The organism is Pontibacter sp. 13R65, from assembly GCF_047525655.1.
Classification (GTDB): Bacteria; Bacteroidota; Bacteroidia; order Cytophagales; family Hymenobacteraceae; genus Pontibacter.
Map to the genome: position 1 here is coordinate 1 of NZ_JBLIQL010000013.1, position 57671 is coordinate 57671.

Annotated in this window: 32 protein-coding genes and 2 pseudogenes (1 of these 34 running past the window's edge); 15 read left to right on the top strand and 19 right to left on the bottom strand. The window is 47.2% G+C overall.

Features of this window, described 5'->3' with window-relative positions; translation table 11 throughout:
• The 4 genes and pseudogenes from ACMA1I_RS15080 to ACMA1I_RS15095 form a co-directional block, all read left to right on the top strand.
• Positions 1-198 (top strand): annotated as a pseudogene (locus ACMA1I_RS15080) (galactokinase); the annotation flags it as partial.
• 235 nt (positions 199-433) lie between these two features.
• Positions 434-2488, top strand: coding sequence for a DUF2264 domain-containing protein (locus ACMA1I_RS15085; protein ID WP_337069213.1), 2055 nt, complete (start codon positions 434-436; stop codon positions 2486-2488).
• Between the two features lie 479 nt (positions 2489-2967).
• Entirely contained in the window at positions 2968-5937 is a 2970-nt protein-coding gene (locus tag ACMA1I_RS15090) for a TonB-dependent receptor (protein ID WP_337069214.1), read from the top strand.
• A 22-nt stretch (positions 5938-5959) separates the two neighbouring features.
• Positions 5960-7588 carry a RagB/SusD family nutrient uptake outer membrane protein gene (locus tag ACMA1I_RS15095; RefSeq protein ID WP_337069215.1) on the top strand — a complete coding sequence of 543 codons (1629 nt, stop codon included), beginning with the start codon at positions 5960-5962 and terminating at the stop codon, positions 7586-7588.
• Between the two features lie 210 nt (positions 7589-7798).
• Here the strand turns inward: ACMA1I_RS15095 and ACMA1I_RS15100 are convergent, their stop codons facing one another.
• Complete coding sequence (locus ACMA1I_RS15100; protein ID WP_337069216.1) at positions 7799-8329, bottom strand: NAD(P)H-dependent oxidoreductase; 531 nt, start codon at positions 8327-8329, stop codon at positions 7799-7801.
• Positions 8330-8429: 100 nt separating this feature from the next.
• Between ACMA1I_RS15100 and ACMA1I_RS15105 the strand changes: the two genes are divergently transcribed.
• Complete coding sequence (locus tag ACMA1I_RS15105; RefSeq protein WP_337069217.1) at positions 8430-8786, top strand: helix-turn-helix domain-containing protein; 357 nt, start codon at positions 8430-8432, stop codon at positions 8784-8786.
• 128 nt (positions 8787-8914) lie between these two features.
• Here the strand turns inward: ACMA1I_RS15105 and ACMA1I_RS15110 are convergent, their stop codons facing one another.
• A complete protein-coding gene (locus tag ACMA1I_RS15110) occupies positions 8915-10216 on the bottom strand; it encodes an acetylxylan esterase (RefSeq protein ID WP_337069218.1) in 1302 nt (433 codons plus the stop codon).
• 392 nt (positions 10217-10608) lie between these two features.
• Here ACMA1I_RS15110 and ACMA1I_RS15115 point away from each other — a divergent pair, with 392 nt between their 5' ends.
• Complete coding sequence (locus tag ACMA1I_RS15115; protein ID WP_337069219.1) at positions 10609-11337, top strand: MCP four helix bundle domain-containing protein; 729 nt, start codon at positions 10609-10611, stop codon at positions 11335-11337.
• Positions 11338-11622: 285 nt separating this feature from the next.
• Here the strand turns inward: ACMA1I_RS15115 and ACMA1I_RS15120 are convergent, their stop codons facing one another.
• The gene (locus ACMA1I_RS15120) at positions 11623-13326 is read right to left on the bottom strand and encodes a glycoside hydrolase family 28 protein (RefSeq protein WP_337069220.1); all 1704 of its coding nucleotides are present in this window, start codon (positions 13324-13326) and stop codon (positions 11623-11625) included.
• 1218 nt (positions 13327-14544) lie between these two features.
• On the opposite strand from ACMA1I_RS15120, the gene ACMA1I_RS15125 reads away from it, so the two are divergent.
• Both ACMA1I_RS15125 and ACMA1I_RS15130 read left to right on the top strand, forming a co-directional pair.
• The gene (locus tag ACMA1I_RS15125) at positions 14545-17595 is read left to right on the top strand and encodes a TonB-dependent receptor (RefSeq protein WP_337069221.1); all 3051 of its coding nucleotides are present in this window, start codon (positions 14545-14547) and stop codon (positions 17593-17595) included.
• Positions 17596-17718: 123 nt separating this feature from the next.
• Positions 17719-19443: a RagB/SusD family nutrient uptake outer membrane protein gene (locus tag ACMA1I_RS15130; protein WP_337069222.1), complete on the top strand. Its 1725-nt coding sequence runs from the start codon at positions 17719-17721 to the stop codon at positions 19441-19443.
• A gap of 597 nt (positions 19444-20040) precedes the next feature.
• On the opposite strand, the gene ACMA1I_RS15135 is transcribed toward ACMA1I_RS15130, so the two are convergent.
• A complete protein-coding gene (locus ACMA1I_RS15135; protein WP_337069223.1) occupies positions 20041-20919 on the bottom strand; it encodes an AraC family transcriptional regulator in 879 nt (292 codons plus the stop codon).
• Between the two features lie 771 nt (positions 20920-21690).
• On the opposite strand from ACMA1I_RS15135, the gene ACMA1I_RS15140 reads away from it, so the two are divergent.
• The 5 genes from ACMA1I_RS15140 (at position 21691) to ACMA1I_RS15160 (ending at position 29971) form a co-directional block, all read left to right on the top strand.
• Positions 21691-23487: an L-fucose isomerase gene (locus tag ACMA1I_RS15140; protein WP_337069224.1), complete on the top strand. Its 1797-nt coding sequence runs from the start codon at positions 21691-21693 to the stop codon at positions 23485-23487.
• A gap of 185 nt (positions 23488-23672) precedes the next feature.
• Positions 23673-24620, top strand: coding sequence for a dihydrodipicolinate synthase family protein (locus tag ACMA1I_RS15145; protein WP_337069225.1), 948 nt, complete (start codon positions 23673-23675; stop codon positions 24618-24620).
• The gene (locus tag ACMA1I_RS15150; RefSeq protein WP_337069226.1) at positions 24617-26158 is read left to right on the top strand and encodes a sodium:solute symporter; all 1542 of its coding nucleotides are present in this window, start codon (positions 24617-24619) and stop codon (positions 26156-26158) included. Before ACMA1I_RS15145 ends, ACMA1I_RS15150 begins: the two co-directional genes overlap by 4 nt.
• Before the next feature lie 194 nt (positions 26159-26352).
• Positions 26353-28398 carry a glycoside hydrolase family 127 protein gene (locus ACMA1I_RS15155; protein ID WP_337069228.1) on the top strand — a complete coding sequence of 682 codons (2046 nt, stop codon included), beginning with the start codon at positions 26353-26355 and terminating at the stop codon, positions 28396-28398.
• Positions 28399-28531: 133 nt separating this feature from the next.
• A complete protein-coding gene (locus tag ACMA1I_RS15160) occupies positions 28532-29971 on the top strand; it encodes a pectate lyase (RefSeq protein ID WP_337069229.1) in 1440 nt (479 codons plus the stop codon).
• 585 nt (positions 29972-30556) lie between these two features.
• Here the strand turns inward: ACMA1I_RS15160 and ACMA1I_RS15165 are convergent.
• From ACMA1I_RS15165 to ACMA1I_RS15215, 11 genes and pseudogenes are all read right to left on the bottom strand, one after another.
• The gene (locus ACMA1I_RS15165; RefSeq protein WP_337069230.1) at positions 30557-31825 is read right to left on the bottom strand and encodes an acetylxylan esterase; all 1269 of its coding nucleotides are present in this window, start codon (positions 31823-31825) and stop codon (positions 30557-30559) included.
• 220 nt (positions 31826-32045) lie between these two features.
• Positions 32046-32693, bottom strand: a pseudogene (gene ribB / locus ACMA1I_RS15170) (3,4-dihydroxy-2-butanone-4-phosphate synthase); the annotation flags it as partial.
• A 655-nt stretch (positions 32694-33348) separates the two neighbouring features.
• Entirely contained in the window at positions 33349-34860 is a 1512-nt protein-coding gene (locus tag ACMA1I_RS15175) for a glycerol kinase GlpK (RefSeq protein ID WP_337069231.1), read from the bottom strand.
• A gap of 266 nt (positions 34861-35126) precedes the next feature.
• Positions 35127-36167, bottom strand: coding sequence for an ABC transporter permease subunit (locus ACMA1I_RS15180; RefSeq protein ID WP_337069232.1), 1041 nt, complete (start codon positions 36165-36167; stop codon positions 35127-35129).
• A gap of 10 nt (positions 36168-36177) precedes the next feature.
• Positions 36178-37683 (bottom strand): sugar ABC transporter ATP-binding protein, encoded by a 1506-nt coding sequence (locus ACMA1I_RS15185; protein ID WP_337069233.1) that lies wholly within the window; start codon positions 37681-37683, stop codon positions 36178-36180.
• 229 nt (positions 37684-37912) lie between these two features.
• A complete protein-coding gene (locus tag ACMA1I_RS15190; RefSeq protein WP_337069234.1) occupies positions 37913-38557 on the bottom strand; it encodes a DUF2291 domain-containing protein in 645 nt (214 codons plus the stop codon).
• Positions 38558-38563: 6 nt separating this feature from the next.
• A complete protein-coding gene (locus ACMA1I_RS15195; protein ID WP_337069235.1) occupies positions 38564-39514 on the bottom strand; it encodes a D-ribose ABC transporter substrate-binding protein in 951 nt (316 codons plus the stop codon).
• A 435-nt stretch (positions 39515-39949) separates the two neighbouring features.
• Positions 39950-40918, bottom strand: coding sequence for a transketolase family protein (locus ACMA1I_RS15200; protein ID WP_337069236.1), 969 nt, complete (start codon positions 40916-40918; stop codon positions 39950-39952).
• A gap of 34 nt (positions 40919-40952) precedes the next feature.
• Complete coding sequence (locus ACMA1I_RS15205) at positions 40953-41792, bottom strand: transketolase (RefSeq protein ID WP_337069237.1); 840 nt, start codon at positions 41790-41792, stop codon at positions 40953-40955.
• A 36-nt stretch (positions 41793-41828) separates the two neighbouring features.
• Positions 41829-43250, bottom strand: coding sequence for an L-fucose/L-arabinose isomerase family protein (locus tag ACMA1I_RS15210; RefSeq protein WP_337069238.1), 1422 nt, complete (start codon positions 43248-43250; stop codon positions 41829-41831).
• Positions 43250-44014, bottom strand: a complete 765-nt coding sequence (locus tag ACMA1I_RS15215) for a DeoR/GlpR family DNA-binding transcription regulator (protein WP_337069239.1) — start codon at positions 44012-44014, stop codon at positions 43250-43252. Before ACMA1I_RS15215 ends, ACMA1I_RS15210 begins: the two co-directional genes overlap by 1 nt.
• 1034 nt (positions 44015-45048) lie before the next feature.
• Between ACMA1I_RS15215 and ACMA1I_RS15220 the strand changes: the two genes are divergently transcribed.
• Together ACMA1I_RS15220 and ACMA1I_RS15225 are read left to right on the top strand one after the other, a co-directional pair.
• Positions 45049-48219 (top strand): TonB-dependent receptor, encoded by a 3171-nt coding sequence (locus tag ACMA1I_RS15220; protein ID WP_337069240.1) that lies wholly within the window; start codon positions 45049-45051, stop codon positions 48217-48219.
• Positions 48220-48342: 123 nt separating this feature from the next.
• Positions 48343-49842, top strand: a complete 1500-nt coding sequence (locus ACMA1I_RS15225; protein WP_337069242.1) for a RagB/SusD family nutrient uptake outer membrane protein — start codon at positions 48343-48345, stop codon at positions 49840-49842.
• Between the two features lie 756 nt (positions 49843-50598).
• Here ACMA1I_RS15225 and ACMA1I_RS15230 read toward each other — a convergent pair.
• The 4 genes from ACMA1I_RS15230 to ACMA1I_RS15245 form a co-directional block, all read right to left on the bottom strand.
• A complete protein-coding gene (locus ACMA1I_RS15230; protein WP_337069243.1) occupies positions 50599-54135 on the bottom strand; it encodes a glycosyl hydrolase in 3537 nt (1178 codons plus the stop codon).
• 544 nt (positions 54136-54679) lie between these two features.
• Complete coding sequence (locus ACMA1I_RS15235) at positions 54680-56266, bottom strand: sodium:solute symporter (RefSeq protein ID WP_337069244.1); 1587 nt, start codon at positions 56264-56266, stop codon at positions 54680-54682.
• Positions 56267-56811: 545 nt separating this feature from the next.
• Entirely contained in the window at positions 56812-57402 is a 591-nt protein-coding gene (locus tag ACMA1I_RS15240; RefSeq protein WP_337069245.1) for a thioredoxin family protein, read from the bottom strand.
• 22 nt (positions 57403-57424) lie between these two features.
• Positions 57425-57671 carry the final stretch of a 4'-phosphopantetheinyl transferase family protein gene (locus ACMA1I_RS15245; RefSeq protein ID WP_337069247.1) on the bottom strand. It continues 395 nt past the right edge of the window, so 247 of the gene's 642 nt are visible here — the last part of the coding sequence; the start codon falls outside the window, past its right edge — the gene reads right to left on this strand; it ends in the stop codon at positions 57425-57427.

Below are 57671 nucleotides of genomic sequence, written 5' to 3' on the forward strand. Positions count from 1 at the left end.
CTGGGGGCCCGCATGATGGGCGGGGGCTTTGGCGGCTGCACCATCAACCTGGTGCACGTAGAGCGGCTGGAGGAGTACACGCGGCAGGTAAGCCAGGCCTATGAGCAGCAGTTCGGCAGAGAGCCTAAGGTGTACATCGCCCAGATAGTGGATGGGAGCAGCATGATAAGCCAGGAAGAACTCATTCTACTTACCTAACCAAAGCGCATTGTCAGGCAGCGTAGTATGCCGGTTTCTAAGACTGCCAATCCTGTTCAATTCAAATTATTCTAATGAAAATGGCCTTCCGGAGGTTTTTCTCACCGATGGCAGGTTGCCCAGAGCGCATAATTTATTTTAGAAGCCATAACAGATAAGTTAGGTAGTAAGCTAAACAGGATAAAACCAACCAATAAACTTCATTTCTGTTTTTAAGAAAACAAGTAAGATTGCTATGATAAGATATGCTATCGTTTTTTTATTTCTAGTGATACATGGCCTTGTGCAGGCACAAACCTCTTCGTTAACCAAGGAAGCTGTGTCTGTAAAATCGCCTGAAAGCCAGCAGATTTTCCAGTTGCGTAACCCGGATTTTAAAACGAGTCCGCACACAGGCATGACGCGCCAACACTGGAAAGATGCCGCGCACTACCTGTTACAGGGGGCGTTCGGTTACATAAGTAAATTAGAAGACCCGATGGAATTTCCGAAGCAGCCGGGCAAAAGCTATCCACAAGAGCCGGGGCCAAACAAAACGGAGCGACTGGAAGGGCTCTGCCGCACCTTGTTTATGGCCAACCCGCTGCTAAAAGAAAATCCTGCCTTGGAGATAAATGGCATAAAAGTGGCCGACTATTACCGCCACCAACTGGTAAAACTGATCGACCCTGCCAGCGATACCTATATTGCACCGCGCGCGCAAAAAGGAGGCCCCAGTCAGATTCTGGTAGAGTTTGGAGCACTGGCGGTATCGTTGTTTTACATTCCGGAGGTTCTATGGGAGCCACTTACCAAATCACAGAAAGATGCCCTGGCGCACACCATGCTCAGCTACGGCGACGGACCCACGATTGGCTCCAACTGGCGGTTCTTCAACATTTTTGTGCTTAGTTTCTTTAAAGAACAAGGCTACGAAGTAAACGAGAAGCTGCTGAAAGAGTACCTCGATAAGTCGCTGGAGCATTACCGGGGCGATGGGTGGTACCACGACAGCCCGGCTTACGACTTTTACAGCATGTGGGCCTTCCAGATGTATGGGCCACTGTGGTCTGAGTTTTTCGGGAAGAAGCATTACCCTGAATATGCTGCAAAGCTGATGAGCAACTTTAAAGACCTGCACGGCAACTACCCCTACCTGTTCGATAAGAACGGCAAAATGATTATGTGGGGCCGCAGCATAGCCTACCGCTTTGCTTCTGTGGTGCCTTTCCCGCTTATGGGGCTGGCGCAGGAGCCAGGCACCAATTATGGCTGGATGCGCCGTATAGCCTCTGGTACTATGCTCCAGTTTCTGCAAAACCCGGATTTTATGGCCGATGATAATATTCCGACTTTAGGTTTTTATGGCGCTTTTGAGCCTGCTGTGCAGATTTACAGCTGCCGGGGCAGCGTGTTCTGGATGGGCAAAGCCTTTTTAGGGCTGCTGGTGCCGGAAGAGAACCCTTTCTGGACAGAGACAGAAAACGAAGGAGCCTGGGAGCAGGAGCTTGAGAAAGGAAACGTGTACAACAAGTTTCAGGAGGGAGGTTCTAATATTTTAATTACAGATTACCCTGCTATAGGTGCGGCAGAAGTTCGTGCCTGGTGCCACGAAAAAGTAGCCGACGACTGGCAAAAGTTCAGATCAACAGAAAACTACAATCGCCTATCCTACAACAGCGCTTTTCCGTGGCAGGCCGATGGTGCGAACGGCGAAGTGGCTATGAATTATGTGATTAAAAATAAGCAGAACCAGTGGGAAGCATTCCGGCTTTATACCTTCAAAAAGTATGAAGAAGGCATTTACTACCGGGATGTGGTGCTGGAGACTGATGAGAACATCAAGTTCAGCCTGGCAGACATTCCCTTACCGAACGGCATTTTAAGAGTTGATAATAACAACAGCACGCAAGCTACACAGGTGCGCCTGGGGCATTACGCCCTGCCGCAATTAAAAGAGCCCATAAAAGAGGAAACAAGAAAAGTAAAAGGGCATGCAGTAAAAATTATCGACAACGGCGAGTACCAACTGGCTATGGTAACACTGCTCGGTTTAGATGGTATGGAAACAGTAACGGCTACGGGGCTGCATCCGGTGAGTAACAGGAGTGTTGTCATAAACGCGACAGATTCATTTACGCCAGGTCAGCAGGAGCAGGGAGTGTATGCGACTCTTCTCCTCTGGAAAAAAGCAGGAGAGAAGTGGACAGATAACGAGCTGGTACCGGTAAAAAAGATAAGGTCCGGGAAAGATGGAAGTACAACTGTTGAGTTTAGAAACGGCGATAGCAAAACTATTCGATTTAATTAAAGACTGGGCTACAGGTTAAACAGGTGCGTAAATTAATCTGGCCAATTATTCTAATGAAATAGGCCTTCCGAAGCTTTTTTAGATTAAAACTGCCTGAGGCTCCGAGCCTGACGGCAGTTCTTATAACTATCTGGTGCCAGAACCACCAGGCTCAGGAATGCAGGCTACAGCACTCCTGAGCCTTTTCCTGCACCTAATACCTGCTGTTGCACGAGTTTCCCCCCTTTAAATTCAGATTTACCCCCCCTGCGTTTCCCCTCAGATGTTTCATTTTTGTTTAACGTGAACGAATGTTAGTTAAGGTGCTACACCACCTTAGCCTTGTTCAAACATTGAAAAACTATATAAACCTATGACCTACTAATTAAGACTATTTATGAAAACCAAACACCTAACCTAGCAAATCATCCTATGTTAACACCACACCTAAAATTATCTGTTTGTGATAAAATTTTATACTAACATTTAAAACTAACTATATGCAACATTATTTATTAAAAGGGCTGAGGTACCTATTGGTTCTTCCGCTAGTGTGCCTTTTTGTTGCCGGAGCCTTTGCTCAAGGAATAACAGTACAAGGTAAAGTAACCGACCAGGGCGGAGTTGCTCTTCCGGGAGTAACCGTGCTGCTTAAAGGTACAACTACGGCCGCCCCAACCGATATTGACGGAAATTACTCTATTGCTGTACCAGGTGGCAGTGGCACCCTGGTTTTCTCGTACGTTGGCTTTCAAACTCTGGAGGTGCCGATTAACAACAGAACGACTGTTGATGTGCAGTTAGGCTCTGACGCCAGAGCGCTGGACGAAGTAGTAGTAGTTGGTTATGGTACCCAGAAGCGATCTGATATTACAGGTTCAGTAGCCTCCGTTCCTAAAAACAGGCTATCTAACCTTCCTGTGACAGATTTGACGCAAGCTATTCAGGGCACTACGGCTGGCCTGAACATTACGCAGGGCTCGTCGGTGCCAGGTAGTTCCGGCGGCATGCGAATCAGAGGAGTTAACTCTATCAGTGCCAGAACATCTCCATTTATAGTGGTAGATGGCAGCCCGTTTTTTGGCCAGATGAACGACATCAACCCCAACGACATTGAGTCGATTGAAATTTTGAAAGATGCCTCTGCTGTTGCGATTTACGGTACACGTGGTTCTAACGGCGTTATCCTGATTACAACCAAAAGGGGCCTTAGCGGACAGCCACGCATCAGCTACAGTGGTTACACCGGTGTAGAAGGCCTGTCTAACAAACTAACACCCATGTCTCCGGATGCTTATGTGCAGAAATTCGCTGATTACCAGAGAGCGCAGGGGCTAACACTAACCCAGGTACTGCCAAATACTTTTGAGGTAGAGAATTACAATGCAGGTCGTGTAACAGACTGGCTGGATGAGGCTACTCAAACCGGCAAAATTACGGAACATAACCTAAGCATAACCGGTGGCACCGATAAAGTAAATTACTACCTGACCGGTGGTTACCTGAACCAGGATGGTGTGGTAAAAGGATACGGATTCCAGCGGGCCAGCATAAGGTCCAATTTGGATGCCACCATCACAAGCTTTCTGAAAGCCGGTACCTCTTTATACTTTGCAGATCATAACTCCGACGGTGGTCGTGCCAATATGTTGAATGCTACCGCCATGAGCCCTTATGGCCAGGTGCATAACGATGCTGGTGGTTTCGAAATATTCCCGATGTTCCCGGAATTGCTGTTTGCAAACCCGCTCCTGGGTTTAACTACCGACAGAGTAGACAGACGAAAATTAATTACCGGAACAGCCTATACCGAACTTTCGCCTGGTTTTGCCAAAGGCTTAAAATATCGCCTGAATGCTTCGTACACCTATGAGATAGGCCGCCAGGCTGGTTACACAGGCAGAGCCGGTAATAACATGGTAGGTGCTGCCTACGCCAATAACAACGAAACCAACAACTGGGTATTAGAAAACATACTCACCTACTCCAAAGATTTCGATAAGCACCACATCGACTTTACCGGCCTTTACAGTGCACAGGGTACCGATTACTTCCGGTCTGGAGCTGAGGCAAATACTTTTATAAATGACGAGTTGTCGTTCTATAACCTGGGTGCTGCCGAAAACAGATTCTCGACTTCTGAGAGTAACAGAACCAACCTGCTATCGCAAATGGGCCGTATTAACTACTCCTACGATAGCCGCTACCTGTTAACCTTAACTGCACGCCGCGACGGATTTTCTGCCTTTGGTGCTAACACAAATAAATTCGGTTTGTTCCCGTCTATGGCTGTAGGTTGGAATATTGCTAACGAAGCTTTTATGCAAGATGTGAGTGCGGTGACAGAGCTTAAACTCAGGTTCTCTTATGGGAAGGCGGGTAACCAGGCACTTGATCCTAATCAGACAGCTACTATTTACAACCCGGTTCGCTTTCCGTTTGGTGGCGCCAGCAGCGTTGGTGTACTGGCGGCAAGACTTGGTAACCCAGACCTTAACTGGGAGACAACCACCTCTGCTAACATTGGCCTGGATTATGGATTTTTGCAGAACAGAATCAGAGGTACTGTGGAGGTATACAATGCCAAAACAGAAGACCTGCTGCTGCAACGCCAAATCCCTAACATTTCGGGCTACTCCAGTGTGTGGTATAACCTGGGCGAAGTCAGAAACAAAGGCGTGGAATTTACTATAAGCACTGCTAACATAGAGGCTGGCAAATTCAGGTGGGAAACAGATATCAACTTCACCAGAAACAAAAACGAAATTATAGAATTGTATGGTGATGGTCAGGATGATATTACTAACAATTGGTTTATTGGTAGATCTTTGGGTGCTGTGTTCTCTTACAACTGGTTAGGCGTGTGGCAGGAAGGAGACGATATCCCAGCCACGATGAATGCCAGACCAGGCGACCTGCGATTTGAAGATGTGAATGGCGATGGCAGGATTACCGGCGATGACCGGATGTATTTAGGCTCTACACTGCCTAAGTGGTACGGTGGCCTAACCAACACATTCCATTATGGCAATTTCCACCTGAGCGTGTTCCTGCAGACTTCGCAAGGTTCTATGAAAAGCAACCCCGATATTTTTTACGGCGATGAAGTAGGCAAACGAAACATACCGGCTGAAGTCGGCTACTGGACTCCTGAGAACAGAAGCAATGAGTGGCCATCGTTGAGCTACAGAAACCCACACGGCTATAACTTTGCCAGAGACAACAGCTATGTTCGCATAAAAGATGCCCGCCTGAGCTACACGGTGCCACAGGATTTCCTGGAGAGGTTTGGCATTAGCGGTCTGACCATTTACACTGCCGGCAGGAACCTGTATACTTTCACAAAATGGGTAGGCTGGGATCCGGAGAGTACGCATCTTCCGCGAGGCTCAACAAGTGGTTCAGACTCTTGGGTGAATAATTACCCGCTGGTAAGATCTGTGTCATTCGGTCTTAACCTTACTCTTTAATACCTACTTAAGCTTTAATCAAATGAAAAAATATATAAGATTATTTGTTTGTGCCTGTATTGGCTTGCAGGCTCTTACAGCATGCGACGATTCGTTTCTGGAAGAAGAATTATTAAACAGTTATTCACCCACTAACTTACGCGATCTACCAGGTCTGGAAGCATCGGTAATTGGCTTGTATAACCATAACAGTACCTTTCATAGCGTTAGTTGGGCGCAAGGCTGGGTATCGGTGTGGCAGGTAGGAACCGATATTGTGTGGCCTACGCAACCGCAGGGTATGGAAAACCCCTATTTTGACTATAACACCTTAACCCCGCTGGATGGTGCTGCAGATCATACCTGGAACTGGTCGTATACCATGATCAATAATGCAAATGTTATTATCCAGAACGTAGAGAGTCCGGACCTTACAGCCATCGCAGATGCTGACAAGAACAGGATAAATGCGGAAGCCCGTTTTTTCAGAGGTCTTGCCTACAACATACTGGCAACAGCTTTTGGAGGTGTGCCGCTCATAACAGAGCCACTAACGGTGCCAAGAACAGATTTTGTGCGTGCACCGCTTGCAGAGGTGAACCAGGTGATACTTGCCGATTTACAATTTGCAGCAGAACACCTTCCCGACATTGCCGATTTACCTGCCAATAGGCATGCCAGAGCAAACAAGTACATGGCAAACCAGCTGTTAGCCGAGGTGTATCTTCGTGTAAACCAACCTGCTCTTGCCGAGGCCCAGGCAGATGTCGTTATCAACAGCGGCAGATTTAACCTGATCAAAACTCGTTATGGTGTAAAAGCAAACCAACCTGGCGATCCTTTTTCTGATATGTTTATTTATGGCAACCAGCGCAGGAGCCAGGGCAACATGGAAGCTATCTGGGTAATGGAAGCAGAAAACCCCAGGGATGTGCCGGGCGGCATGACCGATGCCCCACAGCACCGTCGGAACTGGGGTGCTTCCTACCATAGCCGCGCCGGCATGCTCCCTGCCGACTCACTCGGTGGCCGAGGCATTTCCAGAATGCGCCTTAATAACTGGGTGCTGTACGATTTGTATGATGCAGGTGATATGCGTAACTCGAAGTACAACATCCGCAGAGAGTTTTATTACAACGACCCTAAAGAACAGTACAGCAACATTTACAAAACTAAAGTACCTTACGAAGGGCCAGATACACTCTTTATCATAAACCCATACATTACCAAGTGGGGCCATTTCGATCCGCAGGATGTGTTTGGCTATGGCATGTGGAAAGATTTTATTCTGATGCGCTTAGGCGAAACGTACCTGTTGAAAGCTGAGGCACAGTTTAAACAAGGCAACCTTGCCGGTGCAGCCGAGTCTATTAATGAGTTAAGACGCAGAGCAAATGCTCCACTTGTTTCCGCAACCGATATTACCTTAGACTTTATCCTGGATGAAAGAGCAAGAGAGCTGATTGGTGAAGAAAACCGTCGTTTAACCCTGATGCGTACAGGTACATTAGTAGACAGGGCAACTCGCCTGAACACCAACATACCGGGTTTGCCGGCAAACAGGCAGATTCAGGGGTTAACGCAGACACACTTGTTGCTGCCTATTCCGCAAAACGAAATAGATTTGAATAAGGATGCCGTTATTGAACAGAACCCAGGTTACATACGCTAATTATTTTTCTGGTTAGGTAAATCTTCTTATTACAAAGGCCTCTGAAATAACTTCAGAGGCCTTTACTGTTTATAAAGATCTCTCGCTCTTCCTTTGCACAACGCGTTACCAAGAAGCTTAACCACCTCAGAATATAAAACATTTAAACTTATTATCCGGTTTATATGCTAGTTGTTCGGCATGCTAGCCGGAGAACGCTGGAGCAAAATCTTATATAGAATTTAGAAAATTCAGATACAGAGGAACACTTTTTTCAATCCATTCTTCCGAAGAAGTTAACTCAATTCCGTAATATGCAAAAAGTGGTTTATAATCCGCTTTTACATATTCAAAAGTGAGTTCAAAAGGGCGGGTTAACTCTCCCAAAGTATATTTGTATTTTTCGGATGACCGATACTCGTTTTCATCAGCTCCTAATGAAATAGCCAGCGCAATTTTCTTCCCCGAAACCTTGTAACCGCTTTTACTTCCAAAGGCCCATCCGTAAATCAATACTTCATCTAACCATTTTTTGAAAAGTGGAGGACAATTGAACCAGTAATAAGGAAACTGAAATACAATCTTGTTATATTGTTCAATGAGTTTTTGTTCTGTCAACACATCAAGCTTTCCATCAGGATATACATCATATAACTGATGAACGACATACTTATCAGGAAATTTATTTAATTCTTTAACCCATCTTTTGTTAATGAGCGAACTGTTAATATCGGGATGAATAACCATTACTAATGTCTTCATATCATCAAAATTTTTAAAGTACCTGATGCAAAAGTAAGGAGCTTATGTAGCGCTTTGTATATTACCACCCAATTGTGAGGTACTATAAAAAATGTAAGTAATGTCAAAAATAAAGGAAACATCGACCAATTTTGTCAACAAAATAGCTTTAGCTGATGAATGTCCAGAGGTCTATGCTGCCCATATTATTAGCGGGCAATGGGCTTTAGTAATTTGTTCCTGGTTAATAAACCGAAAACTTAGGTTTGGAGAATTAAAGCAACATTTGCCAAACATAACGGAACGAATGCTGACACTGCAGCTGCGGAAATTGGAGGAAAACAAGATCGTAAAACGGACGGTTTACGCAGAAGTTCCGCCACGAGTGGAGTATGAACTAACCCCGATTGGCTACGAATTGAAACCAATTATAGAACAACTCGAAAGTTGGGGAAGGAAGCATAAAAATCTAATGTAGGAGATACACGTCGCCTCTCATGCACAATGTGTAAGAGCTTAATAGGCTAAATTCCAAACCTGTACTTCTGCTGCCAAAGCGATTTTGATCATTCTGTTTCGTATGGTGGCAACCTTAAAAACGGAAGCCTACTTCAGCTGCTTTTTCAGCCATTCCAAAGATTGCTGGTTGGTTTCCTCAAACCGCCAATGACCAGATATGGGTGTAATGACTATAGTTTTGGAGGCTTTTACAGCATTAATGGCTGCGTATACTGAGGTAGGCGGACAGGTGTTGTCGTTGTAGCCCCAGGAGTAAAAACCAGGCACTGTTAGCTGCTTCGCAAAATTTACCACATCGTAGTAGCTGATGGTGTTGAGTTTGACAGGAGTGTTGTTGGTGTGCTGCTGACGAGGGGCGAGCAGGTGCGGCCAGCCGCCGGCTCTGCCATGCAGGTAGCCAGTCATATCACTAAGGGCAGGGTAGAAGGCTGCCAGCGCGGTTACGCGTTTATCTAAGCCGGCAGTCACAATGGCCAGTGCCCCTCCCTGACTTCCGCCTGTCACCACTATGTTTTTACCATCGAACTCAGGTAGTGAACTCAGGAAATCTATGGCTCTCACACAGCCCAGGTATACGCCTTTATAATAATAATTGTCTTTGTCGTCGAGTTTGTTGAGCCAGTAGTCGCCAAAGGCGGTGCTAATGCTTTTGTAGGTGTCGCTATCGAGTTGTGGCGAAAGGCCATGAATTTCGGTGGTGAAACTGATAAAACCCTGTTCGGCAAATCCGGTTTGAGGGTTCATGGGTTTTATGCCGGCACCCGGAGGCGAAAACAATACAGGGTATTTGCCTGGCGCTTTGGGTTTGCTTAAATAACCATACAGGCGCTTACCTTTCTGGAAACTTTGCAGGCTTACCAGGTACACATCTATGGTGGCGGTAGAATAAGCGGGCAGGTGCGTGTACTGCGGGTCGAGAGGAACAGTGGCGGCCTCTGCTTTTGCTTTTTCCCAGAAGGCTGCAAAATCGGCGGGCATAGGCACAGTAGGCATTATCTTTTCGGGGGAGAAGGCAAGCTTAACCGTATTGCTGTAGGTTTTACCGTTGATTTCGGTTTTAACTACCAGTTGCCGGAAACCAGGCTCTTTGCTGGTGCCAACACTTAGTTTGCCACTGCCTTTGCGGAGGGTGAGCTCACCTTTTTTATCTGGTGGCAAAAGCTCCGGCCCCACCTCAAAACTGATTTGGGCACCCTCCTGCGGCACACCGTACTGAAGAACCGTTACTTCAACTGATGCCTGCTGGTTTACAGCGTAAATCCAGTCTTTTGAATCTGGCGTCAGCAAAATATCAACAAGTTTAAGAGGTGCCGGCGAATTCTGGGCTTCTGCCTGCAACAGGAGCAGTAAACAGCTAAGGGTAGTGAAGAGGTGCTGTGCAAGTCTCATTTTTCAGATTTTACTTTTAAAAGCCATGTAAGCTAATAGGGCTGCAGCCATATGATGCGCCCAGCTAGCGAAGCCAGCAAAAAAGGTAATAAAATTTTATAGTATTCGCGTCATTTCCGCTCTTTTTACTGTTGTTGAAGGATGTTCCAGTTTTAGGTCTGAGCGGAGAAGGATAACAGGTAGATAAAATTCTTCTAATGAAAAAGGCCTTGCAGAGCTATTTAGGCTGTTTCAGGCACAAGGGTAAGTCAAACTTTGGCCAATTTCTTCGTGTTTTATATTAACACAAAAAGTTCTTATCCTATCTCTTCGTTTGTTCCTAAGCCCTTCCTATAACAGTAGCTGCAGAAACTGGCACCCACCAAGTCTGTTACCTAATATTAAAATTTTTTATGTCAAAAATAATATTATCTTTACATAGATCAATGGTGGTAGCTATGAAGTGGTCGTTTGTAATTCAACAGAAATTAAAGATAGCCTCTCTGCTTGGCTGTCTGATTGTGATGGTGCTGCTGGCAAACTTTATGTGGAAAAAGCACATGGGCAGCATGAACAAGTCGTTCTCCTCTATCTACAAAGACCGGCTTCTTCCGGCCACAGACATTGTGTACCTTACAGAGCATCTGTACAACAAGCGTTTGTTAATGGAGCACTACTTGCTCATTACAGAAGCCGAGTCCGAAGTTGCCCTAGTTGAACAGATGCAGTGGCACAACCGGCAGGTCGACTCTCTAATCCACAACTTCGAAAGCACTTACCTGGTAGATCAGGAGTCTAAAAGCCTTCTTGGCCTGAAGAACAAGGTGGAGGAATACGTGCGCATGGAAAATGCCATTCTTGCTCTAAGTCATGAACAGGGGAGAGCGGCTGGTACAGCCATGTTTGAGCAGGAGGGGAAAGCTGTTTTTATGTGTACCATTAAGCACCTGCACGAACTCACCAGAATTCAGTCGGAGGTAGGCAAGGAGCTGGTAGGCGATTCGCAGCACATTGTGTCCAGCACCAACATTTTGTCGAGCCTGGAGGTGGGGCTGGTCCTGATCATCGGGTTAATTGTGCAGGTGCTTATTGTTTCGTCCAGAATGGTGAATATCAAGCCTAAAAACTTTAACATGAATTAGGCAGTAGTGAGAGAAGTTTTCAGGCTGAGGCTCCATCAAGCAATTATTCTAATGAAAAAGCCCTTCCGGAGCATTTATCAGGCCAAACACCCTAAGGCCAACGTGTAACTAAAAACAAAAACTCCCGCCTCAACTCAGTTTGAAGCGGGAGTTTTTGTTTAATGCTAAAGTTAGTTGCGTAGTGTATAGGCTTGTTCTTCAATCAAAACCGATGAAGAAGCTCCTGGCTGCGTTCACCAGCTCTTAGATTATATCCAGCCTTTACTCTTGTATAGGAGCAAAAGTTTATGGTTGCGCCTGCTGCTGCTTTTGCCAGTCGGTAGTTTGCCATCCTTTCGGCTTTTGCGGCGTAGTATTTTTAAATTGGACGTTGTCAGACAGGTCGCCTTCTATCTTCGGAACAAGCTCACCACCAGGCACTGTAAACCGTACGTTTTCGAAAAGGATGTTGCGGCCATCTAAAATCTCGATGAGCGAATCCTGCGCCTGCACTTCTATGTTACGTAGTGTAATGTCTTTGGCATCGCGGGCAATAAACAACCCTTTCGATTTTACTTGTGCATTCTCAATGAGCAGGTTTGTCATAGGCGTTTCCGGTATGCCTTTTATCTTCACAAAGTGATCTGCTTTTTCCACGATAATATCGCGGGCAAAAATATTTTTATAACTCGGTGTTAGCTTGTTTATTTCGCGTACCGGCATACGATCGGCCAGTTCGCCAACATAGGTTCTGCTGCCGAGCATGTCCCAGTGGAACGCATCGTTTCGCAGGTTCATTCTAATGCGTTCGTAGTGCAGGTTCTCACCGCCTCCACCTCTCGGTCTGCGGGTTTTAAATCGTATGCCTACGCCAGTATCGTCGAACACGCAGTCGTGCACGTACAGGTTGCGGATCATGCCGGCGGTTTCGCTGCCGGTGGTAATGCCACCATGTCCCTCGCGGGCAAGGCAGTAGCGCACCACTACATTTTCGGTAGGTTTGTTTACGCGCATGCCATCTTCTGCTCGGCCCGCTTTCATGGTAAAGCAGTCGTCGCCACAGCTCAGGGTGCAATATTCTATAAGCACATTTCGCGACGATTCAATGTCGATGCCGTCGCCACGCGGAATGCCTACAGAGTTAACTGTTACACCTCTTATGATCACGCCATCGCAATAAACGGGTACAATGTTCCAGAAAGGCGTTTTTTCCAGCGTAATGCCTTCTATATACACATCTTTGCAGTTAATAGGCGAGATAAACATCGGCAGGAAAATGAACTCGTCGTTGTATCCTTCATACACCCGCTCCGCTACCGGTTTGTCGTGTGGCACCACTTTCTCAATAACATCTACCTCCATTACCCGGTTTCTCAGCGGACTGTCGGCCGGGGGGCCAACCAGTTTGCCTTTTCCGGTAACTGCTATATTTTCCTGGCCATTAGCATAAATACACGCCCCCAACGACATCACTTCAATGCCTTCGTTACGAGTAAACACGGCAGGTCTGTAATCTTCTATTTCACCGCTGAAGTGCAGCTCTGCGCCTTCTTCCAGCAGGAGGTTAACGTTGCTCTTCAGGCTGATGCGGCCTGTTTTCCAAATGCCGGCCGGAACACGGGCTGTGCCGCCGCCTTTCTGGTGCACCTCATCAATGGTGGCCTGAATTTCGGTGGTGGTGATACGGTCTTTCTTAGCTCCCCGCTCGGTTATGCTAATAGTTAGCTCCGGAAAAGTAGGCTTCTTAAATTGAGGCATGTCGAAAGGAGCTTCCACAGGCGCTATGGTATCCGGCAGCATGGCAGCGCCTACCTGGTCTATGGTTGGTACCCGGTCGGCCCAATTTCCTGCATCGACAGCATTGGCCGAGCCATCTGCTTTATTGGAGGAGCCGGAACAGGCTACCAGCAGAGAACAAAGCACGAAGAGCATAAACGGCCTGATGCCCGACCAGGCGAAATGATTACTGGCAGGCAGCTTGGCTACCTCTGCGCGGTTTTCCTGTGTCATAAGTAATATATTATAGGTAAATGTAAACTAGCGGTTAATTATATATGCTGGCTTTTGATGTAAGATTCTTTCGCTTTCAGCATTTCTTACTACCGTTCCTGTTCCTCTGCAGCAGGTTTAACTTCCTGCTACGGGGTTGCGCTTAAGCATCAAATCTGGCAATAAACTATGGCTCCTCAGCCGGTTGCCATGAACGTTGATTAGGTAGCATTAGTATCATTTTCGCAAATGGTCGCCAGTACCTGGAGGAGATGCTACCGTAGCGTGAAAAATATAAAATAATTTAGCTATCAGACTAAAGTGTTCTTTTTATAGTATTGATATTTCAAGTCCTTTTCTGCTAACGATTTTTATGCATTAACGCACGTTAGAGTATAATTTTGAAAACGCCCAGCCTTAAAACTATTTTTACGTACAAACATAGTATTTATAAATAAATAAAAAAAAAGGCAAATTTTCGAAATATGTAATATATTTACTCTCCCAATAAAATAAGCTAAAGCAGCTTCTGAAGCTGAAGGAGCTACATTTTTTGGGCTAAATAAGGGTGTAGAAACAGAAACCAGCCTTGCCGAGTTTAAGGCAAGCCAATGGAAAAAGAAGGTATACTGATCTGAAACAGCCTTTTAATGATGGAGAACTGTTCCCGGACCACTTACCGCTGCATCAGAAAAAATGTAAAATAACAGGAGTGGTTCTCTAAATTTATAATGAATTGTTATAAATAGAAGAAGGTCCGGTTTTTAGTTTAATTAAACAAATGATAGTTTGAGTGCTGATAATTAAAGGTTTAAACAATGAATAGGTCTTTAGCTAACATCTTCCTAATTGTTCCTGAAGCTACTTATGAGTAATTGTTAGCCTATTTGGACCCAGATAAAACCTTTAATTGGATTTTATTAATATAATTAATGTGTAAATTTTAACAAACGGTAGTTTAACATAAATAGGGGGTAATTTGAAAACTTAGAAAATGCAGTAAAAAGCGCCTTAAATAAAGAGGATGAGTTGTGATTGGTGCCATGGCTGGCGCTTCAACGCTGCTGGTTTTTCTCTCAAATTATTTTTGGCAGCACAAATGAAGCATGTCTGTTTTGTCTGGTAAACACCTCAGGGTAAAGTGGCAAAGTGAAGTTGATGCCTACCAGTAAGCAACGTGCTAAGTAAACGGAATTATGATTGACCAAATACTTTTCCATAACTTTTAACACATTTTAAATGAAAAACTCAATATCTAAAGATTTGAGATTTATTCTCATTCTTCCACTTATCCTGCTATGCTTCGTGGGGGCGTTTGCACAGGGTACGGTGGTACGAGGGACAGTAGTAGACGAATCTAATACTGGCTTGCCTGGCGTAACTGTAATGGTGAAGGGCACCACAAATGGAACAGCCACCGGAATCGATGGCGATTTTGAGCTGAACGTGACTGATCCTAACGCTACCTTGGTAGTAACTTATGTAGGATACCAGACACAAGAGATTGCCTTAAACAACCGCTCCGTAATAAATGTATCTTTACTTCCGGATAGCAAAGTACTAGATGAGGTAGTGGTAGTTGGCTATGGTACAGTAAAAAGAAGAGACCTGACAGGCTCTGTTTATTCTGTTAAATCAGATGAAATTGTGCAGATTCCTACCCATAGCCCAATAGAAGCAATCCAGGGAAGAGTACCCGGCGCTGATATTATGCGTGGTTCTGGTGCGCCTGGCGCAAATCCAACCATAACACTGCGTGGTAACAGATCCATCGCTGGCAGAGATGATTTAGCATCCAGGAATGAGCCTCTTTATATTATAGATGGTTTCCAGGGGGGTAGTATAAACGACCTTAACCCAAATGATATCGAATCAATTGAGATTTTAAAAGATGCATCTTCTACTGCCATTTATGGTGCGATGGGAGCAAACGGTGTTATTATCGTAACCACCAAAAAAGGCGCTGAAGGAAAAGCACGCGTTTCTTATGATGGTTATTATGGCGTAACGCAATACAACTTTCCTAAGTCTAGAACCGGAGATGATTATATTCAGTTAAGAAGAGAGGCCGCGCGCACCATTGGTTTATGGAACAGCGAAGCCGATGATGCCAGAATTTTTGACGGACCAGGTGAGTGGGATGCTGTGCAGGCCGGGCAGTGGGTAGATTGGATGGATTTAGTAAAGGAGAATGGTACGCAGCAAAACCATGCCTTAACGGTAAGAGCCGGAACCGAGAAAACAAAAGTATTTGCTTCGGCAGGATATTTTAGGGAAGAAGGCATGCTGCGAAACAGCGATTTTACCCGTTATAATCTCCGTTTGAATATAGACCAGCAGCTAAGCTCATGGGCGAAAGCCGGTGTTTTAAGCCAGGTAACGCAATCTAATCGAAATCAACGTAGAAATCCGTTGTCGCAAGCCTTGTCTATCAGCCCACTCGGTGTTCCTTACGACGAAAACGGCCTTATTCGGCAATTCCCTTTACCGGATGGTACTACCATCAGTCCACTGGCCGACGAAAGAACAGATTTTATAGCTCGTAACAATACACTCAGAACAAGTGTTTTAGCAAATGCTTTTGTGGAACTGACTCCTTTAAAAGGACTTTCTTTCAGATCTAGCTTTGGTACTAATATAGCCCTGAGCAGACAAGGTATTTATGATGATGCTACTTCCCTAAACCGTGCTAATACAAGAATTTCTTTAGCCTCGTCTGAAGCAGTTTATGGCAGAAACCTGAATTGGGACAACGTGTTAAGCTACACTAGAGACTTTGGTGGCCACAATGTGACCATCACAGGTATTACAAGCTACATCCAGTCCGACGAAGACAGAGTCTATGCGCAAGGTCAGGGGCAGCTTGTTTCTTCGCAACTGTATTATGGGCTAGATGCCACAAGCACTGCTGCTACGCGTGACATTCGGTCGCCATTTGAAGGTACTAAAAACCTCGCGTATGCTGGTCGTTTGAACTATAACTACAAAAGCCGTTACTTGTTAACTGTAACTGGTCGTTACGATGGTGCTTCCCGACTGGCTCCTGGCAATAAGTGGGACTTTTTCCCATCTGTAGCAGCAGGCTGGAACATAAGCGAAGAAGCCTTTATGCAAGGTGTAGAGCAGGTAACCAACCTGAAACTACGCGCTAGCTACGGTGTAGCCGGTAACTACAGCATCAGCCCTTATGGAACGCAAAGCCTTCTAGTAGCCAACCAAAGGGCTATGGGCTTCGGAGATATTGCAGCACCAGCTTATTATTTCAGTGAGCTGGTAGGTAACCCGAATCTGGGTTGGGAAAAGTCGGCTACTACAAACTTTGGGTTAGACATAGGCTTGTTCAATAACAGAATAGCTGCCATAGTAGATGTATACGATACCAAAACAACCGATATTCTTTACCCAAGAACATTGCCTATTTCTACTGGTGTAAGAAGGGTGAATGAAAACATAGCTGCTACCAGAAACAGAGGTATAGAAGTAGCGCTTACCACTCATAACATCCAAACCAGCGATTTCTCCTGGTCTACTACTTTCACCTTTACCAGAAACAAAGAAGAAATTACAGAGCTGATTGATGGAACAGATATCATCACTAACGAAACTACTTCTCTGCTAATTGGCCGTCCTGTTTCGTCTTTCTACAGCTATAAATTCTTAGGTATTTGGCAGGCACACGAGGTTGATGAAGCGGCCCGTTACAGTGTAGGTAACTACCAGTTTCAGCCAGGAGACATCAAAGTGGCAGATTTAAACGGAGACTTTATTATTGACGCAGAAGACCTTGGCTATATTGGTTCTACCGTTCCGCAGTGGTTAGGTGGTATTCAGAACAACTTCAAGTACAAGGCCTTTGATCTTGGTATTTACCTGTTTGCACGTTATGGACAAACCATCAACGCACAATTCTTAGGACGCTTCAACCCATCAGGTACAGGCAATGGTCCAGAAATTGCTAATTACTGGACACCAGAAAATCCTTCCAACGATTATCCGCGTCCGAGAAGGGGAGCAAACTTGAACAACTATGTGGGGTATACCGGTTACCAGGCACTGAGCTTTGTAGACGGATCTTATTTCAAAATTAGAAACGTAACACTGGGTTATACGCTGCCTAAAGCCTTAAGCCAGCGAGTTAAGTTAGAAAACCTGCGTGTTTATGCCACGGCTTCTAACCCTTTAGTGATTTCCAAGCACCATTTGCTAAGAAACTACGATCCTGAAGGAGGAGGCTCTGAGTCTAATCCGTTGAGCAAGCAAATTGTATTTGGTGTTAATGTTGGTTTCTAAAAACGAAGGCATTTGATCTTAGTTTTTAAGTATCAAGCAATTTGAAGAAAACGGATGAGCCGTTTGTCTCAAGAACGAAGACAAATCGAGTAGTTCTATTTTTAATAATGGATATTCTTTAAGATGATACAGTTAAATAAATTTAAATTATTGCCATGTTTGGCAGCAGCCTTTGTGCTAGGGCTGACATCATGCGACCTGGATGAATACAACCCATCTGGCGCAACAGCAAACGAAATCTGGTCTACACCGGAGGGTTTTGTAACAAACGTGAACGCAGCTTATTCAGAGCAGCGCTCCTGGTACGGTAAGGAAGACGGTATTTTTATGTCGGAGGCTGGCACTGATTTGTGGTTCAACCGCGATAAAAATACATATGCCGGTCAGTTAACGCAGTATGCAGGTCTTAATAGCTTGCAGGGCAACCCCAACAGGGCTGCCTGGAATTTACTCTGGCCAGCTATAAACCTTTGTAATGCTGGTATCAACCGGATTGATAATGCTGGTTTTGTTAACCAAGATGAGAAAAACAAACGCCTAGGTGAGCTGCGGTTTCTGAGGGCCTTTTATTACTGGCACGTGGTGGAGACTTGGGGGGGCGTAATGCTTCGTACCGAGGAAACCCAGGGTCCCATGTTAACTGCAACCAGAAGCCCTGTAGAGGCTTTCTACGAACTCATAATCGAAGACCTGAAATTCGCAGAGACACATCTGCCTGTGCAAAGTGGTTGGGGTAATGAGTATAGCCGGGCCAGTAAAAAATCGGCAAAAGGATTTCTGGCCAGAGCATACCTAACAAGGGCGGCTTATGCTACAGGCGGTGACAAAGAGACGTACCTGAGGCTGGCAGCTGAAAAGGCGAAAGAAGTAATAGACAATAAGGCGGCTCTTGAAGTAGACTTATATGCAACTTATGCGCAAATGTGGGATCCTAGGAACAACAAACGCAATAAGGAGGCATTATACGTGGTAAGTAACTCTGCTTCCAATCCGGGTTTAAATTACGATCCCAGCGGAAACAGGCTTTATCATGTTTTTCAAGCTCGTTATAATGGTCTTCCTGGACTGGAGCTGGACTTAAACTATGGCTTCGACAACAACAGGCGATTAATGCCTACACTGGCTTTCCTAGATATGTTTAATGAAACATTAGATGCACGTTATCAAGCATCTTTTCAGGAAGCATGGATTGCGAATAAGAACTTTACCTGGACAGCAGCCACAGCGGATACTTATTTCAAAGATCCAAGTGTAGTAGGGCAGCAGATCAGAGCTGGTATCGATACGGCCCTCTATGTCACTAAAAAACAACTGACAGGAGAAAGACTAAAACCATATGTAGCTGTTGACAGAGACAGTGTTTACTTGTCAGACAACACCATTCGAAACGGTAACTTATATGTAAACTTTAAAAAATTCCAAGATCCGGATCGTGAATCTGCTAATACACAGTCTGGTTTTAAAGACGTAATCGTGATGCGCCTGGCAGAGATGTACCTGATTGCAGCAGAAGCAGAACTCGGATTAGGAAACCCTCAGGGGGCAGCCGATTATATAAATGTGCTGCGTACAAGAGCAGCTCTACCTGGTAAAGTGGCCGAAATGCAGGTTTCATCTGACATGATAACCTTAGACTTTATTTTGGATGAGCGTGCTCGTGAGTTAGGTGGTGAACACCTGCGTTGGTTCGACCTGAAGCGCACCGGCAAACTGGTTGAGCGTGTAAGAAGACTGAACCCAGACATTACCCAAATCCAGGATCATCATGTGCTCCGCCCTATCCGTCAGGAAGAGCTTAATGCGCTGTTAAATGGCGAAGAGTTCGGACAGAATCCTGGCTACAATTAAACTTTAATTTTTAGCTCGCTTACAAGAAAGGCACCCAATAGGGTGCCTTTCTTGTTTTTGCGGAAAAAAGTCTTCTGTTTATTTTTTCGTTAGCTTCCTACGAGATTATGTACTTTTCCCTTCTGTCCTTCTGGAAGAATTTTATAGACGGGCGGCAATAGCAGTTGCTAAGACTAAGTTTGCATAGTTGCTGTTTACCTCTTAATCAAGCTGAAGCTATTGCATAGCTGGCTTTCTTGTTCTTTTTGTCTTGATACAAAAAGAACAAGAAAGCCAAGACCCGCCAAACTCGCTGAACGCTCGAACAGTGCCGGCTCATTTAGTGCACTTGGCAAAAGTATTCGCTCTGTTGGTACCTGCCGCAATACATTAAGTTAAGTTAGCTTTAGGTAAAATTATTCTAATGATTTTTGTCTTTCAGAGGCTTTTTGATTTTTTCGAATCAAGGGTCGAAAGAATTATTCCCTCAGTCATTCACCGAAAATCTATCAAACCATCAAGCCATTTAGTGATCAGCAACTAATAAAAAATCAATTCTTCAAATGATTTTTGCCTCCCAGAGGTGAAAATGTCTTAAGTGGACTTTGGCCGGTGGCGTTAAACTACCTCTGCTTTCAGGTACTGTCGCTTGTACTCCAGTGGCGTGGTGCCCATCACCTTTTTAAAGTGCCTGTAAAAGTTCGATACATTGTTAAACCCGCACGAAAAGCAGATGACTTCCGTTGATTGTTTGTCTTCTATTAAGGCGCGGCAGGCATGGCTGATCCGTATTTCCGTCAGAAAATCATTGTACGTCTTCTTGGTCATTATTTTGAAATAACGGCAAAAAGAGGTTACACTGAGGTTGGCGACGGAGGCAATCTCCATCAGGCTGATGTCTTTGTTGAAATGGGAGAGCGTGTAGGAGCAGACTTTGTTGAGCCGCTCCGTTTCGAGTTCGTTCGATTTGTAGAATGCATGCGCCGAGGTAATGTTCTCTACCTCATCGGTTTCGGCAAGCACTTTTAAAATAGAGAGCAGCACGATCAGGCGGTCCAGGCTTTTCGCTTCCACGGCCTGTTGCATGAGTTGCGCCAGCTTGTCTTTTGCCTCTCCCTTTACAACAAGGCCTTTTTTCGCCCGCTCAAACAGCTTCGGCAGCAGGTAGGCCTCTGGCAAGTTTAAAATGTCGCGACCCAGGCAGTCGGGCAGAAACTGGATAACAATAGCCTCAACTTCCAGTTCGGAGCCGTCTTTGAAGTATGCTTCGCGGCAACGCCAGGTATGCGGCAGGTTCTCGCCCAGGAGAATAATTTCGCCGGCCGAAAAATTATCTACCTGATCGCCTATAAACCGGACTCCTTCGCCTTTTATAACATAGTGCAATTCGAGCTCAGGATGGTAATGCCATACCGTGCCAAAGTTTGGTTGCCTGTTATGCCTGATGCTGAAGGAGCTTTGCAGCCCTACGGGTACTTTATGGAAATGGGGTTTCATGGTATGCTGGACGCTGGTTTTAAGGGGTAACATATGCTGGAACTGCCTTTGCCAGTAGAGGCAGTCAAGGTGATGCGATTTACAACCTAAGGCATTTAAGATGGAAATATGCTCTAGAAGGCCATTTTCATTAGCATAATTCACAAATGCTTCGCGGGCTACATAACAAAGGCTTCCTTCACACATCATACGCCTCACATGCCCCTGCTACAGGCCTGATATCGCTTTTCAGCTACCTGGTTCTGCTAGGGTAGCAGTGGCAGAAAGACGCATTCTGCTAGCAGCTGCTTATTATTATGCAAACGCCTCTTTTTTGTACTTATTTTGCTTTAGCTGCACTAGCTTTGTTTCTGCTGCAAGAAATCAGCCTTTATCTTAAAAAATATCGCTTAGGTAAACATAGCATAATATTTATTCTTTGGATTACGCTCAACAAAACACTATCTAAGGACAATGCGCTATATAGTGTTTGGTTATTTTATGCTAAGATACTATAATTATAAGAAAATAAAGCATAGCATCGGCACACTTATTCTGAGTAATTTTAACCTATTAACTTAAAGGTAAATATCCCTCGAAGCTTCTCTTGCATCCGAAAAATTTAGCGAAAAGCAGTTGGCTTTAAGAAGCTCTATAAAAAGCTTGTAGACGGAACGAAGGCGCTGCGCAGGCAGGGATCAAAAGAGATTGTTTTGTTAATAATATAACAAACGTTAATTAATTGAATATCAGAGGCACCAGTAACAGGGATCTCGAAAAATACATACAAGCATGACAATGGATAATAAGCAATTGAGCAACAGATTAATTGGTTCAAGACCTAAAATTGGCATTCGCCCGGTAATAGATGGCCGCTTAGGTGGTATTCGGGAGTCGCTAGAAGAAACAACGATGGGCATGGCCCAAAACGTGGCCCGCTTCTTTGAAGAAAATTTAAGACACCCTGATGGAGCAGCTGTAGAGTGCGTAATTGCCGATAGCTGCATAGGAGGGGTGGCAGAAGCTGCCCTGGCTGCCGATAAATTTGAAAAAAGTGGGGTAGGCGTTTCACTTACCGTTACGCCCTGCTGGTGCTATGGTACCGAAACCATTGATATGAACCCTTACACGCCAAAAGCGATCTGGGGCTTTAACGGTACCGAGCGTCCGGGTGCTGTTTACCTGGCTGCCGCCCTTGCCGGACATAACCAGAAAGGTTTGCCTGCCTTCAGCATCTACGGCAAAGATGTGCAGGATATCACCGATAGCAGCATTCCAGCCGATGTGCAGGGTAAGCTGTTGCGCTTTGCCAAAGCAGGCTTGGCCGTTGCTACCATGCGCGGTAAATCTTATCTTTCTATAGGCTCTGTGTCGATGGGTATTGCCGGTTCTATTGTAGATGCCGGTTTCTTTGAAGGCTACCTGGGCATGCGCACCGAGTATGTAGATTCTACTGAAGTGCTACGCCGCATTGAGCGCAATATTTTTGACCAGGAAGAGTTTGAGAAAGCCATTGCCTGGACCCGCGAAAACTGCAAAGAAGGTACCGACTATAACCCGGAAGGCAAGCAGCGCAGCCGCGAAGAAAAAGACGGCGACTGGGAGTTTGTAGTGAAAATGACACTCATTATCCGCGACCTGATGATCGGAAACCCGAAACTGAAGGAAATGGGATTTGGCGAAGAGGCACACGGGCATAATGCCATTGCTTCCGGTTTCCAGGGGCAGCGCCAGTGGACAGATCACTTGCCGAACGGCGATTTTTCTGAGGCTATCCTCAACTCTTCTTTCGACTGGAACGGCATCCGTCAGGCTTTTATCGTAGCCACCGAAAACGATTCTTTGAACGGCGTAGCCATGCTGTTTGGCCACCTGCTTACCGATACAGCCCAGATTTTTGCCGACGTACGCACCTATTGGAGCCCGGAAGCGGTGAAGAGAACAACCGGTTACGAACTGCAAGGAATAGCCAAAGATGGTTTCCTGCACCTGATCAACTCCGGCTCCTGCACCCTCGATGGCACCGGCCAACAAACCCGTGACGGAGAACCCGTTATGAAGCCTTTCTGGGAAATTTCTGAAGAAGAAGCAAAAAAATGCCTCGATGCCACCACCTGGTACCCTGGCACACTGGAGTATTTCAGAGGAGGAGGCTACTCTTCTAACTTCCTTACCAAAGGCAAAATGCCAGTTACCATGTCGCGTGTAAATATCATAAAAGGTTTAGGCCCGGTACTGCAGATCGCAGAAGGCTGGACCATTGACCTGCCTGAGCACGTGCACCACCACATCGACCAGCGCACCGACAAAACCTGGCCTACCACCTGGTTTGTGCCAAACTTAACTGGTACAGGTGCTTTTCGTGATGTATACTCTGTTATGAACAACTGGGGTTCTAACCACGGGGTAGTAAGCTACGGCCACGTAGGCGCCGACCTTATTACACTGGCTTCTATGCTGCGTATTCCGGTTTGTATGCACAACGTGCCCGAAGAAAAAATATTCCGTCCAAGCGCCTGGTCTGCTTTCGGTATGGATGCCGAAGGAGCCGACTACAGAGCCTGCCAAACCTACGGAACACTGTACTAATTTTGAGTTTTGAATGGGTGGAGGAGTGAATGTTGACTTTGGAAATTTGAAGATTTAGAAATTTTTAAATCTTCAAGTTTCCAAATCACACCTTCTCATTCCAAATCAAGAAGCCACTCATCCATTCACTCACTCAAAATTAAATATTCACTCAATCATTCATTCAAAATTCAAAATTAGCAATAATGAAAACTGGAACATTGCCATCACCTTTACGCGGAATTATTCCTCCTTTAGTTACTCCTTTGTTGGATAACGATACACTGGATGTAGAAGGGCTGGAACGACTAATCGAACATATTCTGGCAGGTGGTGCGCATGGCTTGTTTGTGTTGGGTACTACAGGCGAAGCGCCGAACCTAAGTTATAGCCTGCGCCATGAGCTGGTGCAGCGTACTTGTACTCAGGTGGCCGGCCGTGTGCCGGTGCTGGTAGGTATTACCGATACAGCAGTTTCTGAAAGTTTACGCCTGGCCCAAACGGCTGCGGAGGCAGGTGCCGCGGCTGTGGTATCGGCGCCGCCTTATTACTACACGCCTAGCCAGGCCGAACTGGTAACGTATTACAACTATGTGGCCGACCGGGTTTCTTTGCCGTTGTTCCTGTATAACATGCCATCGCATACCAAAGTGTCGTTTGAACCGGCTACGGTAAAAGCACTTTCGGCTCACCCAAATATTGTAGGCCTCAAAGACAGCTCCGGTAACTCGGTGTACTTCCAGATGCTTTGTAACATCATGCGCGATAAACCGGAGTTTTCGCTGCTGGTTGGCCCCGAAGAAATTACCGCTGAGGTAGTGCTGATGGGTGGCCATGGTGGTGTAAACGGTGGTGCCAATATTTTCCCGCATCTGTATGTGGAGTTATATGAGGCTGCTCAGAACAGAAACTTCGAGCAAATCAGTATCTTGCAGCAGCAAGTGCTTAACATTAGTTCCCGTTTATACACCGTGAGCAAGTGTGGCACCAGCTACCTGAAGGGTGTAAAGGCTGCTCTCTCCGTTCTGGGTATCTGCAACGATTTTCTGGCTGAGCCACACCAGCGTTTCCAGGGAGCCGAAAAAGAAACGATTAAAAATCATTTAGAAGAAATTAAAAGCACCATGCAGCGTGTAAATACCGTCAGCCTATGAATCTTCCCCTCATAGATTTAATTGTTATTATCGCTTACATGGCAGGTGTCGTGCTGTTCGGTTGTTCCTTTTACTTCCGCAGAAGCTCCCCTGACGATTACACGGTAGGTGGTGGAAAAATGCCTGCCTGGACAGTAGGTATGTCTATTTTCGCCACTTTCGTGAGTAGTATCAGCTTCCTGGCTTTGCCAGGAAATGCCTATATGAGCAATTGGAATGGATTTGTGTTTAGCTTATCCATTCCGATAGCTTCTCTTATTGCCATTAAATTTTTTGTGCCGCTCTACCGGAGCATCAACAGCCCTTCGGCTTATTATTACCTCGAAACCCGCTTTGGTGCCTGGGCACGCATTTATGCCTCTGTTTGTTACCTGCTAACCCAGCTAGCGCGCATGGGAGCCATCATGTATTTGCTGGCTCTGCCCATGAATGCTTTATTTGGCTGGAGCATTCCGCTTATTATTATTGTAACAGGTGTTTGCGTGCTGCTGTACTCCATGATGGGTGGTATAGAGGCTGTTATCTGGACCGATGCCATTCAGGGAATTATACTTATAGCAGGTGCGCTGGCTTGCCTGGGAACGCTCATGTTTACCATGCCGGAAGGGCCGGGGCAGCTTTTCGAGATTGCAGCCGCCAACGATAAGTTCAGCCTCGGTAGTTTTGGTACCAGTGTTTCGGCCCCCACGTTCTGGGTAATTCTGGTATACGGCCTGTTTATTAACCTGCAGAATTATGGCATAGACCAGAACTACGTACAACGCTACATGAGCGCCAAATCAGAGAAAGAGGCTGTTAAGTCTACCTGGATGGGGAGCATGCTGTACGTGCCTGTGTCGCTGATGTTCTTTTTTATTGGCACTGCCCTGTTTGCTTATTACCAGGCGCAACCTGAACTGTTGCCCGATGCCCTCCGCCAGGAAGGCATGGCCGATAAGGTTTTCCCACATTTTATTGTAAATGGTTTGCCGGCTGGTATAACCGGCTTGTTGATAGCCTCTATTTTCGCTGCTGGTATGAGTACGGTTTCTACCAGTATCAACAGCTCTGCCACTGTTATTCTTACCGATTACTACAAACGCTTTTTCAATAAGAATACTACCATGCGGCAATCGATGCGTGTGCTGTACATTGCTTCTTTTGTAATGGGAATTTTTAGTATTGTCGTATCGCTGGCCATGATGCAGGTAAAAAGCGCATTAGATGCCTGGTGGGCACTTTCTTCTATTTTTAGTGGCGGTATGCTGGGCCTGTTCTTGTTAGGCTTTGTATCGCAAAAAGTGCAGAGCTTCGATGCAGCCATGGGCGTGATAGCCGGAATTCTGGTTATTTGCTGGGTAAGCCTTTCGCCGGTTTATTTTACAGATGGGGTGTGGGTGCAGTTTAAAAGCACCTTGCACACAAACCTGGCTATTGTAGTTGGCACCACTGCTATCTTTCTGGTGGGTTTTGCCGTTGCCGGAATCTTTGGGCGTAACACAGGCAAAACGGCTCAAAAAGGCTCTACTGTTTACCCAAAAGATAAAGTAAAAAGATAACGAACAATTATAAGCTTTTTAAGCGCTATTCGTTGAATAGAAGCCTAGGAATACTTATCTTAAGCATATAAAAACTGCGCAGTATGTTTTCTGCGTCAGCTATCTCCTTAGAACATAGCTTTCTGAATAAAAGTGAATCATGCACAGGGTTCCAGCATCTCAGAAATAGCACTAAATTAAATAATATCAGTTTTATGAATAGGATATCGCAAACGTTTTGTGTCGCATTAGGATGCCTTTTGCTATCAGGCGCGCCAGCTATGTCGCAGCAGAAAAGCCTGGTAAACACCAGCACCAGCTCGCATGCCAAATTAAGTGGTGTGGATATGAATGCCGTCACCTGGACACAGGGTTTTTGGGCTGATCGTTTTAAAATGGCGAAAGAAACTGCGGTGCCGAACTTGTGGGGCATTTACAATGATCCGGAGGTATCGCATGCCTTCCGGAATTTTGAGATTGCAGCAGGCATGGCCGAGGGCGAGCATAAAGGCCCTTCTTTCCACGACGGTGATTTTTACAAGGTGCTGGAGTCTATGGCAGCTACTTATGCCATCACCAAAGATCCTAAGATCGATCAGGAGATGGATCGCGCTATTGCCGTAATTGCGAAGGTGCAGCAGGAGGATGGTTACATCTACACGCCGGCCATCATTCAGAAAAATAAAAATAAAGGTGCTGGCTCTGCCTTTCAGGACAAAGTGAATTTTGAGGCTTACAACCTGGGCCACCTCATGACGGCTGCCTGCGTGCATTATCGTGCCACCGGCAAAACCTCGTTGCTAAACGTAGCTAAAAAAGCAACTGACTTTCTGTACAACTACTACAAAGCTGCTTCTCCGGAGCTGTCGCGCAATGCCATTTGCCCATCGCATTACATGGGTACGGTAGAAATGTACCGTACTACCAACGATCCTAAATACCTGGAGCTGGCGCAGAACCTAGTCAATATTCATGGCACCACCAACGATGGCACCGACGATAACCAGGACCGCATCCCACTCCGGAAGCAGACAAAAGCTATGGGCCATGCTGTTAGAGCGAGCTACCTATATGCCGGTGTTGCCGATGTATATGCCGAAACCGGAGACAAATCACTGATGTCGGTGCTCAACCTGATGTGGGATGATGTGGTGAACCGCAAAATGTACATTACTGGTGGTTTAGGCTCCCTGTATGATGGCACTTCTCCGGATGGTACTTCTTACGACCCGAAAGATGTGCAGAAAATACACCAGGCTTTTGGCCGCGACTACCAGTTGCCAAACCATACGGCACACAACGAGACCTGCGCCAACATTGGTAATGTGCTCTGGAACTACCGCATGCTCAAATTATCTGGCGACGCAAAGTACGCCGATGTTATGGAGCTCGCACTTTATAACAGTGTGTTATCTGGCATCAGCCTGAAAGGAACAGAGTTCTTATACACAAACCCGCTTGCACAATCGGATGAGTTGCCATTTAAGCAGCGCTGGTCTAAAGATCGTGTAGGTTATATTGCCCTCTCTAACTGCTGCCCTCCTAATGTGGTGCGTACATTGGCGGAGGTGCATAACTATGCCTACAGTGTTTCTGATAAGGGCGTGTGGTTTAACCTGTACGGTGGCAGTAAACTGGCTACTAAGCTGAAAAACGGCTCAGACGTAAAACTGACGCAGGAAACCAACTACCCCTGGGATGGCAACATAAAAATTACGCTGGACCAGGTGCCTAAAAAGAAGCAGGAATTCTCTATGTTCCTGCGCATACCAGCTTGGGCTGAGGGTGCCAAACTGATGGTAAACGGAAAAGCACATAACGCCAAATTAACTGCCGGCGAATATGCCGAAGTAAGCGGTAAGTGGGCCAAAGGCGACAAAATTGAACTGGTATTGCCTATGGAGGCCAAACTGATCGAGTCGAATCCGCTGGTGGAAGAAACCCGCAACCAGGTAGCCGTAAAACGCGGGCCGGTAGTGTATTGCCTCGAGTCGGTAGACATGCCGAAAGGTCAATCTGTGTTCAATGTAACACTGCCTGCCGACATCAACTTTACGCCAAAACTCATCAAGATCGAGAACAGCGACATTATGAGCTTAGAAGGAAATGCCAAGCTAATAAAAAATCAGGATTGGGATAACCAACTGTATAGAGAGGTCGCAACAGAGAATCAGACAGTACAGGTACGGCTAGTGCCTTATTATGCCTGGGGTAACCGGGGACATAACGAAATGTCGGTTTGGTTGCCTTTAAGCAGGTAAAATAAAGGAGTGAAAGAGTGGTTTAGTGGCTGAGTGAGTAGTTTGTATTCACTCAGCCACTAAACCACTCTTTTTTTAAGAATCAATAATCAATTCGAACAAGTTTCCAGCGTACTGCTGATATCCTGAAACTATGAAATTACAAAATCTGAAAAACTGCCTCCTAACAGGAATTGCAGCCTTTACCATTCATGCAGCCAATGCCCAGCAACTCGCTTTTCCGGGTGCGGAGGGCTTTGGCAAATACGCTACCGGAGGCAGAGGTGGCCAGGTAGTAGAAGTCACCACCCTAAACGACGATGGACCCGGCAGTTTCCGGCAAGCTTTTAACGAATATCCAGGCGAACCAATTACAATTGTGTTTAAGGTGGGCGGTGTCATTGAATTACAATCTGAAATAAGAGTAAAACGCTCCAACATTACAATAGCCGGTCAGACCGCTCCCGGAGATGGCGTCGTGCTAAAAGGTCACTCGTTTTCGATAAATGGAGCCAGGGCCAAAAGCCAGGGAGGCAACCACGGCAATATAATCATTCGGTACCTGCGTTCGCGCCCGGGCCACGGTACCGGCAAGGATGTGCTGTACGGGTTCAACATGGAAAATTGCCAAAACGTAATCATCGACCACTGCTCCTTCAGCTGGGCCAATGAGGAAATTGCCGCGATGTACGATACCAAAAATACCACTGTGCAATGGTCCATTGTAAGCGAAGGTCTCCATGATGCAGGCCATCATAAAGGCTTACGCTCTTATGGCGGTGTATGGGGCGGCCAAAATGCCTCCTTTCACCACAACCTGATTGCTCACCTCTACAGCCGTACCATCCGGTTCAACGGGGCCAGGGCACACGACACGCTGGCTGTGGTAGATTATCGCAACAATGTAGTCTACAATTGGGGTAACCAGAATGGTGCCTACGGTGGCGAAGTAGAAATACCCGGAGGAAAGTCGCAGATTAACATGGTAAACAACTTTTATAAACCAGGACCTGCCAAACCTGAATCGTTGAAGTTTGTGCAGGCTTATTACACACCTGAAAAGGCAAAAGGAGTAGGAGAGTGGTATGTAGCCGGCAATATTATGGATGGAAATGCCGCCATCACAAAAGATAACTGGAAAGCTGTTGATATGGAAAGAGTGCCTGAAAAGAGCAGAGTGCAGGCTAAATCAGCTAAGGCATTCCCTATAAGTGCGGCACTGCCGGAACAGTCTGCTGCCGATGCCTACAAAGCTGTTTTGGCAGATGCAGGCGCTACCTTACCTGTGCGCGATGCCGTAGATAAGCGGGTGATAGAAGAAACCCGCAAGGGCACCGCCAGTGGCAAAGGGGCTAAGGGTATAGCTGGCATAATCGACTCTCCCGCACAAGTAGGAGGTTACCCTACTTACAAAGCAGCTACAGCACCCATAGACACCGATAAAGATGGTATGCCCGATGACTGGGAACGCAAATATGGCCTCAACCCCAATGACCCCTCCGACAGAAACGGCGACCTGAACGGCAACGGCTACACCAACCTGGAAGAATACCTGAACGGAACCGTACCGACCAAGCAAAAAGCCAAACGCTAGCGCCAGCTACATGTTGTGCCGAAAAACAGGCATGGCTTTATAAAGAAGCAAATGCGAAAAGGCCAAGAGGTAAGATTTTTGTAAGTCTTACCTCTTGTGTTTTATGGCCTGTGTCAACTTAGACAACGTCACTATTGGCATTCTGAAAGGATCTTGTGGGCGAGAGCCTAAAGCAATGGCTACAGGCTTAGAAGTCTAAGTTCTAATAACTGCTTTTACTGCTGTGACCCTCGCTAGTGCGAGCTTGTAGCTCGTACTTTCATTCCAACGGTTTAACTTTTTAACGTGGGCGAGATTTGTTAGCAATGGCTACTGACTTTTAGCCCAAATTCGCATAGTATCTGTTACTGCTGTGACCTCGGCGTGAAATTGTTTCATTGCTGAAGTTCTTGTTCTTTTTGTCTTGATACAAAAAGAACCAAAAAAATCAAGAAAATAAAAACTCGCTGAACGCTCAGACAGTTTATTTTCAATCGGTGCACTTGGCTAAGGTATTTGCTTTGTTGTTAACTGCCGCAGTACAGTAGAGAGAACAATACTGCACAACTGAAGTTAGAAAAATCCGGAAAGCACTGATGAGGAGGATTAACGTTTACCGGACTTGAAATGCTTGTCAGCAAAATTCAGGTACTGCATCCAGTCAAATTCTGTTACATCGTGTTTGCCGGTGCGGATGTGGTAACCTATACGGCCTTGAACGGACTGATTTAATGGCGGAAATTCTGCTGCAGGCAAGCCTTCTGTGCCTAAAAAACGGTATACTGGATCAGCTGCTTTGGCTGCCAGAAATTCCCCGTAAGGGTCAGCGCCTCTGTCTTCTTCGGCACTGGCAATATAAAGTGGACGTGGGGCAATCAGGGCCATTACCATGTGCTGGTCGAAAGGGAGGGCCTCTTCGTTTTTGTTGTACTTCTTAAAGTTAGCAGCAAACCAATGCGGGTTGCCACGGGTAAGCCGCTCCACATCTTCGCCGTATTTGCGTTTTGAGAGGGCCGCACCGCCACCTCCAGATTCGTTGCTGATGACCATGGCAAAACGCTCGTCGCGGGCTCCCGCCCACAAAGCAGCTTTGCCCATCCTGGAGAAGCCGAACAGCATTACCTTTTTCGCATTTACCTGCGGGTCTGTTTCCAGGTAATCGAGCGCGCGGCTCAGGCCCCAGGCCCAGGCGGCCATGGTGCTGAAATTGTCGTTTCGGTTTTGCAGCTCCGGGTAAAGCGCCCGAACCGCATCTTTCACATTGTCTTTTTTGTCAGGGGCAATGTCGTTGGCAAAAACTGTGGCTACACCGTAACCCCGCTCCAGAATCATTTCAATTGGCCAGCGGCTGGCTGTAGCTCCTCTAGATTTTTCTGTAGACACATCGTTCACCACACCAGCACCGCCACCCCACACCCAGTTTGGCGATAGCTTAATGGCCGGATCGGTATGCACTGCATGATTTCCTTGGAAATTAAGGCCTAGAAATATCGGCACTTTTCCCTTTACCTGGTTAGGCAGGTACAGCAGGATATCCATCTTCGGACCGTCTGGCTCACCTGTGAAGTATACCGTAATTTGCTTGCGGGTTGCCTTGCCTCCAAGCGCCTGCGCATCCTGCTCAAATACCTGAAACGTCATGTGTTCCGGCTTGCCGGGTGAGCGGCCATACATCTCCTGCTCGAACAGCTCCAGCATTTCCGCTCGCCGTTTTTTCTTCCACTGCCTGGCATTTTTCACAGGAGTACCGTCTTCCATAACCAGCGGATCAGGTAGGGTATACGGATGCACCTTCTCCTCCTCAAAGTTCTGAGCAACAGCAGGGAGCATGGCAAAAATGGCAACTACTAATAAGAAGAACTTTTTAAGAGGCATGAAGCAAGTTAAGTTTAGCTTTTCCGAGGCCTGTGGAAGCTGTTTAAAGGAGCACCTTGAAAATTACCGAAAGCAAAGCCTACGGTTTAAAAAGGATTATTACCTCCGGAAGGCCCTTTTCATTAGAATAATTTATGCTTAGACCAGAGAATGCTGGTGTTGCTTAGAACATACCTAACTGCAAGGTGCTCTGGCTATAATGGAAGAACTGCCGCTACGCCAGTCCTTCTACCTTTTTTCTATATTCAATCAAATCTTTGATGCTGACCAGCTTCAGGTGGAGCCTGTCGGCAATTTGTCGGAGTTCGGGTAGCCTGGCCATGGAGCCATCCTGGCTAAGTACTTCTACCAGCACACCAGAAGGTTTGAAACCTGCCAGGCGGGCAAAATCTACGGTTGCCTCCGTATGTCCGGGACGAGCCAACACACCACCACTCCGGCTTTTAAGCGGGAAAATATGACCTGGCGAACCTAGTTCTTCGGGCTTTGTGTTTGGGTCGATGAGCGCTTTAATTGTTTTGGATCGATCGGAGGCAGAGATGCCGGTGGTACAGCCATGGCCTATGAGGTCAACGGAAATGGTAAAGGCCGTTTCGTGTGAGGACGTGTTGTTTTCAACCATCATCGGCAGTTCCAGCTCCTGGCAACGCTCTTCGGTAAGCGATACGCAAATAAGGCCACGACCTTCCCTGGCCATGAAATTTACCAGCGATGGCGTAATGCACTCCGAAGCGCAAATCATGTCGCCTTCATTCTCACGATCTTCGTCGTCTACTACAATTATTATTTTACCGTCGCGGATGTCGGCAATGGCTTCTTCAATAGTATTTAAAGTAATATTTCCAGTGTCTGTTTTATCCTGGCCCATTTTATTGGATTTTATGTCTTACAAATCTAAGCTGGCACCGGTAGCTGGTGCACAACTGTAAATGTAAAACAAAATCAGCATCCTCCCGCAATTTTGTAGTGTAGAGGTGCTGTTGGAGAGGGTAAGGTTTCTTGTCTTCAATACTGTATCAAGGCTGGCAGCAATAAATAGAGCGCAAATGCCAGGGGCATTTATTGACGATTTTTTGTTAGAGAAAGAGGCCCCCTTTGAAGAGCGTTCAGCGAGTGGGGGGACAGGCCCAACGGTATCAATTTAAAGTATTTGAATTGGCATCCCGAGCGTAGCCGAGGGAACTATTAGGTAAAAACGATACGAAATAGATTCTTCGACAAGCTCAGAATGACCTTCTTTAGTAGTCTTAACCTGACATTTATAGGCTAGATACAAAAAGAACAAAGACTCCAGCAATAAGATAACTTCACTTGGCTGTCGCTGCACTAACGGGTACTATGCGAACGTAGACTTCTAAGCCTGAAACCATCGCTTTAGGCTCTCGCCCACAAGATCCTTTCAGGATGACATATCAAGGAGATGGGAAGGGAGCAACAACCATAAATTATTCTAATGAAAATGGCCTTCCAGAGGCAAATTTACCTCAGGAAGGCCAAGGGAAGTTCAGGGCTACGCCTATAACCTAAACCGACAATTCTGCTTTTGCAGTTACACTACTGCCTACCGCTACTTGCCAGCCTTCGTAATCACTTTTCACTTGCTGCACCTGCTCACCGGGTCTGGTTACGGCTTTGTCTTGGTTCAGGGTTTTCAGGTGATAAATATCTTTGTATACGCCTGCTTTGAGGCCAGCCAGGTAGGCAGCACCCAGAGCAGAGATGTCGGGCATGCGTTGTACGGCAACCGGTTTTTCGAGGAGGTCGGAGAGGAACTGCAGCACAAACTTGTTAGAGGTGAGGCCGCCGTTAACATTCAGCTCCTGCAGCGCAATGCCAGTATCCTGCTCCATTGCCGTAATTACATCTTTTATCTGGTATGGAATCGACTCTAGTGCCGCCCGCACAAGATGGTTTTTGTTACAGCCAAAGGTAAGGCCGGTAATAGACGCTTTGCGGCTCATGTCCCAGTGCGGGGCACCCAAACCGCTGAAGGCAGGCACCAGGTAAACGCCGTTGTTATTGGCTACGGCACGCGCCATAGCTTCTGTTTCTTTGCTATCGGATATCAGCCCGATTTCATTTTTGAGCCACTCAATAGTGGCACCACAGGTCACGATCACACCTTCCAGGGCATAGTCTACGCGCTCTTCAGTGCTCCAGCAAATGGTAGTTACCATGCCTCTTTCGGAGTCCTGCGCTTTCTCCCCAATGTTCATGATAATGGAAGAGCCTGTACCCATAGTGGCCTTTGCCGTACCCGGCGAAAAGCAGCCTTCGCCAAAAGCAGCAGCATGCGAATCGCCGATCATGCTGGTGATCTGAATCGGCTGTGGAAACAGGCCCTTAAAATCAGAAGCGGCAAAAAGGTACGACGATGGCTTCGGCTCCGGCAGGTTCAGGCGCGACAGGTTAAATACATCTAACAGCTCCTGGTCCCATTTCAGCTCAGCTAAGTTAAAAAACAGCGTACGCGAAGCGTTGGTGTAGTCGGTGAGGTAGCTTTGGCCTTTGGTGAGTTTGTAGAGCAACCAAGTGTCGATGGTGCCGAAATAAGCTGTGCCAGCGTCTACGGCCTCTCGCACCTTTACTTCGTTTTCGTAAAGCCAGATCAGTTTAGAGCCGGAAAAATAAGGGTCTATAATCAGGCCTGTTTTGGCTTTTATCAGTGGCTCCAGCTGCTCTTCTTTCAGTCGCTCACAAACCCCTACTGAGCGTTTGCACTGCCACACCACCGCATTATAGAGCGGTTTTCCGGCTTCATCCCAGACCACAAAGGTTTCCCGCTGGTTCGATATGCCGCAGGCTTGGATGTTGCTCAAATTACCACCCGAAGCTGTAAACTCTTGCAGACACTTCTCCACAGAGGTCAGCACATTGCGGAAAATTTCCTCCGGGTCCTGCTCCACATGCGCTCCTTTATACTTCGAAGCCAGCGGTTCCGATGCTCTGGCAACAGCTGTTCCGGCTTCGTCGAAAATAATGGTTTTGGTGCTGCTGGTGCCCTGGTCTACCGCCAGGATATACTTTTTATTCATAAGAATGCTATGAGAATACAAGTTTAAAAACGTTGAATTGGCGCTACGTGAGCAGGTTTACACCGCTGGTGCGAGCTTGTAGCTCGTACCTTCTATCAATTTGATTTTAAAAAGGTGAGGGGTAATAATTAATTACCTCCTATAATCCGTTTTATAAAATAATAGGATGAGACAGTACGAGCTACAAGCTCGCACTAGCGCACTCGCCTCAGAATACATTTTGCAAGATTTATTCTGATACTGGTAGCTTACAGCTTACTTCCTTTCTATTCACCTTTTGCATTTGCTTTATCGATAATTACGGCGAGGAGTATAACAAAACCTTTCACCACCTGCTGCCAGAACGGCGACACGTCGAGCAGTACGAGGCCGTTGTTCAGTACTCCAATAATAATAGCACCGAGTACTGTCCCCATAATCGTGCCTCTGCCACCAGATAGCGAGGTGCCACCAATTACAACTGCTGCAATAGCATCGAGTTCGTAGCTGATACCGGCATTGGGTTGTGCAGAATCCAAGCGAGACGTTACAATAAGTCCACCAATGGCAGCAAGTGCGCCAGCAATAGAGTATACAATAATTTTAATTCGGTTAATGTTGATGCCGGAGAGGCGGGCGGCGCTTTCGTTACCGCCAATGGCGTAGATGTAGCGGCCAAGCCTTGTTTTTTTTGTTACAATAACGGCCACCAGTACAATAATACCTGAAATCCAGACAGGCAACGGTATACCCAAAAACCAGCCGGTGCCAAGGTAAGAGAAGGTTTCGCCTAGGTTAGAGATCGGGAAGCCTTCGGTCCAGAGCATAGTGAGGCCGCGTGCTATGGTAAGCATGGCCAGGGTAGCTACAAAGGGTGGTACTTTAAATTTGGTAATTGTCCAGCCGTTAAAAGCGCCCAGGGCAGTGCCGGTTAGCATGCCGGCCAGAATAGCTCCCAAAACAGTAAACCCAACAAACATGTCTATAGCCGGAAACTCCAGCCCGAACTTAAGCAGGCCAGCCGTAATGGCACCGCAAAGCGCCAGAATAGAACCCACCGACAAATCGATACCAGCTGTGAGTACCACCAGCGTCATGCCCACCGAAATACAGATGTTCACAGAAATTTGCCGCATCACGTTCCAGCCATTGGCTACGGTAAAAAACTTGTCCGACAGCAGCCCGATAACAAGGCAAAGTATAAACAGCGCGATCAGCGACTGAAACTTGACCAGGTGTTGTTTGTACTGGGCTGCACCTGCGGAGGCTTTTGCAGAGGAAGAACCTTTTTTCTCCTTCTTCTCTTCCATGTATACTTCTGGACTCATAATGGCTTCGTTAAATAGTTTTTGGAATGGCCGCTTTCAGGATGCTGTCCTCGGTGGCTTCATCTACAGGCAACTCGGCTGTCAGGCTGCCTTCTGCCATCACCAGTATGCGGTCGGAGAGGGCCAGTATTTCGGGCAACTCCGACGACACGACAATAATGCCCAAACCGGCATCGGCCAGAGCTTGTATCAGTTTATAAATTTCGTTTTTGGCGTTGATGTCGATGCCTCGTGTGGGTTCGTCGAGAAGGAGCACCTTAGGTTTTGTAGCGAGCCATTTGGCAATTACAATTTTTTGCTGGTTACCGCCGCTCAGATTTTTGGCTGCCTGTGCACTGGAAGAGGTTTTGATGCGTAGTTCCTCAATGTACTTATCAGCCAGGTTGCATTCTTTGCTGTCGTTTAGCATGCCCATGTCTTCCATGCTCTCCAGGGTGGTGAGGCAGATATTCGTTTTTACGTCCAGCCCCAGCACCAGCCCATCTTTTTTACGATCTTCGGGTACCAGCGCAATACCGGATTTAATAGCGTAGGCCGGCGACTTAAAGTGCACCTCCTGTTGCTCTACGCACATGCGGCCGGTAATCTGCTTGCCATGCAACCCAAAAATGGTCTCCAGGAGCTCTGTTCTGCCAGCGCCCATCAGCCCGAAAATTCCGACAATTTCGCCCCGGCCCAGGCTAAACGATACGTTCTTGAGCAGGTTCTCCTGTGGTCGGGCAGGGTGTTTCAGGCAGAGATTCTCCACTTTGAGCACCTCCTGCTTTTGCTTGCAGCACGGGGTTTTGCGCATGAGGGTAATGCCGCGGCCTACCATTTTCTGAATAATGCGGTCGTGAGTCATGCCGGCCATCTCGCCCGACTCTATGGTTTTCCCGTCGCGGAGCACAATGTAGCGGTCGGCAATTTTAAAAAGTTCGTCCAGCTTATGCGAGATGTATACAATGGCTTTGTTTTCGCGTCGTAGGTCGTTAATGATTTCAAAGAGCACCTCTACCTCACTCTCGCTGATAGCAGAAGTAGGTTCGTCCATAATAATAACTTCGGAATCGAGGAGCAGGGCTTTGGCTATTTCTACTACCTGCTGTTGCCCTACCTTTAGCTCATGTACCAGTGTGTCGGGGTCTACTTCGAGCTTGAGTTTGCGCAGCAGCTTTTCGGTTTGCTGGCGCATGGCTTTGGCATCGAGGGTGCCCCAAGCGGTTTCCAGTTCGCGGCCCAGAAAAATATTTTCGGTAATGCTGAGGTAAGGGATCAGGTTAAGCTCCTGGTGAATAATGGCAATACCAGACTCCTGCGCCTCACGCGGGTTGGAGAAGCTCACGGTGTTGCCTTTGTACACAATGCGGCCTTCGTAGTCGGGGTACACGCCAGAAAGTATTTTCATGAGCGTAGACTTACCGGCACCGTTCTCGCCTATAATAGCGGTTACTTTTCCGAAATGAAGCTCCATGTTCACCTGGTCCAGTGCCACCACACCGGAAAAGCGTTTCGTTATGTTTTCTGCTATTAGCACAATGTAGGTTGAATTAGAAGTTTGTTTTTAATAGGATATAAGACACAGGACGCAAGACACAGGACGCAAGACACAGGACGCAAGACACAGGACGCAAGACACAGGATTTTTTGAATTTAGAAGTTCTGTAAGCATGGGATATGTCTGTTTTCTATTTCAGAAGTAAGCTTGAGAAAACCCGTCAGCATTGGCATGAGCGGGATGCGTGCTAGCGCCAGCCGGGTAATTTCTAATTTGGCGAAGCGCCGGCCATTTCCAGCGACACCGGCATTACCTCTATTTCGTCGAGGCGCAGGTGCTCCTGGTTTAGTTCAATAGCGCCCACAAACTGCACGTGCTGCCCTTTCTTAGCATTGGCCCTGAAAGGAGGAATCACCTCTGTTCTAATTTTTTTGTTTATTTCTTCCGATACACTGTTCAGGTGCATGGTGCTGGTAAAGTCTGTCAGGTCGATCAGGCCTTGCGCATCTCGTACGGCATTGCCGTACACAAATTCAGTTTCTAATTTAACTGGCTGTTGCCCCTCTTCTGACGCTGCCACCACCGTTACTGTATTTTCGCCTACCGCTGTTATTTCACCTTCGCCTTTAATCAAAAAGTACCGGATGTTTCCTATGCCGAGGGCGTGCGAGTGGCTGGCAAAAGCTGCTGCTTTGTCTGCTTTTAGTTGAGCGATAAGGGAATTTATTTCTACAGCCTGGTCTAAGCCGGGTGTGAGTTTGGTGTTCCAGAACTCATTGGCATAGGTGGCGGCATCAAACTGATCTGATGCCGGAGATGCTTTTACTTCGCTCAGGCTCTTAAAGTAGACGGAGTTATAGGCCAGCACCAGTGCTACCAGCAGCATAATGCCATATTTAATGCTCTTCTTCATCTTCTTCTATTTTATAGCGGCCAGGTAGTCTTTCACATTGTCCTGCTTCACGAGCTCCACGGCCACCGGCATTTTCTGTGGAAAATCGCGTTTACCTTTGAAATACTCATCGGCATAGGTAGCGGCTGTCTGCGCCATTACCACCGGATACTGCATGCCCGTAGCTGCTATTTTGCCGTCGTTTATAGATATAATGACATCGTCGGCACCATCAAACCCAAACACCTGCACCCTGTCGGCTATGCCCGCTGCCACTACAGCCTGGTAAGCACCCATGGCCATGGCATCGTTGCCGCAGAACACGGCGTCTATATCAGGGTGGGCCTGCAGCACCGATTCCAGCACTTCCATAGCCTTGTTGCGGTCAAAATCTGCACTTTGCTGAGCCACCATTTTCAGATCCGGGTAATTATCTACTACGCTATGAAAGCCTTTGGAGCGGCTCCAGGTGTTGTTGTCGCCGACCAGGCCCAGAATTTCTACATACTTACCCTTTTTGTTCATTTTCTTAACAAAATACTTGCCCATGGCTACGCAGCCAGAGTAGCTATCGGAGAGAATTTGCGAAGTGGCGGCTTCTGTGGAGTTTACTTCGCGGTCCATACAAAACACCGGAACATCGGCAGCTTTGGCCTTCATCACATTTGATATGGAGCCGTCGGCATCGGTGGGGTTAAACAGAATAGCGTCGTAACCAGAGGCAAGCGCATTTTCGAAATGATCTGCTTCCAGGGCCGTATTGTTTTGCGAGTCGAAGATCTTGGCTTCGTAGCCCAGTTCTCTAGCCTGCGCTGCTGCACTTTCGCCCAGCACCACAAACCAGGGGTTGTTGAGCGTTGAGATGATAACAGCCACTTTTTTGGGCTCATCTGCATCGGTTTTGCCGGAGCAGCCTGCCAACAGCAGTACCCCAAACAGCAGGAGCAGCACCGGTATTTTAGTTAAGTATCCTGACATAGCGAAATTTCTGGTTTTACACTCCTCTTGTTATTTTGCTCTCTTTTACTCTTTGAATAAGTAAGGCTAAGGATATTGTGTTAGTACCCTTGAACTAACATTTGTTTAAAATAAAACATAAAAAAGAAGCTTGCAAATATTTACATATAAATAATGTTTTTATTTTTAAATAATTTTGGTAGGAGGATTTCTATTTGTATTAGGATGTACAGAAGCAAAGACTTTCATTAAGCTTGCTTGTGAAATTATTCAAATGAAATTGGCCTTCCAGAGGTATTTTGTCCGAATCGCGGATTTGAAGGATTCCTCGGATCTCACTGAATGTATTATAGCACGTTTAGGCTTTTCAATGTAATCCGAGAAATCTCTTGAATCTGTGGCCAGCAATTATTTTAATGAAAATTCCCTTCCGGAGGCAAAATGCCTGAAGAGTTCTCAAGGGTTTAGAAGGGTAAGAGCTGCTTCTGCCAAACCACTTTCTGATAAACCATAGTGGTTGAAGATGTCGTTTTGGGAGCCGGTAACGGTGTACTCATCTGGAATGCCCATTATTTTAAAAGCATTGCGGTGGCCGCTCTGGAACAGAAAAGAAGCGCAAGCTTCGCCCAAGCCGCCATATACACTGTGCTCCTCCACGGTTACAATTGGTTTGCCGTCAGCGGCTACTTTTTCAAGCAACTCAGTATCGAGGGGCTTGATGGTGTGCATGCTGATGACGGTAGCGCTGATGCCTTGTTCTTTCTCTAGTTTAGCGGCGGCCTGCAAAGCAGGGTACACCGTTTCGCCGGTTGCTACAAACGTCAGATCATTGCCTTCTCTCACCACGCGTCCTTTACCGAACTCAAAGGTACTCTCTGCCTCAGGTTGCAGCAGGGGCATGGGCTTTTTGCCGAAGCGGATGTAAAAGGGCTGTTCTGAGGAGGCAGCCTGTGCAATGGCTTGCTCGGTCTCGAAATTATCGGCAGGTGCTACAATGGTAATATTGTTGATGGCGCGGAGTACCGCGTAATCGTGGAGGCTATGGTGGGTGGTACCCAACGCGCCGTAGCTCACCCCGGCACTAATACCGATCAGCTTCACGGGGTTGTCAGAATAAGCCACGTCGTTTTTGATTTGCTCCAGTGCCCGGGCAGTTAGAAAGCAAGCCGGTGAAACGGCAAATACTTTTTTACCAGCCGAAGCCAAACCTGCTGCCACACCTACCAGGTTTTGTTCAGCAATGCCTATTTCCACTATCTGTTTCGGATATTTCTGCCCAAAAGGCACCAGTTTTCCAGACCCACGCGAGTCGCTGGTTACAGCTACAATGTCTCGGTCAGTGGCAGCCAGGTCTTGGAGGGTACTCGAAAATACCTCTAGGTTTGCTTTGCCCGTTTCTATTTCCTTTTCTACGATTGCACCCACAGTTTTTTGATTTTGTGATGAAAGATTAATTTAACTAAACCGCCTCTGCATTCAGCGTTGCCATAACAGCATCGAGTTCTTCAATGGCCTGGTGGTATTGTTCCTCGCTTGGTACCCCATGGTGCCACTTGAGCACATTTTCCATGTAGCTTACGCCTTTGCCTTTAATGGTGTGCGCAATAACAAGGCTTGGCTTTCCTTCCTCAAAAGGCATGGCATCAAAGACTTCTTTCAGAGCAGTAACATCGTGCCCGTCTACATGACGCACGGCCCAGCCAAAACTTTCAAATTTATCGTCGATGGGGTTGGTGTCACATACCTCTTTTGTAGAAGCCGTTATCTGCAGTTTGTTGTGGTCTATAATGGCGCAGAGGTTATCTAGTTTGTAATGAGAAGCCGTAAGGGCGGCCTCCCAGTTAGAGCCTTCAGGCAATTCACCATCACCAAGCAGCGTAAACACACGGTAGTCGCGTTCATCCATTTTAGCAGCAAGGGCAGCGCCTACACTCAGTGGCAGGCCATGGCCCAGGGCACCTGTGTTCTGCTCCACGCCATTTACCTTGCGGGTAGGGTGCCCGATGTAGTGCGACTTGTACTGGCACAGCGTCTCCAGATCCGACTCCGGGAAAAAGCCCTTATCGGCGAGCACCACAAACAGCGCCTCCACAGTGTGGCCTTTGCTCTGGATGTAACGGTCGCGGTCCGGCGAAGTAAAAGTCTCCGGACTTACATTTAGGGTGTCATTGTAAAGAACATTTAAAATATCGATACAAGAAAGGCTGCCACCCGTATGGCCTGCCTTGGCACCATAAATATACTTCAGGATGTTTTTCCGGTATGTAATGGATTTTTGCTGTAGCTCTAGCTCTGTCATGTGCTTTAAATTTTAGAGGTTAAACCTGCTGGATTCTTATCCTTCGTGATGATAAACTTCCCAGCCCATGTAGTTGCCTAGCGCTTCTTTCAGGATGCCGGCTGTTTTGGAGGCGTTCATAACCACGTGGTGCTCAAAGCCGTTTTTGCAAACGTACTGCATCAGCCCCTGCAGGTTGTTAATTTTGGCAACTGCTCTGTTGCCGAAAGTATTCAGGGTATCATCTGTCAGTTCGCCTTCGCCAATGTAAACTTTAATAATGCCTTTGGGATCGTCGGTGCTGATGCGGCCATAGGTAAGCGGCATGGCTGGTGTGCGTCCGTCGAGGGCGCCAAAAGTGTTTTCTTCTCCTACCGTAGTGCCCAGAATAGGAGCTGTACTCATTTTAATGTCTGGCAGGAAAGACTTTGCCCAGTTACCGCAATGGAACAGCACACACTTTTCTTCGTCGCTGGCGTAGTTGTTGTTCCAGTCTACGAGGGCGCTTGGCGAGCCGGAGGCCAGTTGCATGGCATACATGCTCAGGGTGCCGGTTACGTCTACCTCGCAGGCGCTCGGCAGCATATTCTCGCTCATCATGCTCATGCTGGTGCACACGTTGCAGCCGTAATTTTGCTGAATAGAGGTCCAGCATTGTATGGCGGTGGCATCGAGGGCGTTTACTTCCATAAACTGGTTGAGCACCACGTCGAGTTTGGCAATCTGAATCAGTACATCTTCGGGGGTGAGGCCGGTAGGCGTGTAGGCTTTTATCTTTTCCAGGCGGTCCAGCACAGCCGGGTCGTCTTTTGTAAGTCTTTCAGCATTACCCAGAATCTCTGAAAGGTCCACAGTGGTAACAGATATGCCGTTTCGCTGCAATATTTTTTCGCTGTACCGTACGGTGTTAAAGCCACCTGGTCTGGCGCCCACTGCTCCAATTCTGACATTACGCAAACCTCTTACAACGCGGCAAACTGCCATAAAATCGTTCAGGTCGGCTACAAAGCTTGGGTCGGAAGGATGCACTACATGTTTGGTGGTAGTGGTATATTTAATACCGTATTGGTAGAGGTTGTTGCAAACCGATATTTTGCCGCACCACGAGTCTCTTCTGCGGGCTACGTCCAGTTTCTCCAGGTCATCAGGGTAAGCCTGTACCAGCACAGGCACATCCAGCTTGGCTAGTTTCAGAGTTTCGGCTACGCCTCTTTCGTCGCCGAAGTTCGGCAGCAGTACCAGCACTCCTACAATTTCATCTCTATGCTTTTTAAATAGTTCAGCACACTTCATGGCATCCTGAAACGTTTCCACACCGCCCAGTTTGGTGTCTTCCGGATCGAGCAGCACAGGTCGTATGTTCTGGTCTTCGAGTACACTTAAGATCTCAATGCGGGCATCTGCTACCAGAGAATCGGGAAAGAAATTTCGGTTGCCAATTATAACTCCTAAAGTGAGTTGCTGTTTTACGTTTTGCATTAGCTTGCTATTATTAATTCAATTTCGTTATCATGAAAAACCTTCTGGTGCTTATCGGCAATACCTGCATCGGTAATAATATAGTCGATAAGCGAGAGGGCACCAAGGCTGGCGAAGGCGCTCCTGCCTATTTTAGTCGAGTCCGCTACCAGGTAAGTGGTTTCGGCTGCATCTATCATGGCTTTTTTTACCACAATGTCGCTGATGCTGGGGTAGGTCAGGCCCGACTTAAGCGAAAGACCAGCCGTTGCCAGAAACAGCTTCTGCACGTTAATGCCTTTAAAAAAGTCGGCTGCTTTCTGGCCAGTTAGCGAAAGGGTAGGGGGCTTAAACTCCCCGCCTGTCATAATTACTTCTATGCCTGGTTCTGCGCCCAGCATCAGGGCAATATTCAAGGCGTTGGTAATAACCGTCAGGTTTTTGAAACCCTTCAGCTTTTTAGCAATTTCGGTGGTGGTAGAGCCGGAGTCTAAAATAATGGTGTCGCCGCTTTCTATATATTCAAGACATTTGCGGGCGATCAGCTCTTTCTTGTCCATGTTTTCTTTGTTGGCGAGCGTCACTTCCCTTACCTGGTCCTCTACCGTTTTTAAGAACGCTCCGCCATGCTCGCGCACCAATAGTCCGTCTTTATCTAATTTTTCCAGGTCCTGGCGTATGGTCACTTCTGTTACTTTAAAGAGCTTTGCCAGATCAATCACCTTGGCTGATCCGTCTTCTTTTAATAATTCCAGAATTTTTTCCCTTCGCTGGTTAGCCATCATAGCTTCGTATGTTTATAGTACTACATAGTTTGTGCTAAAATTAGTCATAAAAGCGCTCTACTACATAGTTTCGGTTCGGAAGGCGTAATTTAAAAAATAATCCGAATACTTTGTTTTATTTTTTATTTCCTTCGTTTTATATTTTTGTCTAAGCAGAATTAAAACTTGTCTAGCCGATGAACAAGATTTAAGAAAAAATAATTTCCGATATTTTTTTCTTTTGTTTTCTTTTATTTTTGCTATACTTGTGTTAAATATCTTACAGCAAGTAGTATAACTTGTATTTACTCACTAATGCCCCGCAACTTTTACCTTCTTTTCGCGGGGAGCAGCAACATCATTGGCATGTGTGGCCTGGTATCATACATTTAAAAATTGATCTGTAATTTTTAGGAATGATTAAACCAATTGCAGCTGAAATAACAGGAGCAGGTAACTCATAAGCAGTTCATGTGATAGGAGTTCATAGTAAAGCCTAAGCAAAAAATATCGGAAAAAGCTTCGGAAGGGCATTTCCATTCGAATAATTGAGGGGAACATGGTTAATTAGTTTTTGCTGCACAGGCAGCAGTTCAGGTTTAATCTATTTTACCTGAGGCTATACCACTTTCGGCAGGAACTATAAAGAATTGCCCATATAACTTACATACAGCACTAGCAGAGGTAGCAAGCGCTGTTTAATTTTTTAAAATAATAACTAACATTAGTTTGGTCCTGTTGATAAGTTAATGTTAGTATGGGTTCTGTAGAAGATTGATGAAAAACGGGTGAAGCTGAGGCGAAAGCATGTGCCATAAAAAAGTCAGGTAGACCCTTGCCGAAATGGAGGTGAAAATTCTTCTGAAGGCCATTTTTATTAGAATAATTGAAAACTGATACTGTTTTAGTTTCTGATGTATGTTACAAAATCTACTTTCCTGACTTTACCTGCTGCTATTGGTTTTAAATGCCACTTAAAACTGTCATAAGCAGGGTAATTTGTACTGCTGCTAATACAAAACATTATCCTTTTCGCTCATTATAATGCATATGCCATGAAAAAAAAGATGTACTATTTAAAAAATCTGCTCTTCCCTTGCTTGCTGCTTGGTTCAGCGCATACCGGCTTCAGTTCTTCTGCCGCTTTTGCCGCTACCTCTCAGGAGAGCCTGCTTTTCACTTCTGTTTCGGGGCCAGGTACAATTACTGGAGATGCGATTAACACAGGGTATACAGGCGCTGGAGCGCAACAAGGAGTAACTGTGTCGGGGCGTGTGCTGGACGAGAACGGATCAGGTTTGCCAGGCGTTACGGTAATGCTTAAAGGGACAAATACCGGTGCCTCAACAGACATTGACGGCAATTATAGCCTTACTGTCCCTGGAGGTAAAGGAACACTGGTGGTTTCGTTTGTAGGCTACCAGATGCAGGAAATAGACATTAACAACCGCGCCTCCATTAATATTTCGATGGCTCCCGATGCCAAGGCATTGGATGAAGTAGTGGTGGTAGGCTACGGCACGCAAAGCCAGCGGAATATAACCGGGGCCGTGCAAACAGTAAAAGCGCAGGAGTTTGCCGATATGCCGGTGCCACAGGTATCGCAGAAGCTACAAGGGCGATTGGCGGGTGTGCAGATACTGCAAACCACCGGACGGCCTGGCGAAGGTATGAGCGTGCGGGTGCGGGGACAGGCTTCGGCAACGGCAGGTAACCAGCCACTTTATGTAGTAGACGGGTTTCCGATCAGCGGCGACATTAGTACGCTGAACCCGGATGAAATTGAAACGATAAGCGTGTTGAAAGATGCTGCCTCTACCTCCATGTATGGCTCCAGGGCCAGCAACGGGGTTGTTATTGTTACCACCAAACGCGCAAAATCAGGTCAGACTTCGGTTAGTCTCAACTCCTTTTACGGGGTGCAGGCCATACCATCGAGGGGGGTACCTGAGGTAATGAATGCCCGCGAGTTTGCCCAGTTTATGCAGGAAGTGTATACCGAGAATAACCGGGTCGTGCCTGAAATTTATCAGAACCCGAGCCAGTACGGCGAAGGCACGGATTGGTATGGTTTGCTTACCCGAACTGCTCCCATCCAGAACCACAGTGTAACCTTTAACGCGGGCGGTGAGAAATTCAGCACGTCGGCTGTACTCGGTTATTTCGACCAGCAGGGGGTTATTCTGAATACAGGCTTTAAGCGTTTTTCGGCCAGGCTTAATTCGGAGTACCGCTTCAACAACAAAGTGCGTGTGGGCGTGAACATTGCGCCTTCCATTTCGAATACCAGTGGCCGGCCAACAGATGGCGGACCATTTACTAGCACAGGCGGTATGCTGACCAGCGCCTTGCTAGCCTCTCCGCTGGCACCAGCTGTGAACCCCGATGGCAGTCTGCCTATTACGGCCATGACACCGGGTATGCTCAACGTGCCGAACTGGTACCGCGTAGCACTCGAAGCCGACGGCACCAACCGCGTTAACCGACTTTTGTCGAATGCGTTTCTGGAGTATGAAGTGGCAAAAGGACTGGTGCTGAAAACATCGTTGAACGGTGAACTGAGCCAGACGTTCTTTAAAAACTTTGTGCCTTCTACATCCGGTAACGTAAACCAGGCGTTGCCGCGTGCATCAGGCGATCTAACCCTGAACAACAATCAGTTCTATACCTGGTTATCAGAAAATACTGCAACTTACCAGAAAGAGGTTGACGATCATTTCTTTGAAGGACTGGTAGGCTACACAGGCCAAAAGTTCAGGAACGACATTAGTAATGTTGTTGCCACTAACTTTGCCAACGATCGAGTACGCACGCTGAGTGCCGCCACCACCTTTGCGCCCACCAGTGCCGTAGAAGAGTGGACGCTATTATCATACCTGGCCCGCCTTACCTACAACTACAAAGGGAAATACCTGTTCACTGCCTCCGTGCGCCGCGATGGTTCCTCCCGATTCGGCACAGACAACAAATGGGGTAATTTTCCTTCTGTTTCGGCCGGCTGGGTAGTGTCTGACGAAAACTTTATGCAGGGCATAGGCGCCATTTCTTTCCTGAAACTGCGCACCAGCTACGGCATTACAGGTAACAATAACATCGGTAATTACCCAAGCTTTGCCCAAATTAACTCGATTAACAGTGGCGCTTCTAATAACTATGTGTTTAATAACACACTGGCGCCAGGTAACAATGTAGTGTCACTCGGAAATACTACGTTAGGTTGGGAGCGAACCTCTCAATTTGATATAGGGTTCGACCTTGGCTTGTTAAACGACCGCTTGTTTTTGGGCTACGACTATTACACCAAAAACACCGATGGGCTGCTGTTTCAGGTCCCGGTGCCTGTACATACAGGCTTCCCAAACTTTTATGCCAACATTGGCGAGTTTAAGTTCTGGGGGCATGAGTTTACCCTTACCTCCCGCAACACAGTAGGAACGTTTAAATGGACAACCGATTTCAATATTTCCTTTAACCGCAACAAAGTTATACAACTGGGTACTGCCAATGCCGCATTGGGTGGCGGCACCAACCGCAACATTACTATGGTAGGTCAGCCGATAGGTATGCACTGGGGGTATGTGGCAGATGGCGTATACATGAACCAGGCCGATTTCGACAACTCTCCTAAGTTCCAAACCTCTACCGTAGGATCTGTAAAAATGAGAGACGTTAACGGCGATGGCGTAATTACAGTCGATGACCGGACCATTATTGGCAACCCGAACCCCGACTTTCTCTTTGGCTTGACCAACACCTTTGGCTGGAAGAACTTCGACCTGTCTATTGTGGCCTCTGGCTCGTATGGCAACGACATCATGAATACCTCCATGGAGTACATCAATAACCTGGATGGTGTGTTTAATGTGACCAAGTCCGTTGCCAATCGCTGGAAGTCTGAGCAGAACCCAGGTGACGGCGTGCATCCACGTGTGCTGGCAGGTACCACCGGTTTGTTCAGAAACGCCAATACCCTGTGGGTAACAGATGGCAGCTTTCTGACGGTGAAAAACATTTCGCTTGGTTATAACCTGCCGCAGAACCTGATTAAGCATGTGCGCAGCCTGCGCGTGTATGGCAGCATACAGCAAGCCTTGGTAATTACCCGCTACGATGGCTCTAACCCGGAGGTGAACTCCGGCGGAGAAAACCCACTGTCGCAAGGCCTGGACCTGGGCGCTTACCCAGTGCCAAGAACCTTTACCCTGGGTCTGAATGTAGGATTCTAACCTCAGCTGCTGCAATAGCTAAAACAAGTAAAATCTTTTCCGGTGTCTACTTCTGCCCCAGGCCATGCTGCCGTTGTTGCAAGCCAGGTAGTAAGGTGGCCGGAAATCAAAAAATCAAAAAAGATGAAACTAAAGATCATAACATTGGGGTTGCTGCTCTCCCTGGGGGCGTGTAAAGAAGACTTTCTGGAAGTATCGCCCGAAAATTTTATCAGTTCCAATAATTATTTCCAGACCGAGGCGGACTTTACGCAGGCGGTTAATGCTACGTATGCACCGCTTCGCATTGTGTATGGCAGCGCCTACATTATGGGCGAAATGCGATCTGATAACACACATTACATTTTTAACAACTCAAACCGTGGCAACCTGGTGCGCGAAGAAATTGCCGACTTTATGGATAACCCGACGGCGGCACCGGTGCAGGAAAAATGGATGGGCAACTACCGCATTATTTCCTACGCCAACCAGGTGCTTTCGAGAATAGATGCTGCCACTTTTGCCGATAACGTAAAAAGTAACCTGAGAGGGCAGGTGCTGTTTCTCAGAGCCTTAGCCTACTTTGACCTGGTGCAGTATTTTGGCGACGTGCCGCTGCTGTTGGAGCCTACTTTCGGAACTGCCGATGAAATCCTGAATGTGCACTCCACGCGTACCCGCACTCCTCAGGCAGAAATATATGCCCAAATTATAAAAGATGCGACAGAGGCCGCTGCGCTGTTACCGGCTAAAGACCAACAGGAAAGAGGGCGGGCTACTTCTGGCGCAGCCAAAACGCTTTTAGGCAATGTATACGTAGTGCAAAAACAGTGGCCGCAGGCCGAAACGGTGCTGAAAGAAGTGGTAAACTCCGGGAAATACTCCTTGCTCCCCGACTATGCTGCTTTCTTTGATCCTGCCAATAAAAACAATGCGGAGTCTGTTTTTGAGGTGCAGTACTTGCAGGGCAACTTAGGCTTACAAAGCAACTTCGCCTATGTGTTTATGCCAAATCTTGCGAATTTAACACCTATTGTTGGCTTCGTGTTCAACAACCAAAACACGGGCGGCTGGAACATTCCTACCGATAACCTGATAGCCGCCTACGAACCAGGAGATACCCGCAAGGCCGCCTCTATTGCCGAAGGCTACACGGCAGCCGATGGAAGCTTTGTGGCCCAGCCTTACGTAAAGAAGTACCTGCATTTACCACTCCCTCAGCCTAACGGCTCCAACCCAAACACGAACGAAAACTGGCCTGTCTATCGCTACTCGGAGGTGTTGCTATTGCTGGCAGAGGCTCTGAACGAACAAGGCAAAGGTGTGGAAGCACTCCCTTATTTGAATCAGGTCCGCGATCGGGCGTTTGGTGCTGGTGTGTCGCCGGTTACAGTTACAGGCCAAGAGGCGCTGCGCACGGCCATTATGCAGGAGAGAAGGGTAGAGCTGGCATTCGAGAACAAGCGTTGGCTGGACCTGGTGCGTACCGATAAGGCCCTGGAAGTAATGACAGCCTACGGTGCAGCCCTAAAAGCAAGTGGAAAGTACCCGAACCTGCTGCCCGGTTCCTATAATATAACAGCCAGCAGACTCCTGTTCCCGGTGCCGTTTACCGAGGTTCAGGTAAATCCTAACCTGAGGTAACAACCATACCTGTAATACTAAAAAGAAAGCCCACACAGTTCTAGTTAGAGCTGTGTGGGCTTTCTTCTTAGAGGATGGAGCTGAAGAAGGTTACCCTATTCAAATTATTTGAGTGTATAATCTATAAATGTACATCTCCCGCGAGCTTTCAGCTGGTGGTTTATTATAATGGCGAGCTTCCAACTCACGGCAGTGATTGCAGTGCTACTATGGATAAACCTTAAAATATTATACAATCAAATGAGTATTAACCAGCTTGCGCAATAGCTGCCTCTTCCAGTTTATTGCGGCAGGTAGCAATCAAGCAGAAAAGTCAGCCAAATGCACGAACTGAGCCGGCACTGTTGGGGGGTAGGAGCTCTCTTTAAGAGCATTCAGCGAGTGGGGAAGGGGCCCTCGATTTGGCGGGGCCTTTTGTATCAAGACAAAAAGAACAAGAACTTCAGCAATAAAAAAGCTTCACTCCGCTATTACAACTGTAACAGCTACAATGCGAACTTAGGCTAAACCGCCAGTAGCCTTTGCTGATGGCTCTCTCCCACAAGATTTCTTCTGGATGACAAAAGTTTGGTGGGGGGAGTTGAGGTAACTAGGTATTTGCTACCGCACAACTTAAATTATTCTAATGAAAATGCCCTTCAAGAGGGTTTTACAGAGCAAAATGCCAAGGGTAGTATAGACTCAGAAAGCAAAAAGGCTCCTGTTTAGCTGTGTATGCAACTGAACAGGAGCCCTTACTTTATCATAGAAAACGATTTATAGCACCTTTGCTGTTTGGATGGTAACAGGACCTAGCAGCCCAGCCTCTAGCAGTGGCTTACCTTCCAGGCGATAAGGAGCCAGGGTCCAGGTGAGGCGCTCATTTTCTGGCAAGCTATGGTCGCCGATTAAACGATTGGCCCAAGTGTTCGATACCTCAATCTTCAATTCATTTTTACCGAGGCGAATGGCTTCTGTTATTTCTACACGGTAAGGGGCCGTCCAGGCTATGCCGCAGGGAGTGCCGTTTACTTTTACCTCGGCTATGTTAGCTACATTACCCAGGTCCAGCCACACGCGACTTTTCTTATCGGCAGGTGCTTTGCTCTCAAACGTCTTGGTGTAGACGGCGGTGCCGGAGTAGTGCTTTACACCAAAGCTGGACTGCTTACTCCAGTCAACTAACTGGCTCATGGCTACTGGTTCTTTCGGACCGCCGAAAGCAGGATCGAATTGTACCTCCCAGCTTCCTTCCAGCGTCTGCATAGGCTGCGGAGCTATCCAGTTATTGCCTTCTTCGGACTTTTTATCTGGTACCTTATGTTGCAGCACCACAAAAATTGACCCGTTGGCCTCCAGTTGTAGCGGCAACATAGTGCGGTTGTTTTCGATGCGCCAGTTGGCAGCCCGGCGAACTTCGCCTGTTACAGCATCGTATAGCTCCGGCTCCCGTCCCGCCACACGTAGCGACAGCTCCAGGCTACGCTGCTTTTCCTGCTGGTTCGAGATAAAATAAATGTCGAAGTCAGGAGAGGAGCGGTGGGTCCAGGCAATGTCGAGGGCTCGTTGGTTGCTACCTGCTTCAGTTGCGATAACGTCGCGCTCCAGACCTAGCGCATCAAACGAAGCACTCTGGTAAGGACCTCTCAGCAGCTTGCCTTTGCCCAGGCTTTGAATGGCTGCGCTGGCGCTGGCAGCAGTGCTGGCCTCGGCTGGTCCTGTGCCCCAAAGCTCCTGTAGCAGTTGCTGTACTTTAGCGTCGTTAGCCTGCGCGTTGTGGAGGCTGGGAGAGCGGTCGGGGCGGTCGGTTATCAACACAGTGGCACCGTTTTTTACTAGTTCCAGCAGCTTTTGCGCCACTTCCGGCGACATGGTATCGCTGTTTGGAGCCATAGGCCGTGCTCCCGGAATAACCAGGAGCGCATAGCTGGCACCACCCGGCAATACGATGCGGCCATTCTCCACTTTTGCGAGGCGCAGCAAAGCATCACGGTTTATGGAGTCGTAGGCATAGCCGCGAAGCGGGTCTATCCAGTTTTCAGGGTCAGCCATGTTGGCGGTGTGTGTAACACCATCGGGCATCTGGCGCAACGGAACCTCTGCACTTGCCAGGCGTTCTTTCTCCTGCTGCACCACTTCTTTGCCAAATATTCCGGGTAGAGTAGATACTAACCTGTCTGGTAACACGGCTCTTCTGGGAATATCTTCGCCAGTAAACACTGCTATGTCTGCTACAAAATTGCCCTGCTGCAACAGAGCCTGGCAACGCTGCGCGTATGTTACCCAAGCGCGACCCGGTTTCCACCAGGTTTGGTCACGCTGAAAGTGAATGCCCACACCATCCAGGGTCATGCCTGGTTTGCGGTCGAGCCAGGGGTTGTGTGTGAACACGTGGTACACGTAGCGGTTAAAGCCGAGAGCGTAATTGCGGTCGCCTAATGTCTTGAAAAGGGCCGGATGCTCATCCCAGGCCATGCGCAGCTGCGTAAAGCACTCTGCCTGCACAATCTGTTTGCCGTAAACGTGCGCGCCTGAAATGGCATCGAGCACATCATTTGGTTTGTCGTGTGTTGGGCTGCGGAACCAGAACTCACCCATTGGCACATCTACGGTGCTGTAATGCAGCATGCCATCGCTGGTCATGGTCGGAGACACGCACTCTGCAGTAAACTGAAGGCCATGTTCGCGCACCCTGGTCATGAGGGTACCATAAAACATATCATTTACCAACTCGGCAATCGTCTGGCGAACATCATGCAGAAAACGCTCCGATACATCGGCACTCTGTATCGGAATGCCGGCATAGAGCGGCAGGTAAGGCACCAGGTCGTAGCCCCGGCGCTTGCGGAACTCCTCCCTGAAAACCGGCGACCAATTCTGGCTGCCGCACTCCCAGCTGTCTATATAAAAAAGTTTCAGCACTTTGGCAGTCAGTTCCGGCCCGGCCTGCTTCATTGCTTCGCCAAACCAGCCATCAAACTGCTTGTTAATAGCCTCAGGGTTAAACTTGTCGCACTCCAGGCCTGTACCTGCGCCACCTGTGGCGTTGGTGTGGCCGGTGGAGGTGTGGCCCATCCGGAGAATGGTCCATTTTCCGGATGGGGCATTCCAGTTCAGGTTGCCATTGGCATCCAGATGTTTAGTAATATCTACTATCTTATCAGCAGGCACACAAAGATCATCCGGTACCTGTGCGGCAGTGGTGCGGGGACTGATGCGCCATACTTCGCCTGTTTTGCCTTCGTACTGATGTATGTGTGGTGTACCGGAAAGCTCTATACCGGCAACTTTAAGGTTCGGGCTCCACTTTGCTGAGTCTACATCTTCTGCTCCGGGCTCCGAACCAGCTTTGTCGTACACAAACCGGAAGTAACGGGCTGTGGTAGGCTCGATCACGTGCGTGTTGTTGGCATCAGTGTCCTGCCAGCCATGGCGTGGCGGCTTCAGCCGGCCAATCGAGCGGAAGGTCTTGCCATCGTCGCTAACCTCTAGCAGAAGCCGCTGCGCCTGAAAATTATTGCCATTGGTGCGGATAACGATAGAGCGGCAGGTAAAGGGCTTATCGAATGCATATTGAATCCAGCAGGGCTCTTTGCTAGAAAAATTTTGTTTGTTACCAGCTGTCACCAAAAACTGTGGGGCAGGCATATCGGCTTTGTTAGAGCTTACTTTGGGTGCTACCGTGAGCGTAGATATGTCTGCTCCCGGAGGAGTAGGATAAGCCAGTACAGCTATGTCGCGGTAGTAATCTACTTTTGTAGGAGGTTGTGGTAGCTTGCCAGTAAACCGTTTGCCGCCTGCCACGTGTGTTTCGGACCAGACTACTTTTTGCATCGAGAGGGCCGGTGTAATCCAGGGGCCGCCTGCCAGGGCGAAGCCATCGCTGGCGTGTATGCCCATTTCCAGGCCCAGTCGCCCAGCTTCGCTCAGGGCGTGGTTTACCATCTGCCACCATTCCGGCGACAGCTGTTCTACCGGTTTAGGAGTAAGGGGCGGATCAGTTTTTCCTTTGATAGCTACTAAGTAGGCACCGCCTATTCCAGCTTCTTTCATGGCTTCCAGGTCGGCAGTTACTCCTTCTTTTGAGGAGCTGGCATGCATCCAGTACCAGAGCACCCAAGGTTTAGCCGCAGCCGGTGGCGACTGAAAAGCAGCACTTAGGGCGCTGGCAGGAACCATGCTCGACCAGCCGGTTGCCTGCCTGCTGCACGACGAAAGCAGACCAGACAAGGGTATGCCTGTGGCAGAAAGCGCTAAACCAGCTGCGCCTGTTTTCTTTAAAAATTCTCTTCTATTCCACTTCGGATTCATCATCAGGATGGATGAGATTTAACTATTTATAAACTGATTTTGAGATTCAAAATAAAAATACTCTCTGGTGCATACAATCATAATATGCCGGGCATACCCTTGGCAACATTTTGTCAAAAATCCTTCCGGAGGGTATTTTCATTTGAATAATTCGAGTGTATAACATATTAGGGTACCTTATAGAAAGGCTCCAGCACTCTTAGCAGCAGTTCTATCCGATGCCCATACACTTAGTGTTTTATAGTACATGGCTTAGCGCTCTTGGCCGCGGGGCCTCGTTCATGGGCATCGCGCTGCTGCATCTTTCCTGCCCGCAAGCGGGCTGCCGCTCCCGCGGCACCGGAAACCTGCAAAGGCGCTCAACCCAAGAACTGGGTTAGAGTCGGTAGCCATGCTTGTTGTTGTGCAATGTCCCTAAACCATTTTATACATTCGAATACTTCTGCTTCCACCAGACATTTTCAAGTTGAGTGTAGGTAGTGCCCCTTCAAACAGATTTTCAGAACATCATTCTGCCATCATTTCTAATTTTGAATTTGGCACAGCACTAGTGCGTATACATTTCTTCTGCCGCCTTTCGTGCCTTTTTTTCTTTACGGTGTGTCTCGAGCCAGCCACTGTACAGCAGGTTTTTATCGAGCACCGGTTTCGGGAAAAACAAGCTGGCAATGTAGCCTACAACTATAACAATAAGATGACTATATACACCCAACATATATTTGTGCTGCGTAAAGTTAAGGTCTCCCAAGTCGAGCAGCAACTTTTTGCCACTGCCAAAATCAAAGGCAGTAGACGATAGGAAGGCATAGGTGGTGAACACGATGCAGGAGATAATGCCAATGTTGAGGCCTTCTTTGTTTGCACGGGCGCTGAAGAGCCCCAGCAGGAAGATGCCGGCTATACCGCCAGAGAAGATGGAGTAAAGGGTAAACACAATGCCCAGCACACCTTCCTCACCAGCAGAAAGGTAAAGGCTAGCAATCAGGATAGCGCCCAAGCCCGATCCTACCACAATCCATTTGCCTACTTTCAGGTATTCGGCATCGGGTCGGTTTGGCTTAAAGCGTTTGTAATAGTCTGCTACTCCCACCGCTGCCAAGCAATTCAGGTCGGAGTCGAGGCTGGAGATGGCGGCTGCGATTAAGGCAGAAAGTATTAGCCCTGTTACGCCAATTGGCAATTGGGTATTTATAAAGTAAGGAAAAATGGCATCGGGCCGCATATCGTCGGGCAGGGGGTGCTGCAGGTAAAAAACATACAAGGCGGTACCTATGAACATAAAAAGTGCCCAAAGAGGTACTGTCAGCAACACACCCATTAGCGAGGCACGCACAGCGCCCTTGTCGGTGCGGGCAGTGAGATAACGCTGCACAATGGTTTGGTCGGTGCCGTATTTCTGGATAGCATAAAATATCCCGTTCAAGGCCATAACGACAAAGGTAAGCTTCGTAAAATTCCATTCGTAAGGGCCAAAGCCAGTTTTGCCATGTTCTTCGGCAATCTGCCACACGGCAGCAGGGCCACCCTCCACCGAGTACATTATAATGAAGAGGCACACAATGCCTCCCGCAATAAGCATAAAGCCCTGAATAACATCGAGCCAGATAACAGCCTCGATGCCACCCAGCAAGGTTATGGCAATAATCAACAGGCCGATAACCCAAATGGTAGCAAATGTGTTAGCTCCCGTCATGTTGGCCAGCGCCAGGGCCAGCAGAAAGAAAACTGTGCCCATTTTAGAAAAATGCGTCAGGATAAAGGCCAGCGAGCTGTAGAAACGGGCAAAGGAGCCGAATCGCTTCTCAAAGTATTCGTAGGTGCTCAGGCCAATTACTTTCCGGTAGAGCGGTACTATAAACCAAATCATGCCCACCAGTATCAGTGGCACCATAATGCCCTGCACCAACAAGATCCAGTTCGATGAAAAGCCCTCGCCCGGGTAAGCCAGAAACGTAACGCTGCTCACCAGCGTAGCCAGCAGCGACATACCAATGGCCCAGGCAGGAATAGTGCCTCCGGCAGCAAAATAACTATCGGTGGAATTCTGTTTTTTAGCAAACCGTAAACCCACAGAAAGCGATACAGCCAACGATATAAAAATAATGATGTAGTCTATAATGTGTAATGTTTCCATACCAATGGGAGTGTACTTTATTTAAAAAACAAAATGCTAATAATTCTTTTCTGATCCTCTTGCTGCCATCCTTTGTGAAAGTGGTGTTCCGTATAAACCATTTCCCTGTTTTTACTGAAAACTTTTTAAACATAGGATTAGCCTTATTATATGGAACAGGTATTGAGGAGCTGCCTTGGAATAGTGTTATTGGTGTTATTATATGAATAGATAATTTATATATAAATGTAGTAAAAGTTTGAATGATAACTAACAATTGTTCCAGTTTTTTGATTTTTTAATGCAGTTGCTGCAGAAGTGTGAGAAGAGAGGCCGCATAGGAGGAACCATTGCAGGAGAGTAGATTATTAGCCTTAATACTTATTTCCTTAGGGCTGCAGAAACACAAAATCCCTGATGAAAAGGTGAATTTCTCATCAGGGATTTTAAGTTTAAGTGGCGCTGACGCCACATATAGCCTAGGGCCTTTCCGGACTGAAAAGGCTCTAGAAGGCCCTTTTCATTAGAATAATTTTTTTGAGCTTATAAGATGTACATTCTTTTAATTAATATTTTTTAATCAAACAGCCTGTGGCGCGTCTTTCAAGCGAGGAAACTGTTTTATTGCTTAGTACTTCCTCGATCACGTTTTTCAGGAAAAAGCTTTTAACCTGGTCCGCCACCTGCGGGTTGTCATCTATGGCGCCTTTGTATTTCAGCACAAATTGCCCTTCGTTTTGCAGCAGCACAAATGCCTCCGGCGTTTTGGTGGCACCAAACTTAGCACTTTGTACCTGCCCTTCGTCAGCCAGGTACGGGAAGCTGTAATTCTTGCCAGCCAAATCCTGAAGTGTTTCGCTTCCTTCGCCAGAACCAATGTTGGGGTTGATAAATACAAACTGAATGCCTTTGCCAGCATAAGCGCTGGCAAGGTTTACCAGCCGCTCCTCATAAAGTTTGGCATAAGGGCAGGTATTGTTTATAAAAACTACTACCACCGCTTTTTTGCCGGCATAGTCGGTTAGCGATACAGCTTTGCCCTGGCCGTCTTTCAACGAAAAGTCAGCCACCTTGTCGTTAAGTTTATAACTGCCCGACTGAGCAAAAACACTCCCGACTAAAAGCAGGGCTACGGCAATGGAAGCTAATTTTTTCATGTGAAGTTTGTTTGGGTAGAGTTTATACAACAGCGTTGTCTATGCAATATGTAAGAATATGATTGTCAAAGTTTTGGTAGTATACCTCGTACGTTTTTGAAAAACTGGCGGTCTCAACAAGTCCAAGCAGCATATTCTCGGCATCTGAAGGAGTCAGCCTGATGTTTTCCTTAAATATAAGGTTTCTTTTGCTATACATTTTGTATAACGTTTCTTTCGCGCTCCAGTAGACGCAGGTTGTGGTGCCATCGCCTGCTGTGCAGTTTTTC

What these genes read in the sequence shown, in the direction of transcription:
- ACMA1I_RS15145 (WP_337069225.1), top strand. Translation starts at nt 23,673, where the DNA reads ATGAAAACTGGAACATTGCCATCACCTTTACGCGGAATTATTCCTCCT.
- ACMA1I_RS15120 (WP_337069220.1), bottom strand. Translation starts at nt 13,326, where the DNA reads ATGACACAGGAAAACCGCGCAGAGGTAGCCAAGCTGCCTGCCAGTAAT.
- ACMA1I_RS15155 (WP_337069228.1), top strand. Translation starts at nt 26,353, where the DNA reads ATGAATAGGATATCGCAAACGTTTTGTGTCGCATTAGGATGCCTTTTG.
- ACMA1I_RS15105 (WP_337069217.1), top strand. Translation starts at nt 8,430, where the DNA reads ATGTCAAAAATAAAGGAAACATCGACCAATTTTGTCAACAAAATAGCT.
- ACMA1I_RS15180 (WP_337069232.1), bottom strand. Translation starts at nt 36,167, where the DNA reads ATGAGTCCAGAAGTATACATGGAAGAGAAGAAGGAGAAAAAAGGTTCT.
- ACMA1I_RS15130 (WP_337069222.1), top strand. Translation starts at nt 17,719, where the DNA reads ATGATACAGTTAAATAAATTTAAATTATTGCCATGTTTGGCAGCAGCC.
- ACMA1I_RS15210 (WP_337069238.1), bottom strand. Translation starts at nt 43,250, where the DNA reads ATGCAAAACGTAAAACAGCAACTCACTTTAGGAGTTATAATTGGCAAC.
- ACMA1I_RS15115 (WP_337069219.1), top strand. Translation starts at nt 10,609, where the DNA reads ATGTCAAAAATAATATTATCTTTACATAGATCAATGGTGGTAGCTATG.
- ACMA1I_RS15160 (WP_337069229.1), top strand. Translation starts at nt 28,532, where the DNA reads ATGAAATTACAAAATCTGAAAAACTGCCTCCTAACAGGAATTGCAGCC.
- ACMA1I_RS15240 (WP_337069245.1), bottom strand. Translation starts at nt 57,402, where the DNA reads ATGAAAAAATTAGCTTCCATTGCCGTAGCCCTGCTTTTAGTCGGGAGT.
- ACMA1I_RS15235 (WP_337069244.1), bottom strand. Translation starts at nt 56,266, where the DNA reads ATGGAAACATTACACATTATAGACTACATCATTATTTTTATATCGTTG.
- ACMA1I_RS15085 (WP_337069213.1), top strand. Translation starts at nt 434, where the DNA reads ATGATAAGATATGCTATCGTTTTTTTATTTCTAGTGATACATGGCCTT.
- ACMA1I_RS15230 (WP_337069243.1), bottom strand. Translation starts at nt 54,135, where the DNA reads ATGATGAATCCGAAGTGGAATAGAAGAGAATTTTTAAAGAAAACAGGC.
- ACMA1I_RS15125 (WP_337069221.1), top strand. Translation starts at nt 14,545, where the DNA reads ATGAAAAACTCAATATCTAAAGATTTGAGATTTATTCTCATTCTTCCA.
- ACMA1I_RS15140 (WP_337069224.1), top strand. Translation starts at nt 21,691, where the DNA reads ATGACAATGGATAATAAGCAATTGAGCAACAGATTAATTGGTTCAAGA.
- ACMA1I_RS15095 (WP_337069215.1), top strand. Translation starts at nt 5,960, where the DNA reads ATGAAAAAATATATAAGATTATTTGTTTGTGCCTGTATTGGCTTGCAG.
- ACMA1I_RS15150 (WP_337069226.1), top strand. Translation starts at nt 24,617, where the DNA reads ATGAATCTTCCCCTCATAGATTTAATTGTTATTATCGCTTACATGGCA.
- ACMA1I_RS15090 (WP_337069214.1), top strand. Translation starts at nt 2,968, where the DNA reads ATGCAACATTATTTATTAAAAGGGCTGAGGTACCTATTGGTTCTTCCG.
- ACMA1I_RS15225 (WP_337069242.1), top strand. Translation starts at nt 48,343, where the DNA reads ATGAAACTAAAGATCATAACATTGGGGTTGCTGCTCTCCCTGGGGGCG.
- ACMA1I_RS15165 (WP_337069230.1), bottom strand. Translation starts at nt 31,825, where the DNA reads ATGCCTCTTAAAAAGTTCTTCTTATTAGTAGTTGCCATTTTTGCCATG.
- ACMA1I_RS15190 (WP_337069234.1), bottom strand. Translation starts at nt 38,557, where the DNA reads ATGAAGAAGAGCATTAAATATGGCATTATGCTGCTGGTAGCACTGGTG.
- ACMA1I_RS15215 (WP_337069239.1), bottom strand. Translation starts at nt 44,014, where the DNA reads ATGATGGCTAACCAGCGAAGGGAAAAAATTCTGGAATTATTAAAAGAA.
- ACMA1I_RS15195 (WP_337069235.1), bottom strand. Translation starts at nt 39,514, where the DNA reads ATGTCAGGATACTTAACTAAAATACCGGTGCTGCTCCTGCTGTTTGGG.
- ACMA1I_RS15135 (WP_337069223.1), bottom strand. Translation starts at nt 20,919, where the DNA reads ATGAAACCCCATTTCCATAAAGTACCCGTAGGGCTGCAAAGCTCCTTC.
- ACMA1I_RS15175 (WP_337069231.1), bottom strand. Translation starts at nt 34,860, where the DNA reads ATGAATAAAAAGTATATCCTGGCGGTAGACCAGGGCACCAGCAGCACC.
- ACMA1I_RS15205 (WP_337069237.1), bottom strand. Translation starts at nt 41,792, where the DNA reads ATGACAGAGCTAGAGCTACAGCAAAAATCCATTACATACCGGAAAAAC.
- ACMA1I_RS15110 (WP_337069218.1), bottom strand. Translation starts at nt 10,216, where the DNA reads ATGAGACTTGCACAGCACCTCTTCACTACCCTTAGCTGTTTACTGCTC.
- ACMA1I_RS15220 (WP_337069240.1), top strand. Translation starts at nt 45,049, where the DNA reads ATGAAAAAAAAGATGTACTATTTAAAAAATCTGCTCTTCCCTTGCTTG.
- ACMA1I_RS15100 (WP_337069216.1), bottom strand. Translation starts at nt 8,329, where the DNA reads ATGAAGACATTAGTAATGGTTATTCATCCCGATATTAACAGTTCGCTC.